The organism is Flavobacterium rakeshii, assembly GCF_009741375.1.
Classification (GTDB): Bacteria; Bacteroidota; Bacteroidia; order Flavobacteriales; family Flavobacteriaceae; genus Flavobacterium; species Flavobacterium rakeshii.
Window position 1 is genome coordinate 1 of the sequence record NZ_WOWP01000041.1, and the last position, 52,651, is coordinate 52,651.

General features: G+C 38.1%; 49 protein-coding genes and 2 pseudogenes. 23 read left to right on the forward strand and 28 right to left on the reverse strand.

The features are described 5' to 3' along the window. Nucleotides 1–133: 133 nt before the first annotated feature. Nucleotides 134–1,186: a glycosyltransferase family 9 protein gene (locus GN157_RS11155; RefSeq protein ID WP_157483479.1), complete on the reverse strand. Its 1,053-nt coding sequence runs from the start codon at nt 1,184–1,186 to the stop codon at nt 134–136. Nucleotides 1,187–1,459: 273 nt separating this feature from the next. On the opposite strand from GN157_RS11155, the gene GN157_RS11160 reads away from it, so the two are divergent. Further along, nucleotides 1,460–2,977, forward strand: coding sequence for a catalase (locus GN157_RS11160; protein WP_157483480.1), 1,518 nt, complete (start codon nt 1,460–1,462; stop codon nt 2,975–2,977). A gap of 14 nt (nt 2,978–2,991) precedes the next feature. Next, nucleotides 2,992–3,573 carry an ankyrin repeat domain-containing protein gene (locus tag GN157_RS11165; protein WP_157483481.1) on the forward strand — a complete coding sequence of 194 codons (582 nt, stop codon included), beginning with the start codon at nt 2,992–2,994 and terminating at the stop codon, nt 3,571–3,573. A gap of 24 nt (nt 3,574–3,597) precedes the next feature. Here GN157_RS11165 and GN157_RS11170 read toward each other — a convergent pair whose 3' ends face one another. Beyond that, the gene (locus tag GN157_RS11170) at nt 3,598–4,089 is read right to left on the reverse strand and encodes a DinB family protein (protein ID WP_157483482.1); all 492 of its coding nucleotides are present in this window, start codon (nt 4,087–4,089) and stop codon (nt 3,598–3,600) included. A 96-nt stretch (nt 4,090–4,185) separates the two neighbouring features. On the opposite strand from GN157_RS11170, the gene GN157_RS11175 reads away from it, so the two are divergent. After that, a complete protein-coding gene (locus GN157_RS11175; RefSeq protein ID WP_157483483.1) occupies nt 4,186–4,650 on the forward strand; it encodes an OsmC family protein in 465 nt (154 codons plus the stop codon). Between the two features lie 130 nt (nt 4,651–4,780). On the opposite strand, the gene GN157_RS11180 is transcribed toward GN157_RS11175, so the two are convergent. From GN157_RS11180 to GN157_RS11195, 4 genes are all read right to left on the reverse strand, one after another. Beyond that, entirely contained in the window at nt 4,781–5,068 is a 288-nt protein-coding gene (locus tag GN157_RS11180; protein ID WP_157483484.1) for a hypothetical protein, read from the reverse strand. A 159-nt stretch (nt 5,069–5,227) separates the two neighbouring features. Beyond that, nucleotides 5,228–5,515, reverse strand: coding sequence for a hypothetical protein (locus GN157_RS11185; RefSeq protein ID WP_035131394.1), 288 nt, complete (start codon nt 5,513–5,515; stop codon nt 5,228–5,230). A gap of 98 nt (nt 5,516–5,613) precedes the next feature. After that, entirely contained in the window at nt 5,614–6,207 is a 594-nt protein-coding gene (locus tag GN157_RS11190; RefSeq protein ID WP_157483485.1) for a Crp/Fnr family transcriptional regulator, read from the reverse strand. A gap of 61 nt (nt 6,208–6,268) precedes the next feature. Beyond that, the gene (locus GN157_RS11195; protein ID WP_157483486.1) at nt 6,269–7,681 is read right to left on the reverse strand and encodes a dicarboxylate/amino acid:cation symporter; all 1,413 of its coding nucleotides are present in this window, start codon (nt 7,679–7,681) and stop codon (nt 6,269–6,271) included. 515 nt (nt 7,682–8,196) lie between these two features. On the opposite strand from GN157_RS11195, the gene GN157_RS11200 reads away from it, so the two are divergent. Further along, nucleotides 8,197–9,675, forward strand: a complete 1,479-nt coding sequence (locus GN157_RS11200; RefSeq protein WP_157483487.1) for a tetratricopeptide repeat protein — start codon at nt 8,197–8,199, stop codon at nt 9,673–9,675. Here GN157_RS11200 and GN157_RS11205 read toward each other — a convergent pair. Further along, nucleotides 9,672–9,890, reverse strand: coding sequence for a hypothetical protein (locus GN157_RS11205; protein ID WP_157483488.1), 219 nt, complete (start codon nt 9,888–9,890; stop codon nt 9,672–9,674). The two genes, GN157_RS11200 and GN157_RS11205, sit on opposite strands and share 4 nt — an antisense overlap. A 177-nt stretch (nt 9,891–10,067) precedes the next feature. Between GN157_RS11205 and GN157_RS11210 the strand changes: the two genes are divergently transcribed. Further along, a complete protein-coding gene (locus tag GN157_RS11210) occupies nt 10,068–10,484 on the forward strand; it encodes a hypothetical protein (RefSeq protein WP_157483489.1) in 417 nt (138 codons plus the stop codon). 50 nt (nt 10,485–10,534) lie between these two features. Here GN157_RS11210 and GN157_RS11215 read toward each other — a convergent pair whose 3' ends face one another. After that, nucleotides 10,535–12,517, reverse strand: a complete 1,983-nt coding sequence (locus GN157_RS11215; protein ID WP_157483490.1) for a DUF2075 domain-containing protein — start codon at nt 12,515–12,517, stop codon at nt 10,535–10,537. Further along, nucleotides 12,510–12,716, reverse strand: coding sequence for a helix-turn-helix domain-containing protein (locus tag GN157_RS11220; protein ID WP_157483491.1), 207 nt, complete (start codon nt 12,714–12,716; stop codon nt 12,510–12,512). The genes GN157_RS11215 and GN157_RS11220 overlap by 8 nt, the downstream gene beginning before the upstream one ends. Nucleotides 12,717–12,800: 84 nt before the next feature. Between GN157_RS11220 and GN157_RS11225 the strand changes: the two genes are divergently transcribed. The 5 genes and pseudogenes from GN157_RS11225 to GN157_RS11240 all read left to right on the forward strand — a co-directional run bounded on the left by GN157_RS11225 (nt 12,801) and on the right by GN157_RS11240 (nt 16,376). Then, a complete protein-coding gene (locus tag GN157_RS11225; protein ID WP_157483492.1) occupies nt 12,801–13,010 on the forward strand; it encodes a hypothetical protein in 210 nt (69 codons plus the stop codon). 104 nt (nt 13,011–13,114) lie between these two features. Beyond that, entirely contained in the window at nt 13,115–14,464 is a 1,350-nt protein-coding gene (locus tag GN157_RS11230) for an ammonium transporter (RefSeq protein ID WP_157483493.1), read from the forward strand. Between the two features lie 45 nt (nt 14,465–14,509). Further along, nucleotides 14,510–15,478: pseudogene (locus tag GN157_RS11235) on the forward strand (2-hydroxyacid dehydrogenase); the annotation flags it as partial. A 66-nt stretch (nt 15,479–15,544) separates the two neighbouring features. Next, nucleotides 15,545–15,877: pseudogene (locus GN157_RS18080) on the forward strand (VOC family protein); the annotation flags it as partial. A gap of 121 nt (nt 15,878–15,998) precedes the next feature. Further along, nucleotides 15,999–16,376, forward strand: a complete 378-nt coding sequence (locus tag GN157_RS11240; protein ID WP_157483494.1) for a DUF805 domain-containing protein — start codon at nt 15,999–16,001, stop codon at nt 16,374–16,376. Nucleotides 16,377–16,431: 55 nt separating this feature from the next. Here the strand turns inward: GN157_RS11240 and GN157_RS11245 are convergent, their stop codons facing one another. After that, complete coding sequence (locus GN157_RS11245; protein WP_157483495.1) at nt 16,432–18,255, reverse strand: GNAT family N-acyltransferase; 1,824 nt, start codon at nt 18,253–18,255, stop codon at nt 16,432–16,434. Nucleotides 18,256–18,446: 191 nt separating this feature from the next. Between GN157_RS11245 and GN157_RS11250 the strand changes: the two genes are divergently transcribed. Continuing rightward, nucleotides 18,447–19,208, forward strand: coding sequence for an exodeoxyribonuclease III (locus GN157_RS11250; protein WP_035131374.1), 762 nt, complete (start codon nt 18,447–18,449; stop codon nt 19,206–19,208). 35 nt (nt 19,209–19,243) lie between these two features. Then, nucleotides 19,244–20,203: an OmpA family protein gene (locus tag GN157_RS11255; protein WP_157483496.1), complete on the forward strand. Its 960-nt coding sequence runs from the start codon at nt 19,244–19,246 to the stop codon at nt 20,201–20,203. Between the two features lie 149 nt (nt 20,204–20,352). Here GN157_RS11255 and GN157_RS11260 read toward each other — a convergent pair whose 3' ends face one another. The 8 genes from GN157_RS11260 to panC form a co-directional block, all read right to left on the reverse strand. After that, a complete protein-coding gene (locus tag GN157_RS11260; RefSeq protein WP_157483497.1) occupies nt 20,353–21,723 on the reverse strand; it encodes a PQQ-dependent sugar dehydrogenase in 1,371 nt (456 codons plus the stop codon). Between the two features lie 71 nt (nt 21,724–21,794). Continuing rightward, nucleotides 21,795–23,426 (reverse strand): DUF4139 domain-containing protein, encoded by a 1,632-nt coding sequence (locus GN157_RS11265; protein WP_157483498.1) that lies wholly within the window; start codon nt 23,424–23,426, stop codon nt 21,795–21,797. Nucleotides 23,427–23,489: 63 nt separating this feature from the next. Further along, nucleotides 23,490–25,481, reverse strand: coding sequence for a transglycosylase domain-containing protein (locus GN157_RS11270; RefSeq protein ID WP_157483499.1), 1,992 nt, complete (start codon nt 25,479–25,481; stop codon nt 23,490–23,492). 11 nt (nt 25,482–25,492) lie between these two features. Continuing rightward, nucleotides 25,493–26,854, reverse strand: a complete 1,362-nt coding sequence (gene radA, locus GN157_RS11275; protein ID WP_035131364.1) for a DNA repair protein RadA — start codon at nt 26,852–26,854, stop codon at nt 25,493–25,495. 5 nt (nt 26,855–26,859) lie between these two features. After that, nucleotides 26,860–27,996 carry an alpha/beta hydrolase gene (locus tag GN157_RS11280; RefSeq protein WP_157483500.1) on the reverse strand — a complete coding sequence of 379 codons (1,137 nt, stop codon included), beginning with the start codon at nt 27,994–27,996 and terminating at the stop codon, nt 26,860–26,862. Nucleotides 27,997–28,037: 41 nt separating this feature from the next. Next, on the reverse strand, nt 28,038–28,952 hold the full coding sequence (locus GN157_RS11285; protein WP_231749128.1) for a lysylphosphatidylglycerol synthase transmembrane domain-containing protein: 915 nt from the start codon (nt 28,950–28,952) through the stop codon (nt 28,038–28,040). Nucleotides 28,953–28,998: 46 nt separating this feature from the next. Beyond that, the gene (gene panD, locus GN157_RS11290) at nt 28,999–29,349 is read right to left on the reverse strand and encodes an aspartate 1-decarboxylase (RefSeq protein ID WP_035131358.1); all 351 of its coding nucleotides are present in this window, start codon (nt 29,347–29,349) and stop codon (nt 28,999–29,001) included. A gap of 13 nt (nt 29,350–29,362) precedes the next feature. Further along, nucleotides 29,363–30,208, reverse strand: coding sequence for a pantoate--beta-alanine ligase (gene panC / locus GN157_RS11295; RefSeq protein WP_157483502.1), 846 nt, complete (start codon nt 30,206–30,208; stop codon nt 29,363–29,365). Nucleotides 30,209–30,317: 109 nt separating this feature from the next. Here panC and GN157_RS11300 point away from each other — a divergent pair, with 109 nt between their 5' ends. From GN157_RS11300 to GN157_RS11325, 6 genes are all read left to right on the forward strand, one after another. Further along, nucleotides 30,318–31,124 carry a glycogen/starch synthase gene (locus GN157_RS11300; RefSeq protein ID WP_157483503.1) on the forward strand — a complete coding sequence of 269 codons (807 nt, stop codon included), beginning with the start codon at nt 30,318–30,320 and terminating at the stop codon, nt 31,122–31,124. Between the two features lie 22 nt (nt 31,125–31,146). Further along, nucleotides 31,147–32,772, forward strand: coding sequence for a DUF4270 domain-containing protein (locus tag GN157_RS11305; RefSeq protein WP_157483504.1), 1,626 nt, complete (start codon nt 31,147–31,149; stop codon nt 32,770–32,772). A 17-nt stretch (nt 32,773–32,789) separates the two neighbouring features. Next, a complete protein-coding gene (glmS, locus tag GN157_RS11310; protein ID WP_157483505.1) occupies nt 32,790–34,637 on the forward strand; it encodes a glutamine--fructose-6-phosphate transaminase (isomerizing) in 1,848 nt (615 codons plus the stop codon). 338 nt (nt 34,638–34,975) lie between these two features. Then, on the forward strand, nt 34,976–36,487 hold the full coding sequence (gene atpD / locus GN157_RS11315; RefSeq protein WP_157483506.1) for a F0F1 ATP synthase subunit beta: 1,512 nt from the start codon (nt 34,976–34,978) through the stop codon (nt 36,485–36,487). A gap of 84 nt (nt 36,488–36,571) precedes the next feature. Beyond that, nucleotides 36,572–36,856, forward strand: coding sequence for a F0F1 ATP synthase subunit epsilon (locus GN157_RS11320; RefSeq protein ID WP_157483507.1), 285 nt, complete (start codon nt 36,572–36,574; stop codon nt 36,854–36,856). A gap of 70 nt (nt 36,857–36,926) precedes the next feature. After that, a complete protein-coding gene (locus GN157_RS11325) occupies nt 36,927–37,481 on the forward strand; it encodes a hypothetical protein (protein WP_157483508.1) in 555 nt (184 codons plus the stop codon). A gap of 318 nt (nt 37,482–37,799) precedes the next feature. On the opposite strand, the gene GN157_RS11330 is transcribed toward GN157_RS11325, so the two are convergent. Genes GN157_RS11330 through GN157_RS11350 form a run of 5 tightly spaced genes read right to left on the reverse strand, consistent with a single transcriptional unit; the run spans nt 37,800 to nt 40,348 of the window. Next, the gene (locus tag GN157_RS11330; RefSeq protein ID WP_035131343.1) at nt 37,800–38,024 is read right to left on the reverse strand and encodes a helix-turn-helix domain-containing protein; all 225 of its coding nucleotides are present in this window, start codon (nt 38,022–38,024) and stop codon (nt 37,800–37,802) included. A 4-nt stretch (nt 38,025–38,028) separates the two neighbouring features. After that, nucleotides 38,029–38,571 carry a hypothetical protein gene (locus tag GN157_RS11335; protein WP_157483509.1) on the reverse strand — a complete coding sequence of 181 codons (543 nt, stop codon included), beginning with the start codon at nt 38,569–38,571 and terminating at the stop codon, nt 38,029–38,031. 9 nt (nt 38,572–38,580) lie between these two features. After that, entirely contained in the window at nt 38,581–39,288 is a 708-nt protein-coding gene (locus tag GN157_RS11340) for a DUF2975 domain-containing protein (protein ID WP_157483510.1), read from the reverse strand. A gap of 44 nt (nt 39,289–39,332) precedes the next feature. Further along, a complete protein-coding gene (locus tag GN157_RS11345; RefSeq protein WP_157483511.1) occupies nt 39,333–39,839 on the reverse strand; it encodes a DUF2975 domain-containing protein in 507 nt (168 codons plus the stop codon). An 8-nt stretch (nt 39,840–39,847) separates the two neighbouring features. After that, entirely contained in the window at nt 39,848–40,348 is a 501-nt protein-coding gene (locus GN157_RS11350) for a DUF2975 domain-containing protein (protein WP_197429439.1), read from the reverse strand. Nucleotides 40,349–40,474: 126 nt separating this feature from the next. Between GN157_RS11350 and GN157_RS11355 the strand changes: the two genes are divergently transcribed. Beyond that, nucleotides 40,475–41,623 carry an aminotransferase class I/II-fold pyridoxal phosphate-dependent enzyme gene (locus GN157_RS11355; RefSeq protein ID WP_157483513.1) on the forward strand — a complete coding sequence of 383 codons (1,149 nt, stop codon included), beginning with the start codon at nt 40,475–40,477 and terminating at the stop codon, nt 41,621–41,623. Here the strand turns inward: GN157_RS11355 and GN157_RS11360 are convergent. After that, nucleotides 41,595–42,725, reverse strand: coding sequence for an AI-2E family transporter (locus GN157_RS11360; RefSeq protein ID WP_157483514.1), 1,131 nt, complete (start codon nt 42,723–42,725; stop codon nt 41,595–41,597). The two genes, GN157_RS11355 and GN157_RS11360, sit on opposite strands and share 29 nt — an antisense overlap. Nucleotides 42,726–42,888: 163 nt before the next feature. On the opposite strand from GN157_RS11360, the gene GN157_RS11365 reads away from it, so the two are divergent. From GN157_RS11365 to GN157_RS11380, 4 genes are all read left to right on the forward strand, one after another. Next, nucleotides 42,889–43,302, forward strand: coding sequence for a putative signal transducing protein (locus GN157_RS11365; protein ID WP_157483515.1), 414 nt, complete (start codon nt 42,889–42,891; stop codon nt 43,300–43,302). Beyond that, the gene (gene bioD, locus GN157_RS11370) at nt 43,299–43,916 is read left to right on the forward strand and encodes a dethiobiotin synthase (protein ID WP_157483516.1); all 618 of its coding nucleotides are present in this window, start codon (nt 43,299–43,301) and stop codon (nt 43,914–43,916) included. The genes GN157_RS11365 and bioD overlap by 4 nt, the downstream gene beginning before the upstream one ends. A 1-nt stretch (nt 43,917) precedes the next feature. Then, entirely contained in the window at nt 43,918–45,210 is a 1,293-nt protein-coding gene (gene bioA, locus GN157_RS11375) for an adenosylmethionine--8-amino-7-oxononanoate transaminase (protein WP_157483517.1), read from the forward strand. Between the two features lie 90 nt (nt 45,211–45,300). Further along, nucleotides 45,301–46,461 carry a beta-ketoacyl synthase N-terminal-like domain-containing protein gene (locus tag GN157_RS11380; protein ID WP_157483518.1) on the forward strand — a complete coding sequence of 387 codons (1,161 nt, stop codon included), beginning with the start codon at nt 45,301–45,303 and terminating at the stop codon, nt 46,459–46,461. A 798-nt stretch (nt 46,462–47,259) separates the two neighbouring features. Here the strand turns inward: GN157_RS11380 and GN157_RS11385 are convergent. The 4 genes from GN157_RS11385 to GN157_RS11400 form a co-directional block, all read right to left on the reverse strand. Next, nucleotides 47,260–49,101: a tetratricopeptide repeat protein gene (locus GN157_RS11385; RefSeq protein WP_157483519.1), complete on the reverse strand. Its 1,842-nt coding sequence runs from the start codon at nt 49,099–49,101 to the stop codon at nt 47,260–47,262. A 94-nt stretch (nt 49,102–49,195) separates the two neighbouring features. Continuing rightward, nucleotides 49,196–49,663 carry a regulatory protein RecX gene (locus tag GN157_RS11390; protein ID WP_157483520.1) on the reverse strand — a complete coding sequence of 156 codons (468 nt, stop codon included), beginning with the start codon at nt 49,661–49,663 and terminating at the stop codon, nt 49,196–49,198. Nucleotides 49,664–49,728: 65 nt separating this feature from the next. Continuing rightward, nucleotides 49,729–50,601, reverse strand: coding sequence for a cupin-like domain-containing protein (locus GN157_RS11395; RefSeq protein ID WP_157483521.1), 873 nt, complete (start codon nt 50,599–50,601; stop codon nt 49,729–49,731). Between the two features lie 154 nt (nt 50,602–50,755). Next, nucleotides 50,756–52,618 carry an OmpA family protein gene (locus tag GN157_RS11400; protein WP_157483522.1) on the reverse strand — a complete coding sequence of 621 codons (1,863 nt, stop codon included), beginning with the start codon at nt 52,616–52,618 and terminating at the stop codon, nt 50,756–50,758. Nucleotides 52,619–52,651: the final 33 nt, after the last annotated feature.

Here is a 52,651-nt window from a genome sequence, read left to right on the forward strand (position 1 = left end):
CATGTTGTAATCCTTTTGACTACGCTTTATGCGTGTAATTGCTTTGTCTTTCATAATAAGTCGAATTTGTGTCAACTTATTTCAGGACGAGACAGATATAATAAAAAAACCACTCATACGAGTGGCTTTTTTGTTATGCTTTTAAGGCTTTATTTATACTTTCTATCCAGCTATCCATAGTTGTGTTGTTTGTATTTATGGATTCGCTGCCTTTATTGTAAGGTCCGTATGTAGCAGGATGAGTGCAGGAGAACAGTCCTATGGTTGGAACAAGCGAAGCCGCTGCCAGGTGCATCATGCCGCTATCGGCACCTATAAATACTTCGCAGGCTGCCATAACACCACCTATTTCCCTTATTTCCTTACTGTAATAAGTAGGAGCTTTAAAATCAATTTGCGATACATTCTCTACAGGCAATATCTCAATAATATTGTAGTCATTGGCATATTCGGACTGTAGTCTCTCATAAAACGGATTCCACCATTCCGGTTTGTAGCATTTATCTCCTGTGGCAAAAGTAAATATGGCAATGGTTTTTTTATCGTTCTTTACAATGTCTTTCACAATTTGTCTACCCTGTTCAAGCTCCTTGTCGCTTAACCTAAGGTTTAGTGGCGGTACAGGTGTGTCGTTTTTCTCATACCCTAGTTTGCTCAAAAAGTACCTAAAATTATAAACCGGATATTTGGCTATATGGTTACTGTCGGCATACATTTCCTTTATTTTATCGCTAACATCACCAAAGTGTTTAAACTTAGCGGTGGCAAACTTAGTAGATAGTCTTCCTGATGAAGAGGAGTTAACCACGTTTATCACCATATCATAACGCTTCTTTTTAACCGAAAGCCATGCAAGCGAATATTTAATAAGTTCTTTAAAAGGTTTTCCGGGTAGTTTTATAATGCGATCAACGTTACTGTAATTTTCAAAAAGTATTGGAGCAAGTCCGCCTCTTACAAAAATATCAATCTTACAGTTAGGGAAAACTTCGTTTACTTCTTCTAAAAGCGGAGTGATAAGCAACAGGTTACCCAGCCTTTTATTTGGACGTATTATCAGTATTCTTTTAATTTCGGGTTTTTCCTTTAATTTAAAATCCTTCTCCAGATTTGTAACACCAATATTACGCGTAAGGCTACGCATTATATTTCTCCTTACAACATTTACTTTTTTTAGGCCGCCCATGCTTATTTTAAAATTATAATCGTTTGTTCAGGGCATAAATAGTTAAAAAAAATGAGAATACGTACACATTTATTTAATATTTATCTATTCTTAAGAATTGTACTGTCAAAATGTTGTTTAATTTCTGTTAAAGGTGCTTAGTAATAACAAGTTAAATTTAAAACAATACGTTATAAAATTTTCTTATGGTGCTATAAAAACAAGCATTTAAAAGCCCCGAAACAGGGTGGTATAAGCCCCTATTTTTGCTGCACAAACAATAAATATACCACTATGATTAAAACATTATGTTCGGGTTTAATACTGTTTTCGGTATTCTCTCAGGCACAAACGTTAACCACAAATACAGGTGCTCCTGTAGGTGACAATCAAAACTCTAAAACCATAGGTAACGACGGACAGGTATTACTGGAAGACATTCACCTTATTGAAAAACTGGCTGCTTTTGACAGGGAACGTATCCCTGAAAGGGTAGTACACGCAAGAGGTGCCGGTGCTTATGGCGAATTTGTGGCTGCGGCCGATTTCTCTAATATAACCAAAGCTGCCTTTTTAAGTGAGGCAGGTAAAAAAACACCTCTTTTTGTACGTTTTTCAACAGTGGTACACCAAAAGGGATCTCCTGAAAGCTATCGTGATCCAAGGGGTTTTGCGGTTAAGTTTTATACTGAGCAGGGCAACTATGATTTAGTAGGGAACAACCTTCCGGTATTCTTTATACGCGATGCCATAAAGTTCCCCGATATGGTTCATGCTTTTAAACCGTCTCCGGTTACAAACGGTGCATCTGACCCAAACAGGGTTTTTGATTTTTTTGCTAATGTACCCGAAGCTACCCATATGCTAACATGGCTTTTTTCTGACTATGGTATTCCTGCCAATTACCGTGAAATGAACGGATCGGGAGTACATGCTTTTAAATGGGTTAATTACAACGGTGAGGTGACTTATGTAAAGTACACATGGAAATCACAACAGGGAGAGCGTAACCTTTCTCAGGAAGAGGCAAACAAAATACAGTCTACCATGATAGAACACGCTACACTTGACCTTCGTAATGCTATTGAAGATGGTAACTTCCCAAAATGGGACCTGTATGTGCAAATGCTTAAAAAGGAAGATTTTGATCAACTGGATTTCAATCCGGTAGATGTAACTAAAGTATGGCCGGAAAAAGTGGCTAAACCAATACTTGTAGGTACTATGACGCTTAACGGTAATCCCGAGAATTATTTTCAGGAAGTAGAACAGTCGGCATTCTCTCCGGGTACACTTGTTCCGGGTATCGAACCGTCTGAAGATAAATTACTGCAGGGAAGGTTATTCTCTTACTTTGATACTCAGCGCCACCGTTTAGGAGGTAACTTCCAGCAGCTTCCGGTAAACGCACCAAAAACAGCTGTTACTACTTATAATCAGGATGGGTATATGTCTACTCGTAAACAACAGGGCGATGTAAACTATCAGCCATCGGTAAACAAACCACAGGTTACAGAGGATACTAAATTTAAATATTCAAAATCAGAATTCCTTAATGTAGCAACTACGCAGGCAAAAATATCAAAGCCGAATGATTTTGCACAGGCAGGCGAACTGTACCGTTCTTTCAGTAAAAAAGATAAGGATGCTTTGATTTATAACCTTTCGGGAGCGTTAAAGCAGGTTAAAAACCCGGTTATCAAAGCAAAAATGATTGGTTACTTCTATCAGGCAGACAGGGAATACGGAATGCGACTGGCTAAAGAACTTAACATGAGCCGTGCCGAACTGGAAGGACTTTTAGGTCACTAATAAAAAACAAAACAATGAAACAACTGATAATTGTTATACTACTGTTATTGATTTCGGGCATAGCACTGGCTCAGGATGCCTTTAATGCGGCAAGGAATAATAATGTTGATGAGTTAAGGCAGCTTTTGGTAAGCGGGGTGAATTTGAATACTCCTGATGCAAGAGGATACACTCCGCTTATCCTGGCGGTGTACAATAACCAAGAGGAAGCCGTACAGTTTTTAATAGATGCCGGCGTAGATGTAAATGCACAGGACGGTAGCGGAAACACGGCGCTTATGGGTGCAGCCTTTAAAGGGTATATGGATATGGCAGTACTACTGGTTAAAGGTGGTGCTAATGTGAATAAGGTAAACTCCAATAATGCTACGGCACTCATATTTGCAGCCACTTTTGGACAGGCAGATATAGTAACGCTATTGCTGGATCATAATACAGATGTAACAATTGCCGACCGTTTCGGGAAAACCGCTTTAGATCATGCCCAAATACAGGGCAACGAAGATATCATTGTCTTATTAAAAAGACGATGCTTAAATTGGGTATTTAAAACGAAAAGGGACACCTTGTGGTGTCCCTTTTTCTTTATTGATTGATTTGATGATGATTGTACTCCGATATTAAAAACGTTCCCAAAAGAACGGAGGTGTAATGCCTAAGGCTCTTAAATAAACATATCCCTGCCCCCTGTGGTGTACTTCGTTGTCTATCCAGTACAGCATCGAAGATGCAATGGTGTTTTCGTAAATCTCAAAAGACTTTATGTGCTGTTCAAAATCCAGACTAAGCAATTTTTCCCATTCCTGGTCAATGTAAGCTGTGGTTTTGTCCCAAAACTCTAATAGCTGCTGTTTGGTAGTTATCGTTTTTTCGGTAGTGTAATAAGGTAGGTTCTCTATATTTCTCCATGTTCCGGTAGTTACCCCTTCCACACCATAATAGGTAATACTTACTACTTCAAGCATTATCTCGCCAAAGGTCCTCATGCCTCCTATGCTGTAACTAAAAAGCTCCTCTTCAGGGAAAGCTTCAATTGCTTTTCTGGTAAGGCCGCGATGTCCTTTCCAGTGATTTAAAAACTGCTCTGCTGTTAGTGCTGATACTGTTGTCATAACTGATGATTTTTTGATTATGAAGCAAAATTATTATGGGGTAGTGACAACCGTATGTCAGTAGTGAATTGAAAATTTAGTTTTAATTTTAAGGGTATGAAAACACATCATTATTCTACGCAACTGCAATGGACGGGCAACAGAGGTTCGGGTACAAAAAGTTACACTAGCTATACCCGTGATTATGATATACAAACAGAAGGGAAACCCGTTGTTTTGGGCTCGTCAGATCCTGCTTTTAGAGGAGACAGTTCCAGGTATAACCCTGAGGAAATGCTTTTGGCTTCGCTTTCATCCTGCCATATGTTATGGTATTTGCATTTGTGTTCGGAAGCCGGAATCATAATAACGGCTTATAAGGACAATGCTGTTGGAGAAATGGAAGAGACCCCAAACGGATCGGGCAGGTTTGTAAAGGTTATATTGAGACCAGTGGTTACAGTTCAGGAAGAGGGTATGCTACATAAAGCAAACGAGCTACATCAAAAAGCAAATGAGATGTGTTTTATTGCTAACTCCTGTAACTTCCCGGTACTGCATGAACCGGAAAGTAAAGTATAGGGCTGACTTAAAAATGATTACTGTTACATCTTGTCATTTTGACGAAAGGAAAAATCTCTGTTAACCCGGTTTGAGATTCTTCATTTCACTGCGTTACATTCAGAATGACATTTTAAGACAGCCCCTTAGTTTAAATAATAAAGAGATTGAGTAGTGCTATAACAGTGCTCACGGTTATGGTAGCAATAAGCATGTTAAATACTATTTTAGGTTTTTGCTGTGCCAGTACGCTGCCGTTAAAGCCCATACAGAAAATGGTTATAAAGAATAGCTGTACCATTTGTGCCGGACTGGTGCCGTTTTGTAATACCAGCATCGCTGCTGCCGATCCTAAACAGCTTTGAAATAGTATACCAAGAGTATTAAACCCTATGAACCCTTTTTTGTAGCTTTCCAGATATTTTTGATATGTTTTCATGATTAAAACCGTTTAACGTTTGTTATACCAAAGTTACTTTTGGAGTCGCTTTCGGTTTTATGACCTGAATCATAATCAAAAAAATAAAGGGTTGCCTTTTTACGGGCAACCCTCTAACATTAAAACAAACGTTGTGTTAGGTTTTAGTACGGAAATTGATTAGAGTATAAAAACGTTTAGTAAGATGATGGCAAGGTTTAGTATTACAGTAGTGATAAGCAGGTTAAACACTACTTTAGGTTTTTGCTGTGCTAAAACGCTACCGTTAAAGCCGGAACAGAATATGGTTATAAAAAACAGCTGAATCATTTGTGCCGGTGTATTACCGTTTTGAAGTACAAACATGGCAGCGATACCACCTAAACAGCTTTGGGCTAAAATGGCTAAAGTATTAAAGCCCATAAATCCTTTTGTGTAATTGTCTAAAAATTTATCATAAGTGCTCATACCAGTAATGTTTTAAATTTATAGTACAAATTTAAGCTGCTGATATCCTTTATTTTATGATAAATATCATGTTCGGTAAATTATTATTACCGTATACTTTATCTATATATTTTTCGCTCGTTAATACTTAATTCGCCCTGCTTTTCGAGTGATTTTATGGCTCTTATAACCGTTTCTACCCTTAACCCTGTGAGGTCGGCTATCTGTTGGCGGGTTAGGGTGACTTTATATTGTGCTTCGTCATTCTCATGAATAACGTTTTTAAAATAGTCGATAAGTGTTATTATGCGGTGTTCTGCATCCTGCGATGATATCTCTGAAGCCATAATGGCCTTATAGTACAGCCTTTGTGCAAGGTTAACTGTCATTGCAACATTAGTGTCAGGGTGGGAGTGCAGTAGCTTAAGGAAAGTTTCTTTAGGGAGCGCATAAAGGGAAGTGTCGCTTGTGGCTACCGCTCCTGCAGGATAAGGTCTGTCCAGAAAAAGCGGAGGTTCCCCAAAGCAGTTTCCGTCACTAAACAGTCCCTGTATAAACTCTTTACCTTCCTCATTATAGTTATTCATTTTAATTTCCCCGTTTATAATCTGGTAATAATACTTAGGGAGATCCCCCTGACTAAAAATAGGTTCCCCTTTTTTAAAGTGCAGCTTACGTGCACCAAACTCCAGTAGTATATTTTCCTCTATCATAATGGGGTTATAAGTATATAAATGTAATAAATAAAAAGCCGCACAATGTGCGGCTTTTTATTTATTTGTTTTCGTCGTCATGACTTTCGTAAAGTTCGGTTTTAAATACCTCCTGAGCTTCAAGGGTAGGGTCAAACTCGCCTTCCCACTTGGCAATTACTGCCGAAGCCAAACAGTTACCCACTACGTTTATTGATGTACGTGCCATATCCATAAGTTCATCAATACCCAGTATAATGAATATAGGCCATACAGGCAGGTTAAACGATGCTGCCGTACCCATAAGTATTACCAGTGATGCTCTTGGTATACCCGCAACACCTTTACTGGTTACCATAAGGGTAAACACCATAATAAGCTGTTCGCCGATACTTAGATCTATACCTGCTGCCTGTGCCACAAACACACTGGCTAGCGATAGGTAAAGAGTTGTTCCGTCAAGGTTAAAGCTATAGCCCATAGGCATTACAAACGAAACAATTTTACGTGGAACCCCTATGCTTTCCATTGCTTCCATTGCACGTGGTAAAGCTGCTTCGGAACTTGTTGTGGCAAATGCAATAGAAACCGGTTCGCCAATAGCTTTAATAAAGGCTCTTAAATCCAGTTTTATAAATAGGGCTATCGGTATAAATACAATTATTACAAATACCAATAGTGCTCCATATAGGGTTAATAACAGTTTTAATAGCGGAATAAGTACACTGAGTCCCATGTGCCCTACAGTATATGCCATAGCAGCACCTACACCTATAGGAGCAAAGTACATAACTATATTGGTAAATTTAAACATTACCTCACTAAGGCTTTGGGTAAAGTCAACCATTACTTTACGTTTCTTTTCAGGCACCATAATCAGGGCAATACCAAATATCACACTGAATACCACTATTTGAAGCACTTCACCTTCGGCCATTGATTTGGCTATGTTTTCAGGGAAAATATGCAGTATGATTTGCTGCCAGGTTTGAGGTTCGGCAGCCTGTATGGTTTCTTTAATATCGGTTGGCTGAATAATACCTTCACCTGCTTTAGTAATGTTTATCGCCGCTAGACCTATAAACAGGGCTAATGTTGTAACAATTTCAAAGTACAGGAGTGATTTCCAGCCCATACGGCCTACCTGTTTTATGTTACTGTGCCCCGCAATACCGTAAACGAGAGTGGCAAAAATAAGCGGACCAACAATGGTTTTGATAAGCTTAAGGAAGATTTTACTTAAAACCTGTAATCCCTGTCCGGCTTCGGGCCATTCGTGTCCTATTGCTGCACCTATAACAAGGCATACCAGTATCCAGGTGGTAAGGCTACGCTTTTTAACGGCAAATAGGGTTAGTCCGAAAACCGATGCCCATATAAAGAATTGTGTAACCGCATGTGGTATTGCATCTGTGAAAAAATAGTTCACGGCAAAAACAATAGAGGTTAGCGAAATTATAATAAAGGCAAAATAATTAATGTACTTTGAATTCATATGATGACTTTGTGCTGTAACGTCCTGTTGCAGGATAAAAAATTACATAATGATTATTAATGCGCGGTAAAAATAACTGAAAAATAACTTTTTTGCCTAATAAACCTCATTCTTTTCAATATAAAGAAAATAAAGTGGTGTTGTCAACACGTATGTCAACATAAATTTTTGTCGCTTATATGGTACTTATTGCTACATTTGCATACCCAAAATTGATAACCAATCCATATAGGATTTTGTGCGCTATTTTTTTAAGAATGAACTAGCTAAACTCGCACCTTCATAGTGGTAGTGATTACAGTGCGATGTTTTTTCAGACCTTACGGCTTGCCGTAAGGTTTTTTTGTTTTAGCCCTTATTTCAAAATCGAAAAAGTGTGACATATTAATAAGTTATTGCTTTTATGAGTTTATGGTAAAAATGACCAAAACGCTCATTAGCAAATTGTTGACTTTTGATTTGATTAGTCGGTAATAAGATTTACATTTGACCCAAGCTATTAAAGAGACACATTTATGAAAAATTACGTTAGGGCAATATTGCTCCTGATGCTCTTTTTTATTTCATGTAAACCAGACACCGGCAAAACCCCTGATTTACCCGACGAAGTTGTCAAGAAAAGTATATCGTTAACCGATTTGGGTAACGATCAATGGCGCATGGGCAATTATGAAGAAGCCCTGAAGTATTTTACCGAAGCCTATCAGCATGTTAAACAAACCGATGATGAGGTGCATATGGCTAACCTACTTAACAGTTTAGGCTTAATATACTGGCGCCTTGAAAATAATGAGGCCGCAATGGAGTGTTATAATGAGGCTGCACAACTGGCAGAAAAACTCAATTTACCCCAACTGCTGGGCTTAACCTATACTAACAGGGCACTTATATTAAAGGAGAAGCGCATTTTTAATGAAGCGTTTGAGTTTAACAACAAGGCGATAGAAATCTTTAAGGAGCTTGACGACCATATTGATTTGGCTTTGGCCTACAACAATCAGGGGCAGATATACCGTTACGGTGACCAACTTGATGCCGCCCTAAAATACTATAACATTTCGCTGGAAGAATGCCTTGATAATCATTACACCGAAGGTATGGCTACCGCCTATCAAAACCTTGGGGTAGTATATGCGCTAAAAGGCAACAGGGCAAAAGCATTTGAAAATTCCCGAAAATGCCTTAAGCTCAGTTTGAAGCTTAACAGTAAGGTGCGTATAAGTGAAGCCTATATGGAACTGTCGCGTAATCACGAACGTTTTAACAGACCCGATTCGGCATTATATTATTATAAAAAGTATTATGAGGGACAGCATGAAATACTGGAGTCCAATCAAAAGGAACAACTGTTGCGCTATCAGGCAGGGCTAGGGGTTGAGGTAAAAAACCTACGAATTCAAAATCTGCAAAACGAAAAGAAGATTGCTAAAAACCGACTGTATTTTATAGGATTTGGTGTGTTTATAGCATTGTTGATTATTGCTTTTTTTGTGTACAGGTACCTGTCCCAAATACGATTTAAAAAGAGTCAGTTGGAATTGGATTTATACAATTCCCAACGTATGATAGATGTAAAGGAAAGAGAGCTTAAAACCTATATACTGGATCTTTCTAAAAAGAATGCCATAATAAATAAATTGAAGGAGGAGAAGGAAAATGAGGTAGTTTCTAATGAAGAGGTAAGTGAGGAGGAAGTAGCCCAACTGCTGGAACAAAAAATTCTTACCGATGACGACTGGGAAAAGTTCAGGCTGCGTTTCAATTCCATTTATCCCGACTTCTTTTCAAGGATAAAAGACAGTCAAATAAACCTTACCGAAGCCGAGATACGTATTATGGTATTAATGCGCCTGGAGCTAAACGGAAAAGACATGGCAAGTATACTGGGCATTTCGCCACAAAGTGTGAGGGTGTGCAAAATGCGCCTCAAAAAGAAACTGCTCAGGGAAGATTATAAATCGGTTGAGGACTTCCTGTTGTACCTTATTAACTAACCCTCCAGTTCGGGGTGTTCCATAAGGTAGTCCTGTAACATGGTTTCCAGCGTTTGGTAATATTTGGAAAGGCTGTTAGAGTCTACCTCGGGGTGTTCCAGTGCCGGAAGTGTTTCCTGTACCTCTCCCAAATAGTTTGACAACTGCGGATATTTCTCCTGAATGAGCACCGTTATCTTAAAAATTTTCTCGGTTATTTCTCTTTTTGTTTCCATAAGCGAGGGATTAAACTATAAAATTACTAAAAAATAAAGTCTTGTTTTTCAGTGTTTTGTAAAAATTTTTAAATAAAAATTCTATGCACGCCTAGTTTTAGGCACGGTTGTTGGCTATACCGTTACAAAACCACGCTGTTTTTTACTTTTTGAGAAACAGCCCTAAACTGAATAATTATGAAGACACTTAGAATTTTACTCGTTGGACTATTTTTGATGACAGGAGCACTTGCAAAAGCCCAGGTATCTGTAAGTGTAAACATGAACATTGGTACTCCGGCGCCAGCGCCAGCAGTATGGGTACCGGCTACACACGTGGAGGCAAGGTATTATTACATGCCCGAAATTAATGTGTACTACGACATCACTGCAAGAAACTATCTATATGTAAGCAATGGAGCGTGGGTGCGTACGGCTTATGTACCGGTAGCCTACAGAAATTATGATTTTCACCGTTGCCAGAAAGTGGTGGTGAACAACTACTACGGAAGAACTCCTTACACTTACTATAATAAACCATATAAAGTTAAAAAAGTTAAACACGGAAATAAACATTACCATAAGCAGCCTCGCAGAAGAGTAGCCAGATACTAATACATACACTACATACTTTATTAAAATGAGAACCGGCGTAAGCCGGTTTTTTATATTTCTTCTATGCCTAAGTCTTTAAAGAAGTTATATGTACCGTCGTACATATAGGAGGGACGTGTACTATCTTCATTATTTCCATAAGGAATATATATAATCATGCCTTGCCTAGCGCGTGTTAATAATACTCTATATGAGTTGATTAGGTAGTTTATGTTTGTTGGGTCTATTATATTTTGCCACTTAGAGCCTTTGAAGTTTTTAAAATTCCATCTGTTATTCTCATAATAGAAGTTTCCGTCCCAAGCTAAACAAGTCCAATCGAGTTCAAGTCCTTGAATGTCAAATTGGGTAGCAACTTCTTCTAAAAAGTGTGATGACCGAATATCATTCTCATCATTAAGAAACCAAATAGGTGCATCAATTTTAGCTTTAACGTTTAAGCCAAAAGGGCGAAGTCTGATTGCACCAGAAGAAGCTATTATGCCAATTCTTTCTGAACCGTTTGCTTGATTCTTTAACCAATTCTTTGCGGTTTCTAAGTCACGTGTAATTTTAATTGGATAATGTTCTTTTATCGAGGCTGTATATATATCTTTCGCTTTTGAAGCGTTATTGTCAATTATCTCATGTATAAAACTGGATAATTGTGCGCTTCTAAAAGATCTAAGAGATACTGAAAGATGCAATTCATCTTTTTTAACGGCATTTCTTTTATTCAGAATATTCAATATGGAAAAATCTTTTATATAATCTTTGTCTTCGGTTATTTTAGAAGAATAAAATATTTTCCATTCAGGGAAAAAGTCGGAGAAAGGCCTAATCCATTCTTCAAGACCTGCTTCTCCAGTATTTATTTCTTGTCCCCCACCAATTAGACAAACTATAGTGCACCAATCTTCGTGCCTATCTATGACTTCAATAAGAAACTCTGGTTCTGATTTTTCAAAATCATCTCTTCCTTTATTCCTTTTCATGAATTTTGAAGCTTGTTCTTTTGTCCATGCTCTTTGCGCCTCATCAAATATTGTTACCTTTTCTATAGGGGCTTTTTCATCTTTTAGTGAAGCATCTCTAAAATGATGAATATTTTGAATAAACGATTTAACTTGGGATGTGGCTTGTCCTTTAGTTATCGGGTTATTATTTTCTTTAGCTGTTTTAACCTTATCTCTTGCTAATGCTTCTCTTAGTACATCAACTAGAGGTCCATTTCCAGACAAGAAAACGGTATGTTCTTCTTCTTCATAATTGGACCTTATGTTGGCTATATTCAATCCTGCTAACGTTTTACCTGCACCAGGTACACCGGTTACAAAGCAGATAGATTTTTGATTGTATTTCTTTGAATAATCAATTATGTAAGAAATACATTCAGAAGTTAATGATAGATTTTTTGCTTCAGCACCACTTCGAGATATTTCCTTAACACTATGGTTTTTATATAAAGCTGTTGCTGCTTCAATTATTGTAGGAGTAGGTTTGTAGCTTGAATTTTCCCAACTTGAGACATCTATTTTTTCAGAAGCGCTTTTAAAGTGTTGTAATGAAAATTTTATCGTTTCTGTTAGAGTTTTAGAATTTGAATATATTACATCATATAGATTATCAACTTTCTTTATAAATGTATTTTTAGATTCTACAGCATTGTCAGCAACTAATAGAGGTATAATAATTTTATTATGGCTTCCTTCATGAAAATGATTCATGTCTAAGGCATAATCAAATACTTGGTCTTTCGCGTATTTGTCAAAATTATTTGCTCCTATTTTAAATTCAATAATGAAAATACAATTATCAATAATAACTATATTGTCAACTCTTTTGCCCATTCTTGGGATTGAGAACTCAAAATAGATTTCTCCATTAAGATTTTGAAGGGTATTTTTAAGAATTAGGATTTGCTTTTTCCAAGCATTTTTTTGTTGGATTTCCTGTCGGTTCAAGTCGTATTGATCGACTATTTTGCCTAAAATACTTTCTGAGCTTTCTTGAAGGAAATTTGAAATTGAAGATTTATAATAAGCTCTATTCATCAAATAAATCTTTAATTTTTACATTAAGCGCATTTGCCAGTCTTTCTACAATTTCAATAGAAACATTTCTTTCGCCTTTTTCGATTGAGGGTAAATATGTTCTGTCAATCTCGGCAAGATGAGCGAGCTTTTCTTGAGATAAGCCTCTTTCTTTTCTTAACTCTTTTATTTTTAAACCAAACTTCTTCTTAATGTCCATATTAACAAAAGTTGGAAAATGTAGACTTTAAAACAACGGAGTATTGTCGGGGTTTTCTATCTTTAATAAAATTTAAATTATACTATGGACTGGAGTTTTATTGAAGATAACTATCCAAATTACTATTCATGTGATTTGATTTTGTTGTCTGATATTTTGAGAAGAAAAGTAGATGGTGAACAAATATCCATCAATGACGAAAAACTAATTTCCGGTTGGGATGTTAAAAAAGTACTGACTAATTTAGAAGAAGAAATCTTTTTGAAAGCATTAATTAGTAAATCAAAAAAATAAAGGGAAAAAGTAGGGCTGTTTTTAAAATACCCTCAAAAATATAAGCTTCAATAATTAAAAAGCTATATTTTTATATATTTGACCCTGTAATTTTAAGGGGTATTATGGAAAAGAAATTAGAAAAACGCTGGATTGTTGCTTTTTTTATTACTGCTGCGGTTGCTATAACCGGATTATTTTGGGAGCATGCCTCTCCTACCGAAACGACTTCACAATTTAACAGTACTGATACCATAGTACCTGCCGATGTGGCCTGGTTGCTTACGGCTTCGTGCCTGGTATTGTTAATGACACCGGGGTTAGCCTTCTTTTACGGAGGGATGGTTGGGAAAAAAAACGTGATCTCCACCATGCTTAAAAGCTTTATCTGCCTGGGGGTAATAAGTCTGTTATGGGTAGCGGTAGGATTCAGCCTTTCTTTTGGGGAGTCCATAGGTATAACTATCGACGGCGTTAAATATGGTATTATAGGTAACCCAACTGATTTTGCATTTTTCGATTTTGTAGACGAACACCCGCATGCGCAAATGGCATCAACAATTCCGTTTATCCTGTTTGCCCTTTTCCAAATGAAATTTGCCGTTATCACTCCGGCTATCATTACGGGTTCGCTGGCAGAACGTATCCGTTTTATATCATTCCTTTTGTTTATATGTCTTTTCTGTCTGTTTATCTATACACCGTTGTGCCACATGGTTTGGCATCCTAACGGACTCCTTGGTGCCTATTTTGGTGTGAAGGATTTTGCAGGAGGTACCGTTGTACACATGAGTGCCGGTTTTGCGGCCATAGCAGGGGTACTGGTATTGGGTAAACGTAAAAATGTAGAACATATACCTACTAATATACCTTTTGTACTTCTTGGTACAGGGATGCTTTGGTTTGGTTGGTTTGGTTTTAATGCCGGGTCGGCACTGGCGGCAAATCACACTGCAGCCATGGCATTTGCTACTACAACCATTGCTTCGGCTTCGGCTATGCTTACTTGGGCATTTTTTGACAGGCTTAACGGAAGGAAAGTTTCGGCACTGGGCTGTTGTATAGGTGCTGTTGTGGGACTTGTAGCTATTACACCTGCTGCCGGGTTTGTATCTATTCCTAAAAGTATATTCTTCGGTTTTGCGGCTGCTATAGTGTCTAACGTAATGGTGCACTGGAAACAGCTTAAAAAAATAGACGATACCCTTGATGTTTTTGCCTGCCACGGTGTGGGTGGTATTATGGGTATGATACTTACGGCTATTTTTGCCGAGGGTGAAAATGCTAGTTTACTGCATGGCGGATGGGGTGTTTTTACACACCATATGATTGCCTTAGTGCTTGTGGCACTTTTCTCTTTCTTTGGAGCGTTACTGCTTTATAAATTCACGAACCTGTTTATTCCCCTTCGTGTTTCGGAGGAATCAGAACAACTGGGGTTGGATCTTTCGCAGCATAACGAAACGCTTTCGTAAATATGTAATAAACTTTGGTAACTTTGTGTCACAAATACAAGTGATATGACTTTAAATGCCAAAAACGTAAAGGTTTTACATATAGACAGCAACAATTCTGTTTTATGGGATCAGTTGGAACAGGCCGGATTTGAAAATCACGCCGACTACAAATCGACCAAAGAGGAAATAGAAGCTAAAATTCACGAATATAACGGTGTTGTTATCCGCAGCCGTTTTGATATCGATAAAGCTTTTCTGGATAAGGCAACAAACCTTCAGTTCATAGCCCGTGTGGGAGCAGGACTGGAGAGTATTGATTGTGACTATGCCGAAGCCAAAGGCGTAAACCTTATCGCTGCTCCCGAAGGGAACCGTAATGCGGTAGGGGAGCAGGCTTTGGGTATGCTGTTGTCGCTATTTAATAACCTTAACCGTGCCGACAGAGAAATACGTTCGGGTAAATGGATAAGGGAAGGTAATCGCGGGCATGAGCTAGACGGAAAAACGGTAGGCATTATCGGTTATGGTAATATGGGTAAATCGTTTGCTAAAAAACTACGTGGTTTTGATGTTGAGGTATTGTGCTACGATATAAAACCAATGGTAGGCGATGCCAATGCTAAACAGGTTTCGCTACAAGAGTTGCAGGAGAAAGCAGATGTGCTTAGCCTGCACACCCCCTGGACTCCCGAAACGAATAAAATGGTTAATGCCGACTTTATTAATGCTTTTGCCAAACCGTTTTGGTTAATAAACACAGCACGTGGAAAAAGTGTTGTGACTAACGATTTAGCCGATGCGATAGAGAGCGGTAAAGTTTTAGGTGCTGCACTGGATGTGCTGGAATACGAAAAATCTTCATTTGAACATTTATTTACAGATAGTAATATACCCGAAGCTTTTCAGTATCTGCTAAATTCAGATAGGCTGCTGTTGTCTCCGCATATTGCCGGGTGGACTTTTGAAAGCCATGAACGACTGGCACAGGTAATTGTAGATAAGATTAAGGTTTTATACTTCGGGGAACCGGAAACCAATGAGCCGGAAAAACGTGTTACAGGAGTAGGAGGGTTTTTCTTTAAAAGTGAAGACCCGTCTAAACTTAAAGACTGGTACAAAAAACACCTGGGTCTTAATACCGATGATTATGGCTGTACTTTTTGGTGGATGGATGAAGAGGGTAATAAAGCATCTACACAATGGTCGCCTTTTGCAGCCGATACCAAATACTTTGAGCCTTCACAAAAACAGTTTATGCAAAACTTTAGGGTGTATAATCTGGATGGTTTGCTGGTCAAACTAAAAGAGGAAGGTGTAACCCTTGTTGGAGAGCCCGAAGCGTACGATTATGGCAAATTTGCCTGGATAGTAGACCCCGAGGGGAATAAAATTGAACTGTGGGAACCTGTTGACAGAGCATTTTTTAATTAAAAATATTTTTAAGGAAATAAATTATTATAATAAATAAACTATTTTCGCTTTTTGAGCTGAACAATATAACAGGGAGTAACTGAAAATCCTTAAGAGTAGGACAAACCAAACAATAAAAAAGATGATTAATTGGTATTTAAAAGTAGTTAGAGATAACTATGTGAATTTTAGCGGAAGAGCAAGAAGAAGTGAGTATTGGTATTTCGTTTTATGTAATTTTTTAATATCCATTGTTTTGGGTATTATAGGCTATGTGCTTGGATTAAGTTTTATAAGCAATATTTACGGTTTGGCTTTACTTCTTCCTAGTTTAGCTGTATCAGTAAGAAGGCTGCATGATGTAAATAAGAGCGGATGGTTTTTGCTAATATCTCTTATACCACTAATTGGTACTATTTGGTTAATTGTCGTTTTAGCTACCGAGGGTAATCGTGGTTCTAACCAGTATGGCGAAGATCCTAAAAATCCTTATAACGAACTTAATGAAATAGGTGTTTAGTAGTGTTGCATGCTTGCTATAAAATAAAAAAAGCCTTCCAAATGGAAGGCTTTTTTTATTGTTCTTCTTTCTCAGAAAGCTTACGTTCCAGTTCAGCCTGAAACTCTTCCATTACCGGTTTTACAGTGCTTTCCGGTAAATCGGCTATCCTTATGTACATTAGTCCGTCAATAGCGTTATTAAATAGCGGATCTACGTTAAAGGCAATAACCTTGGCATTTTGCTTAATGTATTTTTTAATAAGAACCGGTAGCCTAAGGTTGTTAGGTTCCACTTCTTCTATAATCTTATCAAACTTATTAAGGTCAGATTCGGTTTCGTTGAAAACAAAATCCTTATCGGCATCCTTAAGTTTTACTTTGTATTCTTTTTTCGGGTGGATGTATTGGGCAATGTATGGGTCGTAATAGTGCGACTTCATAAACTCAATCATCAGTGATTTTGAGAACTCAGAGAACTGATTACTAATACTTACCCCGCCTATAAGGTACTTGTGTTCAGGGTATCTTAATGTGGTGTGTACAATACCTTTCCACAGCAGGAATAGCGGCATTGGTTTTTGCTGGTATTCCTTAATGATAAATGCCCTGCCCATTTCAATGGATTTTGACATCATATCATACAGTTCAGGTTCAAAACGGAAAAGATCGTGCAGGTAAAAACCGTCTATACCGTATTTGGTGTAAATCTCGGTACCCAGTCCCATACGGTAAGCCCCTGCAATGCACTTGGCATCCTCGTCCCAAAGGAACATGTGGTGGTAGTACTTATCGTATTTATCAAGGTCAAGCGACTCATTAGTTCCTTCGCCTACTTCCCTAAATGTAATTTCCCTAAGTCGGCCTATTTCATGCAGTATGTTCGGAATCTTATCTGCCGAAACAAAAAACACTTCATAGTTCTTGCTTTGTAAAAGGCGATAATCCCCTTTTCTTAAAAGCTTTATTTCCGAAAGTATTTGGGTATGGTTAGCAGGGCCTGCAATTTCTTTAGGGCTTCTTGGTATTTTAATATTAAGGCTCGAGGTAAGGTTAGAAGTGTCTATAAGCTTAGTGCCTTTCTCAAAAGGATTGGCAAGCATATAGGTTTTTCTTCTTAAAAACTCAGAGTACGCCTCAACAGTTTCATATTCGTTTTGTTCGGCAACCGAAATAGGTTTACCTATCCTTACTTTAATAACCCTGTCTTTTTGTGTAAGCAGTTCGCTAGGCAGTTTTGCCGTACGCATAGTGTCGCTTATTTTAGACAGCCAGTAAAACAGTCTGCTGTTTTTAGCGTGGAAGTAAATAGGTATAACCGGAACCTGTGCTTTTTTTATAAGCTTAATGGCTCCTTCCTCCCAGGGTTTGTCTACAAGTAATTTTCCGTCTTTGTAGGTAGAAACCTCACCGGCAGGGAAAATTCCCAATGGCATATCATCACTCAAATGTCTTAAAGCATCTTTAATCCCGGCAACGCTCGATTTTGCATCCTTATGGTTTTCAAAAGGATTAACCGGCATTACAAACGGTTTAAGCGGTTCAATGCGGTGGAGTAAAAAGTTGGCAATAATTTTAAAGTTAGGGTCTTTTTCAACCATTAATTTTAAAAGTAGTATACCGTCTATGCCTCCCAGCGGATGGTTTGATATGGTTATATAAGGTCCCTGTTTGGGGATACGTTTTAAGTCTTCTTCAGGAATTTCAAACTTAATCTGAAATTCGTTCAATATAGAGTTAAGGAACTCAACACCCTCAAGATGTTTGTTCCTATCGTATATTTTGTTTAGGGTTGATATCTTTAGAACTTTCATTAGCAACCAGCCCGAAAAGGTTCCCAAAACCCCATATTTATCGGCTTTAATTGCTTTTGCAACTTCTTTAGAGGTAACTAAGCTCATTTACATTAGTGTTACTGCAAGAAACAAAGATAACAATTCTGAACAAACGGTGGGGGCGATTATTGTTTTTAAGGTAGTAAAAGGTCAGTTTTTTTGTAGTTTTCTGAAAACAAGTCGGTTATAATGTATTGTTGCACAAATTGTTATATTCATCCTTTTTTGGTTATTTTTGAACCAAATAAAAAGTGAAAATGAGGATTATTTCATACAACGTAAATGGTATAAGGGCAGCATTTACAAAAGGGTTTATGGAGTGGTTAACACAGGCCAACCCCGACATTATTTGCCTACAGGAAACAAAAGCAACTCACGATCAGGTAGACGTACAGCAAATTGAGGCTGCTGGGTATCCATATCACTATTGGTTTTCGGCTCAGAAAAAAGGATATAGCGGTGTAGCAATATTCTCCAAGCATAAGCCAAACAACGTGGTTTATGGTACAGGAATTGATTATATGGACTTTGAAGGGCGTAATATAAGGCTTGACTTCGATACGTTTTCGGTAATGAGTCTTTACCTGCCATCAGGTACTAATATCGATAGGTTAGAGCATAAGTTTCAGTACATGAGGGATTTTCACGACTACGTGGATAACCTGAAAAAAGAAATCCCTAACCTTATTATATGTGGTGACTACAATATATGTCACGAAGCGATAGATATTCACGACCCGGTGCGAAATGCAAAAGTATCAGGTTTCCTTCCGGAAGAAAGAGCCTGGCTGGATGCCTTTATCAAAAACGGATTTATAGATACGTTCCGTCATTTTAATAAAGAACCGCACAATTACAGCTGGTGGAGTTACAGGGCCAATGCCCGTAACAATAACAAAGGGTGGCGTATAGATTATGCCATGGCTACCGAACCAATGCGCGAAAGGCTTACAAGGGCTGTTATTTTACCCGAAGCCAAACACAGTGACCACTGCCCTATAGTAGTGGAATTTGAATAAGAACCTAATTAATTACTAAATACACGAATACACAAATGGTAAAGCAAATTACTGCAGGTATACTTTTAATGGCACTTACTACATCGTGTGTGTCATCAAAGGTTTATAAGGATCTGGAAAATAAATATGCCGATCTTAAAAAAGAAAACCGTGCCCTGGCCGATGAAAATTCAACACTGGCTCAGGAGAAAAACAATCTTGATCTTCAGTCGAAAGATTTACAGTCACAACTGGATAAGGCTAAAGAGGAAAGAGATAAACTTGCTGCCGATTATGCTGCAACAAAAAACAGCCTTGACAACCTTAAGGCATCATACAGCGCATTAGAGAAAAACAGTAGTGCTGCGCTTGACAGTAATATGAAAAAGAACAGGGAACTTTTAGCCGAACTTGAAGCTAAAGAAAAAGCCCTGGCTGCCGAGCAGGAAAGATTAAACAAACTTAAAAGCGACCTGCAGGAGCGTTCGCAACGTGTAGACGAGCTTGAAGGTATGATTGCTGCTCAGGAAGAAGGTTTGAGAGCACTTAAAGAAACCCTTTCAAGAGCCCTTAACGGTTTTGAAGGTAAAGGTCTTACTGTAGAGCATAAAAACGGAAAGGTATATGTATCTATGGAGAACAAGCTGTTATTCAATTCCGGTAGCTGGACAGTAGGTACTGAAGGGAAAAGAGCAGTAACCGAAGTAGCTAAAGTACTTGCTGCCAATCCTGATATTACTGTGCTTATTGAAGGACATACTGATAATGTACCTTATAACGGATCAGGACAGATTGCTGATAACTGGGATCTTTCTACCAAGCGTGCTACAGCTATCGTAAACATTATTCGTGAGAATAAAGATGTAGATCCTAAAAATCTTACCGCAGCCGGTAGGGGAGAGTTTGCTCCTATAGCTACAAATGATTCGGCAGAAGGGAAATCTAAAAACAGAAGGATAGAAATTATCCTTACGCCAAAACTGGACGAAATTTCAAAAATGCTTAATGATATATAATTAAGAAAATTTATATTTAAAAAAAAAAAGACTGTTACAGTAGTACTGTCATTTTGAGCGAAACGAAGTGGAGTCGAAAAATCTCAATTAGTTAAGAGAGATTTCTCCTATCGTCGAAATGATAAAAACTCTGTAACAGTCTTTTCTGTTTATTTTACGGATAATTTATAATTATACTTAGAACCGTTTGCATCGGTAAGGGCTAAAATGTATAAGCCGTTTGAAAGTCCTGATATATCAAGACTGTTCAGTTCAATATTTTCCAGCGGTTTGTTTAAAAGTACTTTTCCGCTTGTATCATATATGTGAGCCCTCTCTAAAGGAGTATTCACAGTATTATTTTTTATAAACAGGTTTTGTGATGCCGGGTTAGGATAAACAGCAAACTGACTACCGTTAACATCTTCCAGCCCTAGGTTAGCATCTTTTATATGGTATATAATGCCGCTCATTCCTGTAATGTATAGCTCTCCGTTAGCATCTTCGCCAAACGTGGTAAAGTTACTTCCGCCTACAGTTTCAACTTCTTCAATGTTTCCTTCGGGATCTATAGAGCTTACTACATTAGAGCAGTAATCGGCATAAAAATACATACCCTGCATGCCTGGATACATACTTCCCCTGTACACATAGCCTCCTGTTATGGAGCAGCCTCCTGTTTCACTATGGGTATATTGCGCATATGGCATTACGGTTTCTGTAACTCCGGCACATTCACTCATATCATATTCATCACTGCCTTCGTAACAACGCCATCCGTAGTTAAGCCCTGCCGAAGTCCCGTCAACTTTGTTTATTTCCTCAATGGCATTTTGCCCTACGTCGGCAATCCATAAATCACCTGTAGCCGAGTCAAACGAAAACTTCCACGGGTTGCGTAATCCATAAGCCCAAATCTCCTCTACATTGCTTGTTCCTGCAAAAGGATTATCTCCCGGTATATCATACGAGCCATCGTCCTGCACATCTATACGAAGCAGTTTACCTAAATAACTTTCCAGGTTCTGGGCATAGTTGTTAGGGTCGCCACCACTACCGCCATCACCCATAGCAATGTACAGGTAACCATCTGGACCAAACTGTAAACAGCCACCGTTATGGTTGCTAAACGGCTGTGGTACGTTTATCATCATTACTTCACTGTCGGGGTCGGCAGCATTCTCATCTGCATCACTTACAGTGAAGCGGGAAATAACTGTTGTGCCGTCGCCATTGGTATAGTTTACATAAAAATATCCGTTGGTGGCATAGTCAGGATGGAAAGCCAGCCCTAACAGTCCGCGTTCTCCTCCGGTTGAGATAAGATCGCTTATGTCCAGAAAGGTAGTAGCATCAGGATTTACATCATCAATAAAACGGATAAGCCCACCCTGTTCGGCTATAAATATGCGCTCGTCTCCGGCATTGGTTATTACTACCGGCGAATTAAACCCTGTAGCATACATTTCCAGTTCGGGTTGCGCCTGTGAAAAAACAGCCCCTGTACAGAGACAAACAACAAAAGTAAATAGTGTTCTCATAGCTAAATTGTATTGGTTGTTTTCTAAAAGTAATAATAAATTAACAATACAACAAGCTGGTTAACAAAAACTTATAGGTTGTAAACAGGCTTATCTTTCGGGTAGCGTACTTTATAGCTTATACGAAGTTTCTTACTCTCTCCCGGTTTTAGTTTCAGTTCCCAGGTTAAAACTCCGGTTTCTTTGTTTATTTTGGCACCGTCGCTCTCCAGTAGCTCTACCTGAATATCCTTATCAGTACTAATAGGGTATTGGTCTTTTAGCATAAGCGATACGGTTTCCTTTTTGTTGTTTTTTACAGTGAGGTCGTAGGTAAAGGTTTGCTCTTTGTAAGATGACAGGAATTTGGATCCCGACTTATCGGTTACTTTTTCTCTTTTAACCGATACCTTCTTATCACGGCCCATACTTAACCTAAGTGTATCACTGGTGCTGTTTGGGTCTATGTAGGTCTTTCCGGCATACATACCTTCAAATATTATATTGGCTTCGCCGCTTAACAGGTTGTATTTGGAATAGTCTTCTATTTCAGCAAGCAGGAAAGTTTCTTTTTCCAGTTTAGGTACAGCGTAATGCCTGTATGAGGCAGGGAGCTTAATTTCTTTAAGAGTTACACTGTGCTTTTTACCGTTGCTTAAAATATCATAAGGCACATCGATATCAAAAGAAACCGTAAGTTGGTTTTCTGTTATGGCTACATATTTATCAATAGAAGAATATCCCCTTATTACAACATCTCCGGTAGGGGAAGCTTCTCCATTAGAAATTTCTAATCCTGCTACCTGTCCCTTTAAGCTATTCATTACAGAAACATCCCCGCTACGGTAATTACGAAGATCATTAAATCTAAGGAACCACGCGCTTAGTATAGGGGCCTCATTGTTTTGATTGGGCTGTCCGCTTGATAAGGTAAGTTTTATTTTTTTCCAGTCAATTCCGGTTTGTTGTGTTACCTGTGCCTTGTACATCATGTTAATAGGTTCAGATATACTTTCGGCTCTAAGGTCATAAAAAGGAGACCAAGTGGCACTTGGTGTAAGGTAACTTATGGAAAGCGGAACATTACCTGCCGTTTCATTCATTACCTGTAGTACCAGTTTGCCCTGCGAGTCTTTTTCAGTTTTACTGGTGTTTACCTCCAGTTTTCGGTTAAGGCGGGTAATGTTTTCAGTGATTTTTCTCTCCTGTCCCGTTAAGGTATTTATGGTATTGGCAGTTTCTGTTCTTTTGGCTTTATAATAGTCTACCATTTTCATAAGCTCGGCCACACTTAGCCCCGAATCCTGACCGTATACCTGATTGTTCTTGTCCAGTAATTCCAGTATTTTTTCTTCAGATGTTTTGGCATTTTTAACCCTGTTCAGTTCCTTGGTTAAAAGGGTAATACTATCACGTACTTGTTTTACCTGCGGAGAGGTTTCATCCGGTGTATATTCTGAAATATAATTTCGGGTAAACTGTACCGAAAGTACAGTAAGGGTAGATGGTGCACCAATTTGCACCGTACTCTCATTAAGGTAATCGGCTACGTTTTTAATTACTATTTCACTCGTGCCTGCCGGTAGTTTTACGTTTGCTGTATGGGTAAGTTCGGCGCCGTTAAAATATACGGTGGCCGATTTTGCTTCGGCATTTGTAAACACGGGTTTTTGTGCCATCATTACATTGCCTGCTAATAATAGAATAATAAGAAGTGCTCTCATAACAATTTAATTTGCATTTATTGTTATAGAGCATAAAAATGGACCAAAGGTTGGGAGAGGGGATTAATTTTCTCCGCCAAATAGTTTTTTAAAGAATCCTGCTGTCTCGGTAGTGTCAATTTCCGGTACGGCTTCTTCCCTAATTTTAAGCCATTCTCTTGCAGGTCCGGTAACATCAATCTGTCCGGTTTGACCAGTGGTGTCATTCGCCTGAATCACGCCACGGTTTACCATTAGCTTCTTGATATAGTTGTCGTGTGTTACGGCAAAATCTCTTAGCTCACCTCTGTCGTTAAAACGCCACATGAATTTTTTAGGCCTCGGGATGATACTTGCCAGATAAACGGACTCGTCAAGCGACAGAGCCAGTGGTGGTTTTTGGAAATAGTATTGAGCTGCTTCGCCTACGCCATATACATTAGGTCCCCATTCAATAATGTTGAGGTATACTTCAAACATTCTTTCCTTACTGGTAATACGGTTGTTTTCCAGTATGTAAACCAACAGTATTTCTTCCAGTTTTCGTGAAAGGGTCTTCTCACGGGTCAGGAAAACATTTTTGACCAACTGCATGCTTATGGTGCTGGCACCACGTGCAAATTTTTTGGTTTGTATGTTCTTTACGATACTTTGTTTAAATGCTTCGTTAATGAATCCCCTGTGATGGAAAAACGAAGGGTCTTCGCTTGTTAATACAGCATTTTTAAGAAAATCGGGGATATGGTCATATGGTGTGTAGTTAGGGTTATCCGGACCCACAACTATAGGGCGCTGTTTAACGCCGTTATCAATGGCTCTGTATACAAACGAGGTGTTGAGTTTACCCAAATCGGCATCGCCGTATTTTTTGATTTTAAAGCCTTCTTTTTTCAGGCTACTGTCAAAAACAATATCGTCTGGCTTGTTCTTGTTGTACATAAAGTCGAGCTGATAACTAAAATTACCATCGGCTTCCATACCTTCAAAATGGGTAAACAGTCCGTTAGGTAAGGAGTTGATAAACTCCTGTGCTTTCATATCAGGAATTGTTGCCTTTAACTGATAAACGGTATCTTTCTCTATACTGTAACGAACAAACGGCTGTATTTTTATTTTGTTGAGTTGCATGGCAGAGGTGCTGTCCAGTTCTATAAAATCAGGACCGAAAAGAAAATGATAATCAAAACGGGCACTGTTTATTACTACATCTTTTTTAGCGATTTTAGGATGGTTTACCATAAAGTTGCCGATGGAAGCAAAACCGTCTACCCTGAATTCGTCTCCGCTCAGGTCAATATTCTCCACATTTACCCTAATGGAATCAAAACCTGATTTGAGTCCGAAACGCTCGTCAAGATATGGTACAATAATCCTGCCTTTGTCTGAGTTATAGAATTTAAGGTCGGCCTGTCTGTTTCTTGGGTCGGCAAAACCTTTTACTTCCCAGTTTTGCGAAAGGCTGTCGGTCTCCACCGCCATAAACGATTCCAGTTGCTCGTTAACCAGTCTTAGCTGTTTAAGGTTGAGGTTTACCTTGCGGCCGTTATCGTTAACGGTAAGTGCCAGGTTTTCCAGCTGCATATCGGTAGGGATAAGGTTTAACAGCTTATGGAGCAGTTTATAAGTTTTACGGGCGTAATCAGGACCTTCGCTTTTGGTTTTTGATACCGTTCCCTTTTTGCGATGCAGGAATGATTCAAAGTTTTTTCCTTTTTCGTTTTGGATTAGCTGGATGTAACCGTTTTTCATTTCAAGCGTGCCCAGCTGTACTTCGCCTGCTAAAAGACGGGACAGGTTAATGCTTGTTTTTACGGTTTCAATTTTAAGCAGAGTGTCACCCTGTTTGGGTTTTAATGATACATTGCTAACCTCAATGCCCGATAGTCCCTTAAAGGAAGCATTGCCAACAGTAAACGTGCTGTTGTATTCGGTATTCATTTTGGCTATGGTTTTATCTATAGCCTTATTTAAAAATGTATTGCGAAAGGCAAAAAAGCCTATAATTAAAAGTACCAGTAGTGCGGCAACTATTTTAAGGGTAATTAAAGCTGCTTTTTTTGGATTGATTTTTCGCATAATGTATCCTGTTACCCGAATAAATGACCTGCTACATCTTCTATTTTAGAGACCAGCTTTATTTCTATCAGGGTGTTTTTAAGTGAAATCTTGTTGTACTTAGATACAAAAATAGTGGAAAAACCTAACTTTTCGGCTTCTAAAATGCGCTGTTCCACACGGTTAACGGGACGAATTTCTCCCGAAAGGCCTATTTCTCCTGCAAAACAAAAGTCTTTTCCTACGGGTATGTCTTCGTTAGAAGATAGTATGGCTGCCACTACGGCAAGGTCAATAGCAGGGTCATCTACATTGATACCGCCGGTAATGTTAAGGAAAACATCTTTTGCTGCCAGCCTGAATCCGGCTCTTTTTTCCAGTACGGCGAGTACCATGTTGAGCCTTTTGGCATTGTACCCTGTTGTGCTTCTTTGCGGAGTACCATATACGGCAGAACTCACCAGTGCCTGTATCTCAACCATAAGCGGGCGCATGCCTTCCATAGTGGTGGCTATTGCTGTACCGCTAAGTTCTTCTTCCTTGTGGGATATTAATATTTCCGATGGGTTTGCCACTTCTCTAAGCCCTGTTCCCAGCATTTCGTAAATACCCAGTTCGGCAGTAGATCCAAATCGGTTTTTAAGAGAGCGCAGTATGCGGTATACGTGGTTACGGTCGCCTTCAAACTGTAGTACGGTATCTACCATATGCTCCAGTATTTTTGGTCCGGCAATACTACCGTCTTTGGTAATGTGGCCAATAAGGATAACCGGTACATTGGTTTCTTTGGCAAATTTAATAAGCTCGGCAGTGGTTTCTCTTATCTGTGAAATACTTCCTGCCGACGATTCTATAAAATCAGTATGCAGCGTTTGGATAGAGTCAATTATCACTACTTCGGGTTCAATCGCTGCTATCTGTTTAAAAATATTCTGTGTTTTGGTTTCGGTTAGGATAAAGCAATTGTCTGCCGATGGGGTAATCCTTTCGGCACGCATTTTTATCTGTTTCTGGCTTTCCTCTCCCGATACGTAAAGTGTTTTGTAAGGAAGGCGAAGCGATATTTGCAATAGTAGCGTACTTTTACCTATACCGGGTTCTCCGCCCAAAAGGGTAAGCGAACCGGGTACCAGGCCACCGCCCAGTACTCGGTTTAATTCTCCGTCGCCCGTATTAAGGCGAATTTCCTGAGAAGAGTCTATTTCATTGATGCGTAATGGCTTTGCCGCTCTTTTAACTTCGGGTGACGATGGTTTCCATGCCTGTTTTTCCTCCTTCTGGATTACTTCTTCAACAATGGTATTCCATTCCCTGCACGAATTGCACTGCCCCTGCCATTTGGAATACTGGGTGCCGCAATTCTGACAAAAAAAAGCTGTTTTTAACTTAGCCATAAATATTACATCTCACTTTTTAAACTCTCTGCTTTTTCAAGCATATAATCTTTTGTTATCCCACCTATTTCCTCAAAGTTAAAACTGTTGTTGTATACTTTGATGGCTTTTTTTATGTTGCCTGTATGTTCGTAAAACAATGCTTCATAGTATTCGCCTATTATGGTTTTAGGATAGTTTTTTCTTGCTACGTTTGCCAGGTCTCTAAACTCGCCAAAAGCACCATTTTTCATAATAGCAGCTTCAATGGCTTTAAAGTCGTTAAGACGAACCGTCATTTTTACACCAAGGTCTCTTTCAATCATATCATACTTGTCTTCAAGGTATTGCACGTAACCTGAAGTTTGTGCTGCCAGTTTTTGAAACTCATCTGACGTGATAGGCTGGTAAGAAGAGAAAATATGATACAATGCACTTGGAATAGCATTTGGTACTAATGAGTAATGGGATTCTCCAATAAACTCGTCAAAAAGGTAACGGAACTTGGTTTCGGTCACTGCCTTAATGTTTTCGTCCATTACTTTTATTTTGTTTTTAAGTCGGCCTACATCGCCATCGGCAGTAGCCAGATAGTAAAAAATAGGTTTGTCTATCGCTTTGAATCTGGCAGGAACACGGGTTTCCATTTCTGCCGGCAGTACCGGACTCATCATGATATAGGCATTAAAAAGCGGATCGTCTTTATACAGAAAGAAGTTAGCAAATCCGGCAGTTACATCATGCCCGGCTATAATTTTAAACGGAGATACCCTGTATTTTTTTTCCATCATGGGTACAACTTCACGTCCTATAAAATCAAAGAATTTTTCTCCTTTTTCCTGCGGAAGTCCGCTTTCGCTTTCCCATTCGCAGTCCATATCCCTGTCGGGCTGGCTAATTGCTACTATTATAACTTCCGGGAGGTCGTCCCAGTAAGAAGTGTACGATAGCACCCCGGCAAAAGGGTCTAGCAGGTAATCGCCGTCAAGTAATACAAGTAATGGGTATTTTTTGTCTTTGCTGCGTTCATAAGAGCTGGGTAATTTTATAGTTACCAGTCTGTTTTCGTTTAACGCTTCAGATGTAATTTCTTCAGTGGTAAGCTGCTGGGCGTAAGTATTGCAAAAAGCAAAAATCAGCAACAGTAAGGTAATTTTTTTCATTGCTTTTGGTCGGTTTTTAGTTGAAAGCGGAAAGATAGCGATTATTTGCTTTTTTGAAGTAAAGGCAATAATAAAAATGACAGGCCGCCCAGTAAAATTATAAGGCCTGTTTGCGATCCCCAAACAATCCAACCAAAGGCAGTTCCGGCAGTAAAAGGTATACCATAAACGGTAAGTGTTTTGCCTATAACTACAGGGAACCAGCCTGTTCCGCCATTAGTGAAAGTGATAACCAGACTGCCTACTACAAAGGCAGTTGCTACCGACCCGAAAGAAAGACTGGCGGTTTCCGGTAAGGCATAAATGGTTATGTAAAACATAAGTACATAAGAGAACCATATATAAACCGAAAGTAATAGGAAAGGCCATTTATTAGGCATTTTAAAAACACTTAGTGCACCTTCAATAAGCCCTGATACTTTTGCTTTGAGTTTTTGTACCCAGCTTAGTTTTGAGTATATAAAAAACAGGATAGAACCTAAAAATAAAATTCCGGCTATAATTCCGTAAATAAGTAGTTTTTTAAAAGGAACTTCGGCAAGGTGTTCTTTTACAACATCAAACTGTAAAAAGGCAGTAGCGCTAAGTACTATAATAAGCAGGAAAAGGTCTATTATTCTTTCGGAGATTATAGTTCCCAGTCCTTTGTCAAAAGGTACATGGGCATATCTTTTTAATACAATGGCACGGCTAACTTCCCCGCTTCGTGGAACAATCATGTTCATGAGGTAGGTAATACTAACGGCGCCAAATTTTACAGGGAACGGCGCAGTATGGCCTATGTGAGCCAGGGTGTATTTCCAGCGGTAGGCTCTTGCCCAAAAACCAGTTAAGCCTATAAGGAGAGATATTCCTACATACAGGTAATTAGCTGTTTTAAAGCTGTTTTTTACATCTTCTACCTCCTGTGGGGTGAATTGCCTGAATGTGTATATAACTAAAAAAACTCCCAACATGAGTGGGAGTAGTATACTTAATATTCTGCTTAACTTTTTTTTCAAATTATGTTAGCGAGTTGTCTGTCTCATTTGGGAAAACAATAGAAGGCTTAAATGTTTTAGCCTCTTCGAATTCAAAGATACCATAAGAGATGATGATAATAATATCTCCCTTTTGTACTTTTCTGGCAGCCGGACCGTTAAGTGTTATTTCTCCGCTGTTCCTGTTTCCTTTTATCACATAAGTTTCCAGTCTTTCACCATTGTTAATGTTAACGATGGAAACTTTTTCACCTTCAATAATGTTTGCAGCTTCCATTAACGCTTCGTCAATAGTTATACTGCCTATGTAATTTAAATCGGCTCCAGTCACCGTAACGCGGTGAATCTTGGACTTTACAACTTGAATTTGCATGGCGCAAAGGTAATCAATTTAATGAAATATTGTCTATTAGGCGAATATTACTTAAAAAAACAGCAATAAAAGCACGGTATTTTTTATTTTCCTTAATACTGGCAGGTAAAAGCGTGTCTTCTTCGGCTACTTCAAAGTACTCCATTTCAAACTCCGGGTGTGCCTTGAAAATGTTATTTACATATTCGGTTACATATTCAACGGAATGACTGTCAAATAATTGCCTAGCCTCGGTTAAGGTTTTGTAAATTAATGCTGCCTTGGTTTTATCTTCATCGCTAAGGCGCTGGTTGCGTGAACTCATTGCCAGTCCGTTTTCTTCCCTCAGTATAGGGCAGCCTACTACTTTTACCGGCATATTGTTTTTTTCTACCATCTTCTTAACGATTTGAAGCTGCTGAAAATCCTTTTCGCCAAAGTAAGCATTATCAGGTTCTACTATTTCAAACAGTTTTTTTACAATGGTACCCACTCCGTCAAAATGTCCCGGCCTGAAACGTCCTTCCATTTGGTTTTCCAGTCCGTCAAAAGAAAAGTTTGCCGATGTAATGTTATCCTCATACATTTCTTTAACACTGGGTGCGAAAACAATAATTTTCTCACTTACCGTTTTAATCTTATCGACATCTGTTTCCAGCGTGCGCGGATATTTTTCCAGATCTTCGGGATTATTAAACTGGGTTGGGTTAACAAAAATACTGATAACAGTATGGCTGTTATGCTTTACAGACTCCTTTAAAAGAGAGAGGTGACCGTTGTGCAGGGCTCCCATGGTAGGTACAAAACCAACGCCCGAGTTAGTTTCCCTAAGCTTGGCTAACTGTGCTTTTAAATCGGTTTTGTTGTTGAAAATGAGCATTAATTTGTAATTAAAATTGGAGGCAAAATTAATATTTTAGTGATAAAATGCATAAAATTGTTTAATTTTGCGTGTTTTTTATACCCAATTCTAAAATCTAATATTTACAATGGAGGATAAGAGGATATTATATGTATCATCTGAAGTAGTACCTTATTTGGCTGAAAATGAAGTGTCTTTGATGTCGTATGACGTGCCAAAAATGATAAACGACCAAGGCGGGCAAATCAGAATTTTTATGCCTCGCTACGGTAATATTAATGAAAGAAGGCATCAGTTACATGAAGTTATTCGTCTGTCAGGTATGAACCTGGTGGTGAATGATATGGATATGCCACTTATCATTAAGGTGGCTTCTATACCAAAAGAAAGGATTCAGGTTTATTTTATTGATAACGATGAATACTTTAAAAGAAAAGCAACTTTTGCTGATGAAGACGGAACACTTTACCCGGATAACGATGAAAGGTCTATTTTCTTTGCAAAAGGAGTGGTGGAAACTGTTAAGAAACTTAACTGGGTTCCCGATATTATTCATGTTCATGGCTGGATGGCTGCTATGTTGCCTATCTATATGAAACATTTTTATAAAGATGAAGCGCTTTTTGCTGATACAAAAATTGTTACTTCGGTATACGGTCAGTCTTTTGACGGTACTCTGGATAACGACATGATTAAAAAAGTGGTCTTTGATGATGTTCCTGAAAGTGATGTAAAGCATCTTGCTGAACCGACTTATGAAAATATATTAAAAGCATCCATAGCGCATTCTGATGCAGTTATCATAGCTTCAGAGAATGTTTCTGACGATATGGTTAAGTTTGTAGAGGCTTCAGGAAAACCATTCCTGCCGTATGTTCCTAAAGATAAATTTGCAGAGGAGTATACTAATTTCTATAAAAATCAGGTTTTATAGAAAAACATTTTAAAAAAAATCTATGAAAAGCCGAATACTAAATAAACTTGCTGTTGCTTTAGGTGCTGTTGCTCTTGTAAGTGTAATAGCTTGTGATTATGATTATAATGAGGTAGGTTCTGATATAATTCAGGATGACATACACCACAATGGTATTGAAAAGTATGTTGCTAATGCTGTGGCTTTTGATAAGTCTACAGGATCGGTGCAAACTAATAATATGCCAATAAATGCATTAGGTGTTTATGATAATCCTGTGTTTGGTAAAACTATTTCCCGTTTTGTAACACAGTTATCGCTTGCCAGTGAAAATCCAACACTAACCAATCCGGTAATAGATACTGTGTATTTATATGTGCCTTATTTCAGTAATTTGGAAAGTACCGATACTGATGGTGAGAGCACGTATACTTTAGATTCTGTTTTTGGAGCTGAGAATGGTAGGTTTAAACTAAATATTTTTGAAAACGGATATTACCTTAGAGGTTCAGATCCGGGGTCGGAAGACGGAGTTCAAAAATATTATTCAGACGACCGTTCATTGATTGATGCTTACAAAGGTTCTGTTTTGTTGAATAACAGCACGAACGCAGATGAGAATAATCTTTTCTTTTTCAGTAAATCTGAAATTGACAGAAAAGTTACTCTTGAAGACGGAAGTGAGAAACTTGTAGAGCGATTTGCTCCGGGTATGTATCTTCAGCTTGATAAGCAGTTTTTCACTGAGAAAATATTTAATGCTCCTGACGGAAGCCTGGTAAACAATAATGTTTTTAAAGACTACTTTAGAGGGCTTTATTTTGATGTGGAACAGGTAGGAGATGTGAGTGCAATGGGTATGATGGATTTTACAGATGGTAAAATAGTTATACTTTATACTGACACAAAACTGGATATTAACGGTGAGCCTGTAGTTGATGATGAGGGTAATATTGAAACTACCAGTAATACGATTACTCTTAATTTAACCGGTAATACCGTAAATCTTTTTGATAATACTTATAATGATACGTTTGCCTCTGCTATAGGTTCTTCAGATGAAGTAGAAGGCGACGAACGATTATATGTTAAAGGAGGTGAAGGTTCGTTAGCGTTTATTAATATACTGGATCAGGTGGATCTTGATTTTCTTAAGCCAGATCCTGTAACAGGAGAAAGAGTGCTTATAAACGAAGCTAATCTTACTTTTTACATAGATAAGGCTGCTATGGCTAACGCTATAGAGCCAAACAGATTGTATCTTTATGATGTGAATAACAGAAGGCCACTGTATGATTATTATGTAGATCAAACCACAAATGCATCTAATTCTAAATATAGTCGTTATATTTATGGTGGTATTCTTGAGTATGATGATGATGGCGAAGGGTTACGTTATAAAGTTCGTATTACAGATCACATAAACAATATAGTTAACAAAGATTCTACAAATGTGGTTCTTGGGCTGGCGGTAACAGAGTCTATTAATCAGATTTCGAATGCAGCATTGAGAACTTCGTTTACAACAGGGACGACCGAAGTGAAGTCTGCTCCGTTATCATCGGCAATAAGTCCGATGGGAACAGTGATTTACGGGAGTAAATCAGGAGCTAACGTTCCTGAAGATAAAAGGCTTAAGCTAGAGATTTATTATACCAAACCAAATTAACCAAATTATTAAGAATTATGTGTGGAATTGTTGGTTATATAGGACACAAAGAAGCATATCCAATTATTATTAAAGGTCTTAAAAGACTTGAATATAGGGGGTATGACAGTGCCGGGGTTGTTCTTTATGATGGGAACGACCTTAAACTTTCCAAGACCAAGGGTAAAGTTTCAGATTTAGAAGAGAGAGCGAAACAGGAGGGGACATCTGCCGGTACTATTGGTATGGGGCATACAAGGTGGGCTACTCACGGTGTGCCAAACGATGTGAACTCACATCCGCACTTTTCTAACTCGGGAGAGCTTGTAATAATACATAACGGTATTATTGAGAACTACGAGCCTTTAAAAAAAGAGCTTATTAAAAGAGGGTACACTTTTAAATCAGACACTGATACCGAGGTATTGGTTAACCTGATTGAAGATGTACAAAAGAAGGATAACCTTAAGCTGGGTAAAGCTGTTCAGGTAGCTTTAAATCAGGTGGTAGGTGCTTATGCTATTGTGGTTTTTGATAAAAAGAAACCAAATGAGCTTGTAGCTGCCCGTTTAGGTAGTCCGTTGGCAATTGGTGTTGGTGAAGATGAGTTCTTTATCGCGTCAGATGCTTCTCCTTTTATTGAATATACTTCAAACGCCATATATCTTGAAGATGAGGAAATGGCAGTTATAAGGCTTGGAAAAGAGCTTAAAATAAGAAAAATTAAAGATGACTCGTTAGTGGATCCTTATATTCAGGAGCTGCAAATGAACCTTGAGCAGATAGAGAAAAACGGTTACGACCACTTTATGCTTAAAGAGATTTATGAGCAGCCTAATGTGATTAAAGATACTTACAGAGGTAGGCTTCATACAGATACCGGTATTATTAAAATGGCGGGTGTTGAAGATAATCTTCAAAAATTCCTTAATGCAAATAGGATACTTATAGTTGCCTGTGGTACCTCATGGCACGCAGGTTTAGTAGCCGAATACATTTTTGAGGAGTTTGCACGTATCCCTGTAGAGGTAGAGTATGCTTCTGAGTTTAGGTACAGAAACCCGATTATAAACAAAGATGATGTTGTTATAGCAATATCTCAGTCGGGTGAAACTGCCGATACGCTTGCAGCTATCAAAATGGCAAAAGAGAACGGAGCATTTGTATTTGGAGTTTGTAATGTGGTAGGGTCGTCTATATCGAGAGAAACAAATGCAGGGGCTTATACTCACGCAGGTCCTGAAATTGGTGTAGCATCTACAAAAGCATTTACTACACAAATTACTGTGTTAACGTTAATTGCTTTACGTTTAGCGAATGCTAAAGGTACGCTTACAAAATCAGACTACTTTAGATACCTGCAGGAAATGGAGTTAATTCCGCAAAAAGTGGAAGAGGCACTTCAAACTAACGATGTTGCTCAAAAAGTGGCAGCAGCCTATAAAGATGCTTCAAACTGCCTATACTTAGGTAGAGGGTATAACTTCCCTGTGGCGCTTGAGGGAGCTTTAAAGCTTAAAGAGATATCTTATATCCATGCAGAGGGTTATCCTGCGGCAGAAATGAAGCACGGACCTATCGCTCTTATTGATGAGCAAATGCCTGTTGTTGTTGTTGCGCCAAAACAGGAGCACTATGATAAGATTGTAAGTAACATACAGGAAATTAAATCGCGTAGCGGAAAAATTATCGCTGTAGTTACAAAAGGAGATACTCAGGTGAAAGATTTAGCAGATCATGTTATTGAGATTCCGGAAGTTTCAGATGCGCTTTCGCCGCTGGTAACTACAATACCGTTACAGTTGCTTTCTTACCATATTGCGGTAATGAGAGATTGTAATGTGGATCAGCCAAGAAACCTGGCAAAATCGGTTACGGTAGAGTAATCTTAATAAATAAAATAATTAAATTAGGGCCGCTAAGATTTACTTAGCGGCTTTTTTGTGAAATATGTTTTTCTTGCAAAGAAGGCTTTAAAATTGGGTTATGGCGTTGAGTTGATTGTTTTAAAGATGTAAGGGTAAAATGTTTTTTTCTTTTTGAAATTCATAAATGAAACCCTGTATAGAAGGGTAATTGCAGTGTATTTTTAATAATCAGGCTTTTTGTTGCAAAAAATGCAAAAAATAAATTGGATATTTTGTTTGGAAAAAACTATCTTTGCGCTCGAAAAAAAGAGGTTTTTTCAGGAAACGTAAATAGCTGTTAAATAAATATATAAGCAATGTCTAAAGGAATAGGAAAAGTTGCACAGATTATCGGGCCGGTTGTAGATGTGGTGTTTAACACCCAAAACGCTGAGCTTCCAAAAATTTATGATTCATTAGAAATCACTAAAAAAGATGGTTCAAAACTGGTACTGGAGGTACAGTCTCACGTAGGTGAGGATACTGTTCGTACTATTTCCATGGACTCTACTGACGGATTAAGCAGAGGGCAGGAAGTTGTTGCAACAGGAAACCCTATCCAGATGCCTGTTGGCGGAGACGTTTACGGACGTTTATTTAATGTTGTTGGAGATGCTATCGACGGTCTTGGTGATTTGCCTAAAGAGGGTGAGAATGGTTTACCTATTCACCGTCAGGCACCTAAATTTGAGGATCTGTCAACTTCATCAGAAGTTTTATTTACCGGTATTAAAGTAATTGACCTTATTGAGCCTTATGCAAAAGGTGGTAAAATTGGTCTTTTCGGTGGTGCTGGTGTAGGTAAAACGGTACTTATTCAGGAGTTGATTAACAATATTGCAAAAGGTCACGGTGGTCTTTCTGTATTCGCAGGAGTAGGTGAAAGAACACGTGAAGGTAATGACCTTCTTCGTGAGATGCTTGAGTCTGGTATTATTAAATACGGAGACGATTTCATGCACTCAATGGAGAACGGTGGTTGGGACCTTTCTAAAGTAGATAAAACAGGTATGAGGCAGTCTAAGGCTACATTCGTATTCGGACAGATGAATGAGCCACCTGGAGCACGTGCACGTGTTGCGCTTTCAGGTCTTACAATTGCTGAGTATTTCCGTGATGGAGCAGGTGACGGACAGGGGAAAGACGTACTTTTCTTCGTAGATAACATCTTCCGTTTTACTCAGGCTGGTTCTGAGGTATCTGCACTTCTTGGTCGTATGCCATCTGCGGTAGGTTATCAGCCAACTCTGGCTACAGAGATGGGTGCTATGCAGGAGCGTATTACTTCGACTAAAAAAGGATCTATTACTTCAGTACAGGCGGTATATGTACCTGCGGATGACTTAACTGACCCGGCGCCGGCTACAACTTTCGCCCACCTTGATGCTACAACAGTACTTTCACGTAAAATTGCTGAGCTTGGTATCTACCCGGCGGTAGACCCTCTTGATTCTACTTCAAGAATCCTTACTCCGCAAATCTTAGGTGATGAGCACTACAACTGTGCACAAAGAGTAAAATATATTCTTCAGAAATATAAAGAACTTCAGGATATTATTGCTATCCTTGGTATGGAAGAACTTAGTGAGGATGATAAACTATCGGTATCACGCGCTCGTCGTGTTCAACGTTTCCTTTCTCAGCCATTCCACGTAGCAGAGCAGTTTACAGGTATCCCTGGGGTATTAGTAAGTATTAAAGATACAATCAAAGGATTTAACATGATCATGGATGGTGAACTAGATCACCTACCGGAAGCTGCCTTCAACCTTAAAGGTACCATCGAAGATGTAATCGAAGCAGGTCAGAAAATGTTAAGCGAGGCATAATAAAAAGTTCGGGGTTTCGGGTTTGCAGTTCATGGTTCATCCGTTAACGCTAAGCACGTAACCCTAAACTCAAAACTTTAAACTATGTTATTAGAAATAGTATCACCGGAAGGCCACTTATTTAAAGGAGAAGTTACATCAGTAACTGTACCGGGAGTAAATGGTGAATTCCAGATGTTAAACCACCACGCTAATATCGTATCGATACTTGCTGCTGGTGACATAAAAATCGAAGTTTCTGATTTTAAGAGTAACAACTCTTTTGGCGGAAAGTTTGTAAAGTCAGACAAAGACCAGAAATTCCTTCTGTCTGTAAATTCCGGTACGCTGGAAATGAAAGATAACAAGGTGATTATCTTAGTTGACTAAATCTTAATTATTTTTAGATATAAATTGAAAGCCCTGTAGTCTACAGGGCTTTTTTTATTATACTTGTTTTATGGAGAAAACTTTAGACAATGTTATTATAAGCGAAGGCAGACGCCCGTTTTGGCAAACCATCATTGCGGCCCTTTTATTTACGGCAACAATAGTACTACTGTTTATTGCAGTTGTTCCATTGTTTGTAGTGTTTGATATGGGGACATTTATAGAAGCTGTTAAATTTATTTTTCCTGCTATGCTTACTTTTGGGTATGCTCTTAAATTCTCCACTATAAACAATGTTTATTTTGATCTTGAAAACAGGAAATATAAAAAAGAGATTGTTGTAGGTCCTTTTAAAACCGGTAAATGGATTGAATTACCTGAAATTGATTACATATCTGTATTCAGGCAGGCGTGGTCTAAAGATAGTGATGGCGACGGGCGTACCGATAGTAGTGGCTATGTTTATGATGTAAATGTATGGTACAATACCTCAAAACATTTTACGATATATACAAACGGTTATCCTGAAGCTTCTTTAGAAATGGGACGTCAGTTAGCGGTAAAACTCAATACTGATTTGCTGGATGCTACAGATCCCCAAAATAAGGAATGGGTTGATTTGTAGCTTTAAGAAAAATCGCTATTGCATGAACAGCAAATAGTATAAGTCCTGTTATATGTGTCCACATCATTTTTTTATTTTCCTTAAGCCATCCAAAAAATATAAACAGGGTATGTATCGCAAAATAAAATAGTCCTGTTATTGTGGTCAACATGAATAGGTCAAAGCCTCTCCATCCGGCTTTTCCGGTATAGAGAAAGTAGTCTTCAATCCACAGATATCCATAAAACGCATACATGCTAATAAACACTGTAACGAATAAGGGAAACCGTTTTGGCGATATCACGGTAGCCAATATGGGTATAAGAAATAGCAAATATATCATTGATTACTATCGTTTTCTTCGTCTATAAACTCCATAATATCCCCAGGCTGGCAATCCAGTTCTTTACAAATGGCTTCCAGCGTACTGAAACGAATCGCCTTAGCCTTTCCTGTTTTAAGTATCGAAAGGTTAGCTGTTGTTATGCCTATTTTGTCGGCGAGCTCGTTAGAGCGCATTTTTCGCTTTGCCAGCATAACGTCTAAATTGATGATAATGGGCATAGGCTTATATTGTTAGTTCGTTTTCTTCCTGTATAAATTCTCCTTTTTCTGCCATATAGGCCATAATGTAAAGGAGTTTTCCAGTAAGGTATAGTCCTAAAAAAGGTAAAATTTGTTTGAATAAAAACGGTATATCAAAATGTAATACCAGTGCGGTACAACTATATAATACAAATTTTGCTTTAGCAAAAGTAATTACCGCAGCACCAGCTTTATTAAAGTCTTCTCCCTGGTCGTTATAAAACATTTTACCGCTTTTTATTTTGTTCATGCATTTGTAAAAACGTTTAATACCGTATATAAGGTAAGCTAAAAAACCACCGTATATTATAGCAAAAATACCTGCCAGCTGTGTTTCTTCGCTTATGGTATACTTAGGTAGATTAAAGGTTTGATTTAAAAAGTCATGAGATAATTCGCGGTTGTTTTTTATAATCATAAATATTCCGATACCAATGTTATATACAGCCATTATCGCTACTACGGCAAGTAATATTCTTAATGCGATAATAATAACATTTACATGTTTCATTATATAGGTTTTCATAGTAACTGTTTAAACGGTTAAGTCGTTTTCTTCCTGTAATTGTTGTCCGTATTCTAAAAGCTTACTTATGCAGATAATTATAGCGCCTAAGAAAAAAGGCAATAAATTTATGTCGTAAGTGATTTTAAAATTTAGAAGAGTGTAATTTGAGTCAGGGATTGAAGGGGCATATATAATGCTTTTAATATTTGATATATATGCTTTATTTATTAAGCTTACGATGAATTTTAAAAGCTCGAAACTCATTATTGAATAAGCGATAGTGTTAAGATGTTTTTTGTGTTTGGGGCTAAACTTAAAGTCTATAGATAGCTTTTTGAAGAACTCACGGGTATGCCATGTAATGAAAATACTTAAAATGAATAATAAATAGTATTTTACTATAAGAATTGTTTTATGGAAGATGTTTTTTGGTTTTATGTTTATTTCACCACGCATTACAAGAGTAGATTCTCTATCATCGGGCTTTTCGTAGTCTTCAGTTATAACTTTACCGTCTTTATAGTTTGTGAATTTAGATAAATAGATGTTTTTCTTATATATATCCTCTTTAGGAATATTATATGTTATATGCACCGGTACATCATATTCAATAGAGCTGTCAAAACCAGATATTAAATCCATAATTAAAAGCAGGCTAATAGCTGCAATGGATAAACGATATGAAAAACTGAATAGTTTATAAAGTATTGTAGGTAAGTTTATTCGTGTTTTCATAATAAGGTGTGTTTAATTAAGGTAAGGTGTGGTTTTTAATTGTTTTATACGGTTAGGTCGTTTTCTTCTTTTTGTTGTTTTGCCATAAGGAAAACATCGCTTAGCACGATAAAAAAGAAACCAAGACCCAGTGTGAATAATGAGTTGTTAAAGCCCAGGCTTACGCTCGCTTTGCCCTGCAAAAGGGAAAAATATGCTGTAGGTAATGTGCCTATTATCCAGCTTAGTATTATGGCTTTCCCCATTTGATTAAAGGAAACAATTACCGCCTCGTCAAAAAAGCGTTTCTTTTTAAAACTTTCCAGTACCTTTTTAAACAGGTATACTGCGTAAACCAGTAACACATAAGATATGTATACGGCAAGCAGTGCTATTATCAGTTCTGCTCCGTGTATGTTGGCAAATTTATCGCCGTCACCGTTAAGAGAAAACGGAATCCTGTCGGGCATTATGGCCGTCATTAAAATAAAGGGCAGACCAAATATTGCCGGTATTACTGCAAGGGCAAATAATATATTAATAATTGTTTTTAGTACTAAAAGTCGTTTCATGGTATTAGTTATATCGTTAATTCGTTTTCCTGTTTAATAGTAACACCTGATTTAATTATATCGCCTACTACAAAAATTCCAATAGCTATAATCAGTGTAGCGATATGACTATTGCTCTTAAAAAGGTAATTTAAAGAGTCCATATCAGGAAAACCGTTTTTAAAAGAGTTATTAATAATAACAAAAATTATGTTTAAACCTATGCCTGCAAGGCTGTATATTAAGAGTAAAATTCCGCTATACTTCAGGTGTTTTACACTTTTGGGGTTAAAGAAATTATGCTTGATAAAAGAGCCTATTGAAATTTGTAGACAAATTATTGAAGAGAGAAATAGTATTCCTTTTAACGCTGGAGCATATAGAAGATAGAAAATATCGAGTTTTAGTGAGTTTATAAATCGATGGTGTTGTAGTGAGGAGTAATACAGGTATATATTAAGTGCTATTCCTAGCGCTGTTATGAGAATAAGACCTTTAAGTATCCAGTTTAATATTTTTATTTTGCTCATTGTAGGTAAAGTTGATTGGTTTGTTTGATGCAAATATATATAAATTATCGAAAAACAATAATTAATTTTCAAAAAACAATATTTTTTTGAAATACAGGGCTGCATAATCTTCCGTATTTTTGAGTTATGGAAAAACTACCAAAATCCTTACAACTCAAGCTACAACAACGAAAAGAGGCTAATGCACTGCGTACTTTAACTGAAGCTGGAGGGCTGGTAGATTTTTCTTCAAACGATTATCTGGGTTTCTCACAATCTGATGAAATTTTCCAACAAGCACATCAATACCTGCTTTCTGCTAATGTGGTTAGCAACGGTGCTACCGGTTCCAGATTAATAAGCGGTAACCATGCTTTATATAGGGATACCGAGGCTTTTATAGCCAAATTTCACAACAGTCCTTCGGTATTGGTGTTTAATTCGGGTTATGATGCTAATGTAGGATTCTTTTCTTCCGTTCCGCAAAAGGATGACGTGGTGTTGTATGACGAATACATCCATGCTTCCATTAGAGACGGACTAAGGCTTAGCAATGCCAAATCATTTAAATTCCGTCATAACGATCCCTGTCATATTGAAAACCTGATAGGCAGGCATAAACGCGGAGAGGCCGAGGTGTATATAGTAACCGAATCAGTTTTCTCAATGGATGGTGATTGTCCTGATTTTGAAAAGTTTTTGGCTGTTGCCGAAAAGTATAACTGCAGGCTGGTAATTGATGAGGCTCACGCACTGGGTGTTTTTGGTAACAGGGGTGAAGGTCTTATACAGCAAATGGGGTATGAAAACAGGGTTTTTGCCCGCATCATGACCTTTGGTAAAGGGCTTGGCTGTCACGGTGCGGCAGTTTTGGGACCAGATGGTTTAAGGGAGTATCTTTTAAACTTTGCGCGTAGTTTTATTTATACTACAGCCTTACCGCCACATTCGCTTGCCGTGATTTATACAGCTTACCAATATCTTGAAAAAAACAGGAAAGCTCAAAACCAGTTAAAACAAAATATAGCTTTTTTTGTGAAGGAAATAAACAGACTTGATTTAGCTAAACTGTTTATACCAAGTGATTCGGCTATACATTGTGCTATAGTTTCGGGTAATGATAAGGTTAAAAACATGGCATTGTCACTGCAGCAGGCGGGGTATAATGTAAAGCCTATACTGTCGCCTACTGTGCCACAGGGACAGGAACGATTAAGATTCTGTTTACATAGTTATACCACACATCAGGAAATAACACAGGTGCTTACTAAGCTCCGGGAGCTTCTTCATCTGTAACGGTTTCCTGCTTTTTACGTTTTTTTCTCGTTCGCTTTTTAAACCAGTTATTGTCTTCCTCGCCAAACAGGTAGGCATAAGGCATGGTGTCTTCGTGCATCTCAAAAAGCTTTTTCAGTATGGCAATACTCGGTATTATTATAATCATTCCCACAACGCCCCAAATCGCTCCGCCAATAAGCAGTCCCAAAAAGGTAATAAGGGCATTAAGATTAACATTGCTTCCGGTGATTTTTGGTGTAAGGAAAGCGCCTTCCAGCATTTGGATAAATGTGAACGATACCAGTATGGCGGCAGGGTAAAAAAAGCTGTCTTTGGTTATTAAAGAGAACAATAAAGGCAGTGTTACCCCTATCCAAGGCCCCAAATAAGGGATGATGTTAAGTATCCCTGCCAGCACTCCAAAAAAGATAGCGTGTTCAATACCCAGGGCAAATAATACGGCGGTATTGGCAATGGCGAGTATTAACATAACCTTACCTGCCCCTGATATATAGGCATATACAATTTTTCGTATTGAGGTTAGCTTTTCCAGTAGTTCATCACTGTCTGACTTTTTAAAAACCTTAGCCACAAAAACAGCAAGGTGATCTCTGTATATCAGCAGGAAGAAAACGTAAACGGGTAGTAGTATTATATCGCCCAGCATGCTAATGGTAGACCATAGTATTTGGGTAGGCGGAGCTTCATCTGTCTGTACCATCTCAACAGCCTTTTTAATCTCAAAGCCGTTTCTCATACCAAGGTCTACTCCTATATGTTTGTCAAACCAGGCATTAGCTTCAATCACAAAGTCATTTACCCTGTCATAAAGATCTCCACCTAAATCGTTAACAAATCCCTTAACCTGAGTGTAGATAAACAGTATAAGCCCCGATATTACAAAAATGAATATCAGCAGGCATATAGCGGCACTTACAGACCGTGGTACTTTTCGGCGTTCCAGCCAGTTGCAGGATGAAGTAAGCAACATGGCAATGTAACCCGATATAACCAACGGAACCAATATCGGCTTAGCCATTACCATAAAGAATATGATAATTATAATAAGCAGCGATATGTAAACAGACTTTATGTAAGCCGGTACCTTAGCAGTGTTCATATAAGTAAAAACATGTTAAATTAGCTGGGAGATTGTCAAAATTAACTAATATAATAGCGTTGTATTGGTAATGTTTTATTAAAATTACTGTTGTATTTTAGTTAAAACCCTTAAAAAATCGAGCTGCCTCGGTGGTGGAAAGCTTATTTAATAAATTTGTGATATGGAAAACGCCTTTGTAAAAATAGCATCGTTTCAGTATTCATCTGAAGCGATTATTATTAAAGGGAGGCTGGAAGCCGAAGGTATTGAGGTTTTTATGAAAGACAATAATACGATTGATACCGATCCGTTGGTGAGTAATGCTATAGGTGGGGTAAAGCTGTTAGTACGTCTTGAGGATAAAGAAAGGGCAACAGAAGTTTTACAGGATGTTAGCCGCTATTCGCTTGATGACCAGGGCATGCCTTTAACCTGCCCCAAGTGTAGCAGTCATGAAATTGAACTGGGTACTACCATTAAGGATATAAAATCGCTTTTTGCATTCCTTTTTACTTTTATAGCGGTGGCACTTCCGTTTTACACGAAATACAAATACCGCTGTAATAACTGCGGAAATGAATTTAATATAGAATGAAACTATTTGTAACCGGTATTGGTACCGATGTAGGTAAAACCATAGCATCGTCCATAATAACCGAATCCCTTGAAGCCGACTACTGGAAGCCTGTACAGGCCGGCGATTTAGACAATTCAGACAGTCATAAAATAGAACGCTATTTAACCAATAACAAAACGGTTATCCACCCTAATAGCTATACACTTAATACACCTGCAAGTCCGCACCTTGCGGCTCATATAGACGGTATTACCATCGATTTGAAAAAGATTAAGGAGCCTGCTACCAAAAACCATTTGGTCATTGAAGGTGCCGGAGGATTACTTGTTCCCCTAAACGATACCGACTCTATAGTCGATTTGATTCAGCCTGATTATAAAGTAATCATAGTATCACGTCATTATTTGGGGAGTATTAACCACACCCTGTTAACCCTTGAGGTTTTAAAAAGCAGGGGTATAGAGGTAGCCGGAATTATTTTTAACGGAACCGAAGTCCCTTCAACCGAAGAAGTAGTGCTAAAGCGTACCGGTATAAAAATGATAGGGCGTATAGAGGAAGAACCGTACTTTGATAAAAACGTTGTGCTGCAATATGCCGACGATTTTAGGGAAAACCTGATAAACTTATAACATGAGCATTCAAAATACAAAGGGGCTTACAGAGCGCGACAGCAAACATCTGTGGCACCCTTATACACAACATAAAACCGCAGCAAAACCTATAGGGATTGTAAAAGGTGAAGGAGCCCTTTTATGGGACGAAAACGGAAAAGAATATATAGATGCCATTGCTTCGTGGTGGGTTAATCCTTACGGACATAGTAATAAGCATGTGGCTGATGCTATTTATAAACAGCTAACATCATTAGAGCATGTGCTGTTTGGTGGGTTTACACACGAGCCTGCTGTTGTGCTTTCGGAAAAACTGGTGGAGATACTGCCAGGTAGCCAAAAGAAGATGTTCTTTTCTGATAACGGATCGACAGCAGTAGAAGTGGCCATTAAAGTGGCGCTTCAGTATTATTTTAATAAAGGTGAAAAACGTACCAAAATATTGGCTTTTGAAGAGGCTTTTCACGGTGATACCTTTGCAGCTATGGCAGCAAGCGGTATTTCCTTTTTTACCGAAGCTTTTAAAGGATCATTGGTAGAGGTGGTTCGTGTTCCTGTACCTGTAAAGGGGGACGAGGAAAAGAGTTTGGCTACCATAAAGGAACTGGCAGCTACCGGAGAATATGCTGCGTTTATATTTGAACCGTTGGTTCAGGGGGCAGCAGGTATGGTGATGTATGAACCACAAGCCCTTGACAACCTGATTAAAGCGTGTAAAGAACACGGGGTATTCACTATTGCCGACGAAGTGATGACAGGCTTTGGTAAAACAGGGAAAATATTTGCCTGTGATTACCTTACCGTTGAGCCCGATATGATGTGTCTTTCCAAAGCGCTTACAGCCGGGACCATACCTATGGCAATAACTACTTTTACCAAGGAGCTTTTTGAAGGTTTTTATGATGATGATATAAACAAAGCCTTATTTCACGGACATACTTTTACAGCTAATCCAACCGGATGTGCGGCAGCACTAGCCGGACTGGAACTGTTGCTTACAGATGAGATGAAAGCTAACCTTGCCCGTATTAATGCAAGTCATCTTGATTTTATAGCTGAGATTAAAAAACATCCAAGGGTTATCAATGCCCGTGTACTGGGTGTTATAATGGCTTTTGAGATTAAGCGTGACGGTAATGAGAGTTACTATGGTGATTTTAGGAACAAACTCTATAATTTCTTTATTGAAAACGGAGTGATACTAAGGCCTGTAGGAAATATCATCTATATACTTCCGCCATATATTATAAGCAATGAACTACTGGCTAAGGTTTATAATGTTGTGAAACAGGCAATAGACGAAATAGTTTAAAAACTAAAGCAGAGCTAAAACATATAAACCGGGGTTAATCCTCGGTTTTTTTTATTGTTTGCCTTACTTTTGCAGGCAAATTCTATTATTTTGGCAACACCCGTTTCCATAACTTCCATAGCTTCCCTTTCACCGTTAGGCGATACTGCTCAACAGGTATGGGAAAATTATCTGCAAACAAGCACAAAAATCCAATATACCGAAATAGGCGGAAAGAGTGTGCCGGCAGCAAAACTTACCGATGAACTTACTGAGAAAGTAGCACAACTGGCAGAGTCAGATCTTAAATACAGGAATCTGGACAAGTCAGTACTGTTTGCTATACTGGCATCGAGGGTTGCTGCAAACGAGGCAGGATGGAAGGAAGGAGACGTTTTCGGGATTAACATTGGTTCTTCCAGAGGTGCAACCGAATTGTTTGAGAATCACTACAGGGAATTTCTTGAAACCGGTAAAGCAGGGGTTCAGGCTTCGCCATCTACCACTTTAGGTAATATCTCATCGTGGGTAGCGCATGACCTTAAAAGTACCGGACCTGATATTTCACATTCCATAACCTGTTCTACAGCTTTGCATGCGCTTCTTAACGGTGTGGCATGGATAAGAGGAGGTATGTCTGATAAGTTTATGGTAGGAGGAAGCGAAGCACCGCTTACGCCTTTTACTATTGCTCAAATGCGGGCTATGAAAATATATTCTGCACAAAAAGGAGAATATCCCTGCCATGCGCTTGATATGGAAAAAGAGATGAATACCATGGTACTTGGTGAAGGAGCAGCAATTGCATGCTTGGAAGCAGGTAAAAAAGAAAATGCTCTTGCTTATGTTGAAGGTGTAGGGTACTCTACAGAGGTTTTAAAACACAGTGTTTCCATATCTGCCGATGCCGACTGTTTACAGAAGTCAATGCTTATGGCTATGGAAGGTATTGATAAAAGTGAGATTGATGCTGTTGTAATGCATGCGCCGGGAACTATAAAAGGTGACCTTTCGGAGCTTAATGCCATAAAAAAACTCTTTGGCGATAAGTTACCGTTAATTACTACTAACAAATGGAAAATAGGGCATACATTTGGTGCTTCGGGGTTATTAAGCCTTGAGCTTGCCGTAATGATGCTTAACAAGCAACAGTTTATAAATGTTCCGTTTGCTAAAGATGTTCCTTTTGTTCAGGATAAAAAACTTAAAAAGATATTGGTTAATGCTGTAGGCTTTGGCGGTAATGCAGTTAGTATACTGGTGTCTAAATAAAAAAGAAACCCCTTACAGAGTAGGGGGTTCCTTGCATCCAACTAAAAAATTACTAAACATTACGGGACTAAGAACCCATAATATGCTTTAAAAACTAACCATTTACTTTTTAGTTAGTGGTAGTTTTTTATATAAACTCTTGTAATTAAAATTCAATTCGTTAAGCGTAAATAAAAATTATTATTTAGCTTTTAAATCGGGGCAAATATACTGATATATAATTATTTATGGTTATGTGAGTGAATTTTTGTTTATATTTTACTTAACAAGTATTTTATTTATAATGTAAATACTAATATACGCGAAACATTGTATAATAATCAGAAAATAGAGCAAAATGTAAGATAAATAATAGCTTGTTATTTTAAATTTTTGAGAAGTTTTCTTTATTTTTTACCATAATTTATTAGGAGGTAGGGGTTGCTTTTTTATTGGCTGTATTTTATAAAAAAAACACCAATGATTACAGGGGGCGTTGCAATCACCGGTGTTGGGTTTTTAACATAAAATACGGGGGCGTGTATTTCATATCTTAGGTCTAAAATAGCACCAGTTATTTAGTAATATAAAGCAGGAAATTTCAAGAACTGTTATTTTGATAAACTGCCACTCGTCGGATTTATTAATCATTTTGTCGAGTTGTATGCTACAAATTTAAGGTATAGTTTGTGGTTTTTAACAAAATTTTGATAGACAAACTATAGACAGGTGTATTTTTTTTAAGTGTTAAAATGTTGTTTTTTAATGACTTAATCTTGTCTATGTTTTGGATAGTGATGAATGAGAGAAAAAAGACGTCTAAATTTCCATAATCACCTTTTCAAAGTCTACATCTTCCTGAATATTCATTTTTTTCTTAATTCTGTATTTTTTGGTAATTACACTTTCGTGTGAAATTTGTAATAGCGATGCGATTTCCTTATTGGTTAAATTCAGCTTTAAAAGGGAGCAAAACTCTAAATCGTTTTTTGTAAGGTTGTCAAACTTCTCTGCCAGCAAATGATTAAAGTCAGGGTGTACTTGATTGAAACGTGTTTCAAACTGTTTCCAGTAATCTTTTTGTTTTGTTAGCAGCTGGAGTTCTTTTCTTACATCATTAATATTTATCATCTCCTTGCGAAGGCATTTGTTTATAATCTCGTTTATGCTGTCCTGTAGGTTTGCCATTCTAAGGGCGCTCGATGTAAGTTCTCGTTGCTTTTCTTTAATGCGTTCTTTTTGGGCTTCATAAATTTCCTTGTCATACTGGCTTTGCTGTTCCATTAAGTTCTTTTCGGCAGCAATAGTTCTAAGCGCTTCTTTTTGTAGCCTGTTTTTAAGTTTTGCCGATCTGAGTATGGTAAGTATTAATATGATGATAATAAGACTTCCTATAATACTAAGCCAGATTATAATTTTGTTTTTGGTTATTTTTTCTTCAAGCGCTTTATTGCTGTTAGCTAGGGCTATATTTTTTTCGCGCTGTATTTCATTTTGGAGCTTGCCTTGTATTTCGTTAAGGGCATTTTCCTTATCCATTGTAGCGATAGAGTCCTTTAGGGTAATAGCTTCGGTATAATTGTCGGTCGCCTTTTTGTAACTACCTGTAAATTTATAAGTGTCTGCCATTGCCTGTAAGAAATACATTTTGTCTTCAAGATTAATACTCTTGTAGGCTTCACTTTCTTTAACCTGATCAATCACTACGAGTGATTTTTTATACTTTTTGTTACGGTTAAGGTGGTTTATATATTCCATACCTACCCTTATAATGTATGGCGAATTTGAAGCGCTTAAATTTTCCATAGCATACTCGTATGAAGCAAGGGCTTCGGCTTCGTTTCCTTCACGTGCTTCTATATGCCCTATTTTAGAATAGGCTACACCAAGTACCGATATATCCTGGTATTCCTTTAGCCATTTGATGCTTAAATTCAGGTTCTCTTTAGCTTCGTCCAGTTTGTTGAGCTGTATAAGGCTCTCAGCTTTATTTAGGTAAGTGTATGATAGGTTTTTATTATCACCTCTTTTCTTGAATCCGGCAATACAATCGTCATACAGGTCAATAGCAAACTCATAGTTGCCCTGTAACATATAGATGTTAGCCAGTTTTTGTTTAATAGGATAAACTTCAGAGTCGTCGTTCATCTTCTTAAGTACATCAATAGCTTTAAGAAGGCTGTTAATGGCTTTTTCGTTTTGAAACTTTTGCATATAGTTTGAGGCAAGTTCGCCATACACTATAGCAAGAGTTTTTTCGGTTTGTTTACCCGAGTTGAGTATTTCGTTTAACTGTTTTATTGATTTGTCAAACTCGCCTAAGTTTCTGTAACATAGGGCGATGTTACAAAAAGCCCTTACCTGTTTATCAGGGCAGCTTTTGTTGTATTCGGCTGCTTTTTTAAAATAGATTATACCCGAATCAAATTTGTTGAGCATAAGGTCGCGTATACCATACAGATGGTATAAATCACCAAAAATGGTATCATGGGCTTTAATCCTTTCGGCTTCCTGCATACCTTTTTTAAGGTAAACAATGGCACTGTCGGGTTTGGTAAACATGAGTTGTCTACCCTTGGTATTCAGTTCTTTGAAGTTAAACTCTTGTCCGTAACTAAAGGCCGCAACAAGCAGAGTGGCCAAAAGAATTCTTGTTCTCATAGCACAGGGGAATTTTTACGTTAACAAATATTTATGGGGACTGCTAAGGTACTAATTTTTAATTAACATTTTATTAAGAGAATTTAAATTGTGATTAAGCTGCTAGTTCATTCAGTTTGTCATAAATTAAATTACTCTCAAAACCCTTGCGCATCAGGAAGTCAAAGAGTTTCTTTTTTTTCTTTTGGATGTTGGTTTCCCTAATGTTGTCCCATTGTTTTTCGGCAAGGGAATGGAAAGTTTCAAGGTATTCTCCGTCTGGTATTTCCTTTAGGGCTGCTTCAAGGTTAAAGCGTGTAATCTCCCTGAGTTTAAGCTCGTTTTTTATACGGATGCGCCCCCAGTTTTTAATTCTGAATTTACCTCGGGCAAAGCTTTTGGCAAAGCGTTCTTCGTTAAGGAAATTATGCTCTATAAGGTGGGTAATAATAACATCACATGCCTGCGAAATCATATTCATGCTCTTTAGTTTTTGTAAAACCTCTACATGGCAACGATCCTGGTAGGCACAGTATTGCTCCAGTTTTCGTTTCGCTTCTTCAACAGTATAGGTTTTGTGCATAAATAGTGAGGCTAGTGTTTAAAGGTAAAAAATAATCCCATTCTTGCCGAACGGGATTACTGTTTTTATACCGGTATATTAAGCTTTTTATGTGTTCGCTTAACAGCTTCTTCGTTTTTGTAATCAATCCAGGCCTGCCCTTTGTATCGTCGCATAAGGTTGTCATAATGCCTCATTACAAATATATTGTAAACCGCTTTAGAGAGGTTGCTTATTTTTCTTGGCAACGCTCTTAGACTCATTGAGAACCCCGGGGTTACATATTTCATGTAATGCCAGTAGCCTTCGGGCATGTAAAGCATTTCCCCGTGTTCAAGGTTTGCTACCAGTCCTTCGGCATGTTGTAGTGCCGGCCATTTTTCAAGATCCGGATTATCAAAATCAATATCTTCTCTTGAGATTAATGAATGCGGTACTTTGTATAGGTAAGGAGTTTGGTTTGGAGCAAAAAGTATACATCTTTTTTTACCGTGAAAATGAAAATGCAGTATGTTAGAGTAATCAATATCGTAATGGATAAATACTTTTGAATTTTCTCCGCCAAAAAACAACATTGGTAATTGCTTTATAAGTCTTAAACCTAAATCAGGCCATTTAAAGTCTTTTTGAAGCGAAGGTACTTCCTTCATCAGGTTATATAAAAATATACGGTAGTTTGTTGGTTTTGACTGAAGAAGGTCTATGTATTCAGACATTTTCATTTCGGCATGTGCTTCATTAAATCCGTCTTCATGTGAAACCGGGCGATCGTCATACAATGGTACAGTCTTATCTCCGGCTAAATCCTTAATATAATTCAGTCTCCATTTTTCGTAAGCAGGCCAATCCTGAGTTAATTGTTCAATCACTACAGGTTTTTGCTTTTTTACGTAGTTATTGTAAAAATCTTCTTTTGAGATGGTTTTTACACGTTCTATTTCAGTTAGGTGTAAAGGCATAAATAATGCTGAAGTTAAATGCTGAGCAAAATTACTAAAGCGTTACCAAAATGTAAAGTATAGCCGTGCAAATAATTTATAAAAAAAAGGTTAAATATTGAAAAAGCAGCCACATAGGACTGCTTTTTTTAACCTTCTGTTAAATTAGAATGGCTTATCTTTTTATTATAACAAACTCATTACGTCTGTTCTTAGCATGCTCTTCTTCAGTACAGTTGTCGCCACAATTTACCTTAGGCATGGTTTCACCATAACCTTTTCCGGTTATCCTTTCTCTTGATATACCTTGTGATACAACATATTGCATTACAGATTTTGCTCTTTGTTCAGATAACTTCATGTTGTAGTCATCACTACCTCGGCTATCAGTGTGTGCCTGTGCCTCGATAACCATTTCAGGGTATGACTTCATTACATCAACCAGTTTGTTTAGTTCAAAGGCTGCCTGAGGAGTAATGTTACTCTTATCATATTCAAAATAGATACTGTTTAGTACCACCCTGTCGCCTACGATAAGATCGTCTAGCGGTTCAAGATCGGCCATTACGGCAACTTCACCACCGTGTTTCTTCTCTGCCGGGAAGTTATCTGTCTTGTAACCTTCTATTGATGCCTGTACTGTGTAATCAGTATCACAGTCTACACTATAGGTAACTTTACCGTTTGCATCGGCTGTTCTGGTTTCGATTACGTTATTTCTGTCGTCAAGTATAGCTACTTTTCCTGCCGGAATAATTTTTCCTGTTTTTTTGTCTCTAACAGTTACTATAACTTCCACACCACAAATAGGAGTAGCCATATACAGGTTATCTGTTCCTAAGCGGTTACTGGCAAAGAAACCAACGTTTTGTGAAGCGTTAAAGGTGAATGAGAAGTCGTCTTTAGAGGTGTTGATAGGATCTCCCAGATTAATAGCTTCGTTGTCACCGTTTAAATCTATCATATATACGTCATAACCACCAAAACCTTTAAGTCCTTCTGAAGAGAAGAAAAGTTTATTATCTGATGTTATGTAAGGGAAGCTTTCTCTTCCTTCTGTATTTACTTTTGGACCCATGTTTTCCGGTTTCCCGTATGAGTTAGGGCCTTTAATATCTACTTTCCAAATATCAGTTTCACCCATAGAACCTGTTCTGTTTGAAGAGAAATAAAGGGTTTTGCCATCGGCACTAACTGATGGGTTAGCAGATGACCAACGCTTGTCGTTAAGCGGTAAAGCCTCTACATTACCCCACTTTCCGTTTACTTTAGTCGCCTTAAAGATGTAAAGTAGTCCGGTTTGCTGACCGTTGTCTTTCTCAAACTTTCCTTCTTTAAAGCTCTCGCTGGCAAAGTACATGGTATTGCCATCGGCTGTAATAGTTGCAGGGCCGTCGTGCCATTTACTGTTTATCTCAGTAACCGGTTCTGGGCTGCTAAATTTACCGTCTCCCTGATAAGTGGCTACATATAAATCAAGATATGGCTCTTCGTTACGGCCATATTTCCTGCGAACGGTGTTACGTGTACTGGTAAAGTAAAAAGATTTGTCGTCGTTTAATACAGCGCCAAAATCGGTATATTTTTTATCACTAATGTCTAAGTACTGCTCGTCAAAAAGCTTGGTTTGACTTTTTAGTTTAGGCAAATAATCAGGATCTTTCATAAATATGATTGCTCTTTGATCCTTAGGAGCCATTTTGGCAAAAGTGAGCATTTGTGCATTAGCTTCCTCATATCTGCCTTCGGCTTTTAGCATCTGGGCATAGTGGTAATAGATCTCAGAGTCCTGCTTAGACTTAACAGCCTTTTCATACCACTTAATAGCCTCTTTACTGTTAAACATGTTGTAGTAGCTCTCAGCAAGCTGCCTGTAAACATAAGGATCTTTTTTGTTGGCAAGCTTCATGTATTCGTCGGCAGCATCAATGTATTCAAAACGGTTGAATAGCTTATCTGCTTTTTCCGTGTCTTTATTTTGTGCCATGGCAAACTGCGCTGCCAGCATAAAACTTAAACTGATATATAGGTTCTTCATCTTTCTTGATCGCTTTTAGGTTAGAAATAACGT

Excerpts from the sequence above, each read along its gene's own strand:
- GN157_RS11155 (WP_157483479.1), bottom strand. The coding sequence starts at position 1,186 with ATGGGCGGCCTAAAAAAAGTAAATGTTGTAAGGAGAAATATAATGCGT.
- GN157_RS11160 (WP_157483480.1), top strand. The coding sequence starts at position 1,460 with ATGATTAAAACATTATGTTCGGGTTTAATACTGTTTTCGGTATTCTCT.
- GN157_RS11165 (WP_157483481.1), top strand. The coding sequence starts at position 2,992 with ATGAAACAACTGATAATTGTTATACTACTGTTATTGATTTCGGGCATA.
- GN157_RS11170 (WP_157483482.1), bottom strand. The coding sequence starts at position 4,089 with ATGACAACAGTATCAGCACTAACAGCAGAGCAGTTTTTAAATCACTGG.
- GN157_RS11175 (WP_157483483.1), top strand. The coding sequence starts at position 4,186 with ATGAAAACACATCATTATTCTACGCAACTGCAATGGACGGGCAACAGA.
- GN157_RS11180 (WP_157483484.1), bottom strand. The coding sequence starts at position 5,068 with ATGAAAACATATCAAAAATATCTGGAAAGCTACAAAAAAGGGTTCATA.
- GN157_RS11185 (WP_035131394.1), bottom strand. The coding sequence starts at position 5,515 with ATGAGCACTTATGATAAATTTTTAGACAATTACACAAAAGGATTTATG.
- GN157_RS11190 (WP_157483485.1), bottom strand. The coding sequence starts at position 6,207 with ATGATAGAGGAAAATATACTACTGGAGTTTGGTGCACGTAAGCTGCAC.
- GN157_RS11195 (WP_157483486.1), bottom strand. The coding sequence starts at position 7,681 with ATGAATTCAAAGTACATTAATTATTTTGCCTTTATTATAATTTCGCTA.
- GN157_RS11200 (WP_157483487.1), top strand. The coding sequence starts at position 8,197 with ATGAAAAATTACGTTAGGGCAATATTGCTCCTGATGCTCTTTTTTATT.
- GN157_RS11205 (WP_157483488.1), bottom strand. The coding sequence starts at position 9,890 with ATGGAAACAAAAAGAGAAATAACCGAGAAAATTTTTAAGATAACGGTG.
- GN157_RS11210 (WP_157483489.1), top strand. The coding sequence starts at position 10,068 with ATGAAGACACTTAGAATTTTACTCGTTGGACTATTTTTGATGACAGGA.
- GN157_RS11215 (WP_157483490.1), bottom strand. The coding sequence starts at position 12,517 with ATGAATAGAGCTTATTATAAATCTTCAATTTCAAATTTCCTTCAAGAA.
- GN157_RS11220 (WP_157483491.1), bottom strand. The coding sequence starts at position 12,716 with ATGGACATTAAGAAGAAGTTTGGTTTAAAAATAAAAGAGTTAAGAAAA.
- GN157_RS11225 (WP_157483492.1), top strand. The coding sequence starts at position 12,801 with ATGGACTGGAGTTTTATTGAAGATAACTATCCAAATTACTATTCATGT.
- GN157_RS11230 (WP_157483493.1), top strand. The coding sequence starts at position 13,115 with ATGGAAAAGAAATTAGAAAAACGCTGGATTGTTGCTTTTTTTATTACT.
- GN157_RS11240 (WP_157483494.1), top strand. The coding sequence starts at position 15,999 with ATGATTAATTGGTATTTAAAAGTAGTTAGAGATAACTATGTGAATTTT.
- GN157_RS11245 (WP_157483495.1), bottom strand. The coding sequence starts at position 18,255 with ATGAGCTTAGTTACCTCTAAAGAAGTTGCAAAAGCAATTAAAGCCGAT.
- GN157_RS11250 (WP_035131374.1), top strand. The coding sequence starts at position 18,447 with ATGAGGATTATTTCATACAACGTAAATGGTATAAGGGCAGCATTTACA.
- GN157_RS11255 (WP_157483496.1), top strand. The coding sequence starts at position 19,244 with ATGGTAAAGCAAATTACTGCAGGTATACTTTTAATGGCACTTACTACA.
- GN157_RS11260 (WP_157483497.1), bottom strand. The coding sequence starts at position 21,723 with ATGAGAACACTATTTACTTTTGTTGTTTGTCTCTGTACAGGGGCTGTT.
- GN157_RS11265 (WP_157483498.1), bottom strand. The coding sequence starts at position 23,426 with ATGAGAGCACTTCTTATTATTCTATTATTAGCAGGCAATGTAATGATG.
- GN157_RS11270 (WP_157483499.1), bottom strand. The coding sequence starts at position 25,481 with ATGCGAAAAATCAATCCAAAAAAAGCAGCTTTAATTACCCTTAAAATA.
- radA (WP_035131364.1), bottom strand. The coding sequence starts at position 26,854 with ATGGCTAAGTTAAAAACAGCTTTTTTTTGTCAGAATTGCGGCACCCAG.
- GN157_RS11280 (WP_157483500.1), bottom strand. The coding sequence starts at position 27,996 with ATGAAAAAAATTACCTTACTGTTGCTGATTTTTGCTTTTTGCAATACT.
- GN157_RS11285 (WP_231749128.1), bottom strand. The coding sequence starts at position 28,952 with ATGTTGGGAGTTTTTTTAGTTATATACACATTCAGGCAATTCACCCCA.
- panD (WP_035131358.1), bottom strand. The coding sequence starts at position 29,349 with ATGCAAATTCAAGTTGTAAAGTCCAAGATTCACCGCGTTACGGTGACT.
- panC (WP_157483502.1), bottom strand. The coding sequence starts at position 30,208 with ATGCTCATTTTCAACAACAAAACCGATTTAAAAGCACAGTTAGCCAAG.
- GN157_RS11300 (WP_157483503.1), top strand. The coding sequence starts at position 30,318 with ATGGAGGATAAGAGGATATTATATGTATCATCTGAAGTAGTACCTTAT.
- GN157_RS11305 (WP_157483504.1), top strand. The coding sequence starts at position 31,147 with ATGAAAAGCCGAATACTAAATAAACTTGCTGTTGCTTTAGGTGCTGTT.
- glmS (WP_157483505.1), top strand. The coding sequence starts at position 32,790 with ATGTGTGGAATTGTTGGTTATATAGGACACAAAGAAGCATATCCAATT.
- atpD (WP_157483506.1), top strand. The coding sequence starts at position 34,976 with ATGTCTAAAGGAATAGGAAAAGTTGCACAGATTATCGGGCCGGTTGTA.
- GN157_RS11320 (WP_157483507.1), top strand. The coding sequence starts at position 36,572 with ATGTTATTAGAAATAGTATCACCGGAAGGCCACTTATTTAAAGGAGAA.
- GN157_RS11325 (WP_157483508.1), top strand. The coding sequence starts at position 36,927 with ATGGAGAAAACTTTAGACAATGTTATTATAAGCGAAGGCAGACGCCCG.
- GN157_RS11330 (WP_035131343.1), bottom strand. The coding sequence starts at position 38,024 with ATGCCCATTATCATCAATTTAGACGTTATGCTGGCAAAGCGAAAAATG.
- GN157_RS11335 (WP_157483509.1), bottom strand. The coding sequence starts at position 38,571 with ATGAAAACCTATATAATGAAACATGTAAATGTTATTATTATCGCATTA.
- GN157_RS11340 (WP_157483510.1), bottom strand. The coding sequence starts at position 39,288 with ATGAAAACACGAATAAACTTACCTACAATACTTTATAAACTATTCAGT.
- GN157_RS11345 (WP_157483511.1), bottom strand. The coding sequence starts at position 39,839 with ATGAAACGACTTTTAGTACTAAAAACAATTATTAATATATTATTTGCC.
- GN157_RS11350 (WP_197429439.1), bottom strand. The coding sequence starts at position 40,348 with ATGAGCAAAATAAAAATATTAAACTGGATACTTAAAGGTCTTATTCTC.
- GN157_RS11355 (WP_157483513.1), top strand. The coding sequence starts at position 40,475 with ATGGAAAAACTACCAAAATCCTTACAACTCAAGCTACAACAACGAAAA.
- GN157_RS11360 (WP_157483514.1), bottom strand. The coding sequence starts at position 42,725 with ATGAACACTGCTAAGGTACCGGCTTACATAAAGTCTGTTTACATATCG.
- GN157_RS11365 (WP_157483515.1), top strand. The coding sequence starts at position 42,889 with ATGGAAAACGCCTTTGTAAAAATAGCATCGTTTCAGTATTCATCTGAA.
- bioD (WP_157483516.1), top strand. The coding sequence starts at position 43,299 with ATGAAACTATTTGTAACCGGTATTGGTACCGATGTAGGTAAAACCATA.
- bioA (WP_157483517.1), top strand. The coding sequence starts at position 43,918 with ATGAGCATTCAAAATACAAAGGGGCTTACAGAGCGCGACAGCAAACAT.
- GN157_RS11385 (WP_157483519.1), bottom strand. The coding sequence starts at position 49,101 with ATGAGAACAAGAATTCTTTTGGCCACTCTGCTTGTTGCGGCCTTTAGT.
- GN157_RS11390 (WP_157483520.1), bottom strand. The coding sequence starts at position 49,663 with ATGCACAAAACCTATACTGTTGAAGAAGCGAAACGAAAACTGGAGCAA.
- GN157_RS11395 (WP_157483521.1), bottom strand. The coding sequence starts at position 50,601 with ATGCCTTTACACCTAACTGAAATAGAACGTGTAAAAACCATCTCAAAA.
- GN157_RS11400 (WP_157483522.1), bottom strand. The coding sequence starts at position 52,618 with ATGAAGAACCTATATATCAGTTTAAGTTTTATGCTGGCAGCGCAGTTT.